The sequence below is a fragment of the Sphingomonas sp. KR3-1 genome (assembly GCF_040049295.1).
Classification (GTDB): domain Bacteria; phylum Pseudomonadota; class Alphaproteobacteria; order Sphingomonadales; family Sphingomonadaceae; genus Sphingomonas.
Map to the genome: position 1 here is coordinate 282,462 of NZ_JBDZDQ010000004.1, position 53,003 is coordinate 335,464.

The following is a 53,003-nucleotide window of genomic DNA, read 5'->3' on the forward strand; positions in this document are numbered from 1 at the left end:
ACCGCATCGAGGTGCTGCTCGAAGCCGGCAACCGCATCACCATTACCGACAATGGCCGCGGCATGCCGATCGACCCGCACCCCAAATTTCCCGACAAGTCGGCGCTCGAGGTGATCCTCTCGATGCTGCACTCGGGCGGCAAGTTCTCGGGCAAGGCCTATGCGACCTCGGGCGGCCTGCACGGCGTCGGCATCTCGGTGGTCAACGCGCTGTCGATCGACACCACCGTCGAGGTCGCGCGCGACCGGCAGCTCTATCGCCAGCGCTTCAGCCAGGGAAAGACGCTCGGGCCGCTCGAGCATCTCGGCGGCACGCCCAATCGGCGCGGCACCTCGGTCAGCTTCGTGCCCGATGTCGAGATCTTCGGCGAGATGCTGTTCAAGCCGACCCGGCTCTACAAGCTGGTCCGCTCCAAGGCCTATCTCTTCGCCGGCGTCGAGATCCGCTGGAAGTGCGATGCCGAGCTGATCAGCGACGATACTCCGCCCGAAGCGGTGTTCCAGTTCCCCGGCGGCCTCGCCGATCACCTGAAGGAGCAGCTCGGCACGCGCGAATGCGCCACCGCCGACTTCTTCGCAGGGCAGCAGGACTTCCCCGGCGAGAATAACGGCAGGGTCGAATGGGCGATCGCCTGGCCGCTGTGGAGCGACGGCTCGTACAGCTGGTATTGCAACACCATCCCGACGCCCGATGGCGGCACGCACGAAGCCGGCCTGCGCGCCGCGCTGACCAAGGGCATCCGCGCGTTCGGCGATCTGATCGGCAACAAGAAGGCCAAGGACATCACCGCCGACGACATCATGGTCGGCTCCGAGCTGATGCTGTCGGTGTTCATCCGCGATCCGCAATTCCAGTCGCAGACCAAGGACCGGCTGACCTCGCCCGAGGCGACCGCGCTGGTCGAGAAGGCGGTGCGCGACCATTTCGACCATTTCCTCACCGACAACATGGACCGCGGCAAGGCGCTGCTCGGCTATGTGCTCGAGCGGATGGACGACCGGCTGCGCCGCAAGCAGGAGCGCGAGGTCAAGCGCAAGACCGCGACCAGCGCGCGCAAGCTGCGCCTGCCCGGCAAGCTCACCGATTGCTCGGCCGATGATCCCGCGGGCACCGAGCTGTTCATCGTCGAGGGCGATTCGGCCGGCGGCTCGGCCAAGCAGGCGCGCGACCGCAAGACCCAGGCGATCCTGCCGATCCGCGGCAAGATCCTCAACGTCGCCAGCGCGACCAGCGCCAAGATCCTGGCCAACCAGGAAATCGCCGACCTGATCCTCGCCATGGGCTGCGGCACCCGCAAGGACTGCGACCCGGCGAATCTGCGCTATGAGCGGATCATCATCATGACCGACGCAGACGTGGACGGCGCGCATATCGCCACGCTGCTGATGACCTTCTTCTTCCAGGAAATGCCCGAGCTGGTCCGCCAGGGGCATCTCTACCTCGCCCAGCCGCCGCTTTACCGCCTGACCGTGGGCTCCAAGTCGCTCTATGCCCGCGACGACGCGCACCGGATCGAGATCGAGAACACGGCGTTCAAGGGCAAGAAGGTCGAGGTCAGCCGGTTCAAGGGCCTGGGTGAGATGAACCCCAACCAGCTCAAGGAAACCACGATGGACCCGGCGACGCGCGGCATGCTGCGCATCACGCTTCCCCAGGAATATGAGGAGCGCGCGGGCGTGAAGGACCTGGTCGACCGGCTGATGGGCAACAATCCGGCGCACCGCTTCGCGTTCATCCAGGAGAATGCGGCGCGGCTCGACGAGGAAGTGATCGACGCCTGAGCGGGCGCGCAATAATCTTGATATCATGATTTACCGCGCGTAGAAGCGGCGCATCTCCAGCCGATGAGGCCCATGATGCGCCTGCTCCCGTGTCTCGCCGCCCTGCTCCTCGCCGCGCCCGCCACCGCGCAGACCGCCGCGCCGCCGCCGGCCCCGAGCCAGCCCGCCAAGGCCGATCCCGCCTTTACCGAGCGGGTCAACCAGCTGCCCGGGCTGCTCGCCGGCAAGGTCAGCTATGACGAATATTTCACCCCCGCCTTCAAGGCCGCGGTGCCGCGCGAGAAGTTCGCACCGGTGATCGCCCAGTTCGCCGCCGCGGGAGTGACCGGGGTGGAGCGGATCGACCAGGCGACGCCGTGGCAGGCGACCGTCCAGGTCGGGCTGCGCGAGGCGGTGGCGACGATCAAGATCGCCGTCGATCCCGCTGCGCCGCACCAGGTGAGCGGACTGCTGATCACCGGCAGCGCGCTGCGCGACACCGGCAAGACGCCCGCCACGCCGGCCGAGGCCGTGGCCGAGATCCGGACGCTGCGCGGCTCGGCGGGCTTTGCGGTAGCCAAGCTCGGCGCGGGCGCGCCACAGCTGATCCAGGGCTACAACCAGGACAGGCCCTATGCGATCGGCTCGGCGTTCAAGCTGGTGATCCTGGCCGAGCTGGTCCGCGCGACCAATGCGGGCGAGCGCAAATGGGACGATCTCGTCACGCTCGACGGCGGCATGCTGCCCGGCGGCGGCTACACGATGAAGCCCAAGGGCACGCAGGTCTCGCTGCGCGAGCTGGCTACGCAGATGATCTCGATCAGCGACAACAGCGCGACCGATATCCTGCTCCACACGCTCGGCCGCGCCAAGGTCGAGGCGATGATGCCGGTGCTCGGCATCGCCGATCCGGCGCGCAACCGGCCGTTCCTCGCCACGCTCGACATGTTCAAGCTGAAGGGCGTGGCCGGGCTCGGCGACCGCTATCTGGCGCTGGGGGAAGCCGGGCGGCGCGCGCTGCTCGACGGCGAGGTCGCGGCGGTGCCGACGATCCTGATCGACCAGACCAGCTTCCAGACCAAGACGCCCAAGATGATCGACACGCTGGAATGGTTCGAGAGTCCGAACGACCTGGTCCGGGTGATGGACTGGCTGCGGCGCGGCACCGAAGCGAACCCCGATGCCCGCGCGATCCTGTCGAAGAACCCGGGCATGGCGCCCGATGCCGCGGCAAGGTGGCAGTGGATCGGCTTCAAGGGCGGATCGGAGCCCGGCGTGATGAACATGACCTATCTGCTCCAGGCGAAGGACGGCGCCTGGTATGTCGTGACCGGCAGCTGGAACGATCCCGCCAAGGAGGTCGAGCAGGGCCATTTCGCCGCGCTGCTCGGCAAGGCGGCGGAACTGGTGCCCTAGATCTCCCCGCGCATCCGGCGCTTGTGGTATTTGGTGCGCATGCCGATCCCCATCAGCATCAGCGCGAAGCCGAGGACGATCACCGTCAGCGTGATAACGTTGGGAATCGGCGTCCAATAGGCATTGACCAGGATCAGCACCGAGCCGAGCACGGCCAGCGCCACGCCGGCGCGGCGCGGACCCTTGGCGACCTGCATCAGCTCGCGGCGATAGGTGCGGCGCGCCTCGCGGTCGCGCAGGTCGGGGATCGGCCGGCTCAATTATTGCCTCCGATGATGTCGCCGAGCGGGCCGAGGATCGATCCCTCGCCGCGGTTCTGCCCGCCATTCGGCATCGCGGCGGCGAGCATCCGCCCGGCCAGGCGCGAGAAGGGCAGCGATTGAATCCATACCTTGCCCGGCCCCCGCAGCCGCGCGAAGAACAGCCCCTCGCCGCCGAAGAACACGCTGCGCACCCCGCCGGCGGTCACCAGGTCGAAGTCCACCGAAGGCGTGTAGGCGGCGAGGCAGCCGGTATCGACGTGGAGCTCCTCGCCCGGGGCAAGCTCGCGCTCGACGACCATGCCGCCGAACTGGACGAACACCCAGCCATCGCCGTCGAGCCGCTGCATGATGAAGCCTTCGCCGCCGAACAGCCCGGTCATGATCCGGCGCTGGAAGGCGATGCCGATCGACACGCCCTTGGCGGCACAGAGAAAGGCGTCCTTCTGGCAGATCAGCGTGCCGCCGATGCTGTCCAGCTTGAGCGGCACGATCGCGCCAGGCACGGGGGCCGCGAAGGCGACGCGCGCCTTGCCCGAGCCATTGTGGGTGAACACGGTGGTGAACAGGCTCTCGCCGGTGACGAGCCGCTTGCCGGCGCCGAGCAGCGCGCCCATGAAGCCGCCGCTCTGGCCGCTGCCGTCGCCGAACACCGTCGACATGCCGATGCTCGCGTCCTTCCACACCAAGGCGCCCGCCTCGGCCACCGCGCTCTCGCCGGGATCGAGCTCGATCTCGACGAACTGGAGCTCCTGGCCCTTGATCTCGAAGTCGATATCGTCGGCCACGCCGGCGCTGCGGCTGTGGCTCCACGGATTCTGCGGCATGGGGTCCCTCCTCTGCGAAGCCCGATCCATAGCTTTGCGCCGCCGCGACGCCAATCGTTCTGGACAGGTTCAGGGAAGCTCTGTTCAACTGGCCGCGATACAGGGGAGAATGGTGATGCGTGCGCTTGCGTTACTGATGGCCATCGCGGCGGCAACGCCCGCCTTCGCGCAGCAGGAAGCCGGCCAGGACGCCGGTTCGGCGATCGTCGTCACCGGCAAGAGCCTTTCGGACACCGAGAAGCAGCTCAAGGACTGCCTCGCCCGCCACTGCCCGCCGATGGAGGACATGGAAGCGAGCATGGGCCATGCCGAGAACCAGCTGCTCGCCGGCGACTATCTCGGCTCGCGCGACACGCTGGCCGCCGCGCATGACCGCAACGTCTCCCACGCCAAGGAATTCCCGCTCGAATTCTCCGATCTCGAGCGCGCCTTCGGCCGCGTCACCGATCTCAACGGCAAGCCCGAAAGCGGCAAGCTCCACCAGATCGTCTCGTTCGAGACGCTCAAGCAGGGCTTTGGCGACGCGGACAGCCGCGCGCTGATGCAGCAGCTCGCCACCGGCGACGCGTTCGCCCAAGGCGGCCGCATCCGCGCGGCGACCGACATCTACCGCGAAGTCGCCAAACGCGCCCGCGCCGAGGGCAAGCCGCAGCTCGCCGGCATCGCGATGTTCCGCGAGGCAGTGCTCTACACCTCGATCTCCACCGTCGACTTCACCTATCGCGACACGGCGCGCGACGCGATCCGCGCCATCCTGAAGACGCGCGAGCCCGAGCTCGAGGAAACCCGCGTCGCGGCGGGTGTGCTCCAGGCGCGGCTCGCCAAGGAACGGGGCGACGACGCGGCGATGGAGCGGGAGATCGCCAAGCTCGCCGGCAAGGGCTTCAAGACGCCGGTGCTGGTCTATGACGAGCCGCTGTACCGCGATCCGCCGCCCGTCGGCCGCTTCAAGCGCGACCTGCAGAGCAACCCCGAATGGGTCGATATCCGCTTCCGGATCGATGCGAGCGGCCATGTCCGCGATGTCGAGCAGATCCGCCAGTCGCCCGAGCTGACCATCGCCTGGGCCGACCGGATCCGCGAAGTGATCGGCCGGCGGCGCTATGTGCCGCTCGACCTGCCGCCGGGATCGGAAGGCCTCACTCGCATCGAGCGCTACACCATGGTGTTCGACATGGCCGGCGTGGTCACCGGCACCCATATGCCGACGCGCAAGGCCACCCCGCGCTTCACCTCGCTCGATATCACGCCCGAGCCGCCGGCCGGCAGCAGCGACTGAGCCGCGCTCAGCTCGCCAGCGAGTCGACCAGCGTCTTGACCTTCTTCTGGCGCCACTGCGGCAGCGGCGCGACCAGCCAATAGCCGAGCTTCGAGCTCTTGGGCTCGCCGACCACGATCACCCGGCCCGATTCGATATCGGCGCGCGCGAGCAGCTCGGGCACGGTCGCGCGCCCCAGCCCCTCGGCCGCCGCATCGAGCGCGAGCCCGGCATCGGCGACGCGGACCAGCGATCCGGCATCCTCGGCCATGCATCCGGGCCAGGAGATGCGCACGTCGATGCTGCCGCCCGGCCGCTCGACCATGACCATCCCGTCGCTCTCCAGCGCCTCGCCCTCATGCTCGCCCGGCCCTTCGCCCCAGCGGATCGCCAGGTCGAGATTGGCCTCGGTGAAGTCGAGCGCGTCGTCGGCGGGAACCAGCACGAAGCGCAGGTCGCTGTCGATGCGGGCGATCTCGGCGAGGCGCGGCATCAGCCACTTGGCGGTGAGGTCGCGCGGCGCGGCGATCGTCAGCGACTTGGACGATTGCCCCGCCTGCATCGCGCGCACGCTCTCCTCGAACTGGAGGAAGCCGGCGCGCAGCGCGACCAGCCCGGCCTCGGCCTCGGGCGTGAGCTCGAGCCCCTTGGTGGTGCGGCGGAACAGCACGACGCCGAGCGTATCCTCGAGCGCGCGGATCTGCTGGCCGACCGCCGCCGGCGTCACCGCCAGCTCGTCCGCCGCGCGGGTGAAGCTGAGGTGCCGTGCGGCAGCATCGAGCACGCGCAGGCCGTTGAGGGGGAGATGGGTCCGCTTCATTCCGCCACCGCCGGCGCGGTCAGCGCGAACTTGGGTATCGCGACGTCGAACGCCGAACCGTCTTCCCCGATCATGTGATAGCTGCCCTGCATGTTCCCGGTCGGCGTGCTCAGCGGGCAGCCCGATACATAGTCGAAGCTCGCGCCCGGCCCGATCATCGGCTGCTCGCCGACGACGCCCTCGCCCTCCACCGTATGGCGCGAACCGCGCCCGTCGGTGATGATCCAGTGGCGCGTCAGCAGCTGCACGGTCACCGACGAGCTGTTCTCGATGCGGATGTGATAGGCCCAGAACCAGCGGCCGCGATCGGGCTCGCTCTGTTCGGGCAGGTAGCTCACCGACACGCGCACGGTGATCCCGCGCGTCTCCGACGCATCGGTGAACAGCGCGTCCATCACAATCCGGCGGCCCTCAACGCCTGGTCGAGATCGGCGATCACGTCGATGGGGTCCTCCAGCCCGACATTGAGCCGCAGCATGCCCTCGGTCACGCCCATCTCCAAGCGCTTCTCCTCCGCAACGCCGGAATGAGTAGTCGAGCTGGGATGCGTCATCAGCGAACGCGAATCGCCGATATTGTTCGAGATATCGACGAGTTCGAGCGCGTCGAGCAGCGCATGCGCCTGCGTGCGACCGCCATCGACCTCGAACGAGAAGATCGGGCCGGCCGCGTCCATCTGACGGTTGAACAGATTGTGCTGCGGGTGGCTGGGCAGCGCTGGGAAGTTGATCCGCGGCACGCGCTGCTCGAGGAAGCTGCCGACCTTGAGCGCATTCTCGCTCTGGCGGCGGATGCGCAGGTCGAGCGTCTCCAGCCCCTTCAGCACCACCCAGGCGTTGAACGGCGACAGCGTCGGCCCGGTGTTGCGGTGGAAGGGCAGCAGCACGTCGTTGATGAACGCGGAGGATCCGGCGACCGCGCCGGCGAGCACGCGGCCCTGGCCGTCCATCATCTTGGTTGCGGAATAGGCCACCACGTCCGCACCGAACTCCATCGGCCGCTGCAGTGCGGGCGTCGCGAAGGCATTGTCGACCACGCTGGTGATGCCGTGCCTGCGCGCGATCGCGCACACAGCTTCCAGGTCGACCACGTCCATCGTCGGATTGGCCGGGGTCTCGAAGAAGAAGACCTTGGTGTTGGGGCGGATCGCATCCTCGAACTGCTGCGGGTCGCGCGCGTCGACCACCGTGGTCTCGACGCCGAAGCGCGGCAACAGGCTGTCGGTCAGCCAGCGGCACGATCCGAAGGCGGCGCGGCCCTGGACGATATGGTCGCCGGCGCTCACCTGGCAGAGGATCGCCGCGGTCATCGCCGCCATGCCCGATGCCATCGTCCGGCACGCCTCGGCGCCCTCGAGCAGCGCGATCCGCTCCTCGAGCATCTCCACCGTCGGGTTCTGCAGGCGCGAATAGGTCATGCCCTGCTGCTCGCCCGCGAAGCGCGCGGCGGCGTCGCCGGCACAATCATAGGCGTAACCGGAGGTGAGGAAGAGCGCCTCGCTGGTCTCGCCCCATTCCGAACGCGCGGTGCCCCCGCGCACGGCCTGGGTGGCGGGCTTCCAGTTGCGGGTGACGCTGCGATCTTGGCCGGTACGACGCTTCATAGTGCTGAGTGCTTTGCGGCTGGGGGGAGCGGGCGTCAACACCGGGCGTCCGCGTAACTTGTTTCGAACGCAAAACCTCGGCTTGCCGCCGCGCAACTTTCGGAAACCAAGTTCAGCATGACGGACGTGGAACGGTCGGCTAATCAACGCGCCATGCTCGATCGGATCAAGGCCCTAGGCAACCGCCCCTGGCTCGTCGCCCTGCTTCTCGCCATCGTCGCGCAGGCGCTGTTCCTGGTCCATCTCGACCAGCCGAGCGTGATCATGTTCGACGAGGTGCACTACCTCCCCGCCGCCCAGGCGCTGCTCGATCTGTCGGGCCCGCGCAACGTCGAGCATCCGATGCTCGGCAAGGAGCTGATCGCGGCGGGCATGGCGGTGCTCGGCGACAATCCCTTCGGCTGGCGCATCGCCTCGACGCTGGGCGGCACCGCGACCGTGCTCGGCGTCTTCGCCTTCCTGCTGCTGCTCACCGGGCGGATGCGCGCGGCTTTGGTCGGCGCGGCGCTGACGCTGCTCAACCAGACCGTCTATGTCCAGGCGCGCACCGGCATGCTCGACATCTTCCTCGGCTGCTTCCTCGTCTGGGCGCTGGTGATGGGGCTGTGGGCGATGCAGGGACGCAGTGCCCGGCAGGTCTGGTGGCGCTGGCTCGCCATGGGCGTGCTGCTCGGGCTCACCACCGCGGTGAAATGGGCGGGCGTGCCGTACATCGTGCTGGCGTCGCTCGCCTTCCTGGTGATCCGCGCCCGCGACGCGCGGCTGGCGAAGAAGCCGCTGCTCGCGGCGCTGTCAGGCAAGGACCAGCCGCACTGGCCCGGCCTGCCCGCGATCCCGGCGATCCTGGCGATGGGCGTGGTGAGCGTCGTCACCTATTTCCTCACCTTTCTCCCCGCCTTCTTCTACGCCACCGACCCGCTGACGCTGCCGGGGCTGTTCGCCCAGCAGATCCACATGTGGCAAATGCAGACGCAGATCCTGCCGCACCACACCTATCAGTCGAGCTGGTGGAGCTGGCCGCTGATGCTGCGGCCGATCTGGTATTTCTATGAATGGGACCGCGGCGCCCAGCGCGGCGTGCTGCTGATCGGCAATCCGCTGATCATGTGGGGCGGGCTGGTCGCGGTGCTCGCCTGCTACTGGGCCTGGGTTCGGGACAAGGCGATCAAGCCGCTGGCGATGGCGCTGCTATGGACGGCATCGCTGGCGATCTACGTCGTGATCCCCAAGTCGATCGGCTTCTATTATTACTACCACCCGAGCAGCATCTTCCTGTGCCTGGCGATCCCGGTCGCGTTCCTGCACTTCGACCGCGGCCGCAATCGCGGCTGGGAAGAGTGGTTCGTCGCGCTGTCGCTGCTGATGTTCGGCTATTTCTATCCGATCCTTTCCGGCGCGCCGCTCGCCGACAGCCAGGGCTTCGTCCACTGGATGTGGATCGGGAGCTGGCGCTAGGCCAGGCCGTCACCCCAGCGGGGTGACGGGTAAGCTCAGTACCGTCCCCAGACGAAGCGCGACGACAGCGCGAAGTTCCACACCGCGGCCACCGCGATCCCCGCCAGCGCCGCGAAGCGCCAGTCGCCGTGCTGGACGTTGTGGAGGAACGCCGCAACGCCGACATTCGCCGCCGCCCCGACGCCGCACACCACACAGAACGACACCCAGCCGCCGAGCATCGCCCGGGCGCCCTTCAGCCGCTGCTCGCGATAGGTCAGCGCGTTGTTGAGGAAGAAGTTGAACGTCATCGCCACCGCGGTGGCGAGGATGGTCGCGCCGACGAACGGCCAGTTCAGCCCTCGGAAGAACAGCGCCAGGATCACGAAATGCACGCAGGCGCCGAGCGCGCCGATGCCGGAGAACATCACGAAGCGCACCGGCACGACCCTGCCGAACATCCGGTCGTACAGCGCGATCAGATATTCCATCGCCACGACGTAATCGAGCTTGCTCTCGCCCAGCGCGCGCGTCCGGAACACATAGGGCAGCTCCAGGAAGTTCAGCGGCTTGTGCGACGCGGTCATGATGTCGAGCAGGATCTTGAAGCCGATCGCCGACAGCGTGGGCACCAGGTCGCGCACGATCACGGTGCGGATCATGAAGAAGCCGCTCATCGGATCGGACAGGTCGGCCTTGAGCACTTTGCGGGAAAGCTTGGTGGCGAAGGCCGACTTGGCGACGCGGTCGTCGTCCCACTCGCCGGTGCCGCCGCCATCGACGAAGCGCGAGCCGATCACCACGTCGAGCGTGGAATCGCCTTCGAGCGCGTCGAGCATCTTGGGCAGCAGCGTCTCGTCATGCTGCAGATCGCCGTCGATCACTGCGACGAACGGCGCTGCGGTGGCGCACATGCCCTCGATGCAGGCGGAGGACAGCCCGCGCCGGCCGATGCGCTGGATCACGCGCACCCGGCCGTCGCGCCGTCCCAGTTCGCGGGCGGCATCCGCCGTCCCGTCCGGGCTGTTGTCATCGACGAAGATCGCTTCCCAGTTACGCCCGGCCAGCGCCGCATCGAGCTTCTCGATCAGCAGCGGCACGTTCGCCCGCTCGTTGAACGTCGGGATGACGACCGCGAGCTCGAGCTGGTCTGGGATCATCCGAGCGCCTTCAGCACCGCATCGCCCATCTCGCTGGTCGACAGCGTGCCGCCGAGATCCGCCGTCCGCGCACCGCCGGCGAGCGCAGCGGCAACCGCGGCCTCGACCTTGAGCGCCGCTTCCTCATGGCCGGTCGAATGGCGCAGCAGCATCGCCGCGGACAGGATCGCACCGCACGGATTGGCCTTGCCCTGCCCGGCAATGTCGGGCGCCGAGCCGTGGATCGGCTCGTACATGCCATTGTCCCCGCTCCAGGCGCGCAGCGACGCCGAGGGCAGCATGCCGATCGAGCCGGCGCACATGCTCGCCTGGTCCGAGAGGATGTCGCCGAACAGGTTGCCGGTGACGATCACGTCGAACGCCGCCGGGGCGCGCACCAGCTGCATCGCGGCATTGTCGACATACATGTGAGTGACGTGCACGTCGGGATAGTCGGTCGCCATCTCGCTGACGACGTCGCGCCACAGCTGCGAGGTCTCGAGCACGTTCGCCTTGTCGACCGAGCAGAGCTTCTTGCGGCGGCGGCGCGCCATCTCGAAGCCGACCCGGGCGATGCGCTCCACTTCGACTTCGTTGTAGCTCATGATGTCGAAGCCCTGGCGCAGGCCTTCCGCGGTGTGGCGCCGGCCCTTCTCGCCGAAATAGACGTCGCCGACCAGCTCGCGGACGATGACCAGGTCGAGCCCCTGCACCACTTCCGGCTTGAGCGGCGAGGCGTCGGCCAGCGCGGGGAACAGCGTCGCCGGGCGGATATTGGCGAAGAGCTGCAGCTCGCGGCGCAGGCCGAGCAGCGCCGCCTCGGGGCGCAGCCGCCGCTCGAGCGCCTCGAAGCGCGGATCGCCGATCGCGCCGAACAGCACGGCATCGGCCTGCTTGGCGAGGGCGAGTGTCTCATCGGGCAGCGGCCGGCCGGTCAGCAGATAGGCCGCGCCGCCCACGGGCGCTTCCACGAAATCCAGGCCCAGCGCCAGCGCTTCGAGAACCCGGCGCGCCTCGCGCGTAACCTCGGGCCCGATCCCGTCACCGGGCAGAACAGCAATCAGCGGCAATGCAAGCTCCCCACGTCGTCGCGATCCGCTTTGCCGCCCTTGTGGCTCTTAGGCAACAGCGCGCTTCAACCGATCGACCAATCGCGCCCGTGCGGCGAGCAGCTCTGCGCCTTTTCCGATCAGCAGGTCGCGCTCGAGGAAGTGGCCGGTGAGCTTGAACCCGTCGAGGATATCGTCCCACCCGGCCTCGCCGCCCTCCACCAGGAAGCGCGGCAGGCGCAGCAGCCGGTTCTCATAGCCCTCCGCCCCGATCCGGCTGACCGCGATCCCGCTCTTGGGGCTGACGAACACGAGATCGTCGTTGCGACCGGTCGCCGCGCAATGCTCGAGGTCGAGCCCGAAGCCGAGCTCGGCAAGCAGCAGCAATTCGTAGCGCACCATCGCCACCGCCCAGCCGCGCGCCGCCGGCGCCGCCTCGATCGCCGCCAGCACGCCGCCCAGCGCGCCGTGCAGCCGCGGATAGGGCAGCCCCTCGGGCAGCGAGAAGGCAGTGAGCGCGGTCGCCCATTGGAAGGCCGCGGCGGGCAGCGCCTCGGAGAACATCGCCGCGCGGCTGTGGATCAGCTCCACCGTCAGCCCGGCCAGCGCATCCTCGGTCCGCGAGCGCCATTCGCCCTGCACGAGATTGGCGGGCTGGAGCACCGGCCGCAGCGCCCGGCCGTGCCCGCCACGGACATAGCCCGGCTGCACGCCGTCCGCTTCGGTGAACGCCCGCACGATCGCGCCATGCTCGCCATGCGCGCGAACGGAGAGGATGATGGCTTCGGCGCGGAGGTGCATGAGGGGACTATATAATTCCTCCCCGAGCTTGTCTCGGGGAGGGGGACCATTCGCGCAGCGAATGGTGGAGGGGCGCGCCGGCACCGGCGCGTTGCGCCGGCCCCTCCACCACGACGCTGGGCGTCGCGGTCCCCCTCCCCCAGCAAGCTGGGGGAGGAATTGAGTCAGCCCCGCCGCACCTTCTTGGCGAATTTGCCGAGGCCGGCTTTGTTCACCAGCGTCTTCGCCCCAGCCACCGCGCGGTTGAAGCCGCCCAGCGCAGCCATCGTCACGCGGTTCGCCAAGGAGGGCCGCAGCAGGAACAGGTCGACGCACTCCACCCCGCCGGTGGCGAACTGGCGCTTGTGCTGGCCCTCGCCTTCGGTGAAGTCGAAGCGGGAGAAGCTCCCCTCCTCGAACAGGTCGCGCATCGCCTCGAGCTGGAGCACCGCGCCCGGCGACAAGTCGTTGAACGCCGGATCGTGCCCGACATGCGAATAGAGCACCACGCCGCCCTCGATCACCGGGCAGTAGAGATAGGCCGCCGGCTCGCCTGCGATATATAGCAGCCAGGCGCGGACCTGGCCGGCGGCACCCTGCGCCAGCATCGTCGCGAGGAATTCGGGACTGTCCGGCAGCCCCGAGCCGAGCAGCCTTTCCTGATAGGTCCGGAGCGAGATCCGCCGGGCGACGTCGTGGAACGCCTCCAGCTCGTGCGGCGCGCGAAAGGCGCGGACATCGAGCTCGCCGCCGCTTTCGCCCGCGATCTTCTTCGCCTTGCGCTTGATCCCCTGGCGGGCATTGGACGACAGCCCGTTCCACCAGGCATCGAAGCCGATCCCGAAATCGGTGAAATAGCGGGTGTAGCGCTGGCGGACGAAGGGCAGCATGTCGCCCGATGCCTTGACCAGCGCCGGCACCAGATGCTCGGGCAGCGAGGTGACGACATAGCCATGCGCATCGCGCGGCAGCGGCGCCAGCACCGGCAGCCGGTCCGCGCGCGCCTGGTCCAGGCTCAGCGGAATGCGCACCAGGAAGCGCTGCACTGCCATCAGCGTCCGCGCACCGATCTCGAACTTGAGGCTGGTCGGCCGGGCCTGGGGTGCCGCCTCGGCGGCGACGTCGCTCATCGCGTTCACGCGGCGCGCTCCTCGACCAGGTTCGACCAGAGCTGCTCGGCCTGGCGCCAGCGCGTGCGGATCAGGCTCGGCCCGAGCGGCGCATCGTCCTGGCCGAGCGCCATCTTCGGCCGGTCGCCAAAATGTTCAGTCACCAACACTCCCCGGCGGCTGGCCAGCATCCGGCACAGCGCCTCGAAGCGCCGTACGTGCACGGCGTTAGGCCGCGTCCCGGCGCGATTTGCAAGCTCGAACCCGTGGCTGACGATCGTGACTGCCGAATGGCTGCGCACCACCGCATGGTCGAGCGCCGCGCGCATCTCGCCCGCCGAGAGCGCGCAGATCTGGAAATGGCGCAGATGTCCGGCGCGGTCCTCGATCAAGGTCACCGGCACTTCGATGATTCCGCGATGCTCGATCGGCGCGATCTGGCGCTCGCCCAGCCCGATCGCGCTCGGCCAGGGATGCTCGGAGCCGTTGTGGCTGCTGTCATAGACGAAGCCGAGCTGCGCCAGCGCCCCCAGCGTGTCGTCGCTCGCCGAATAGCTGCCCGAGCGGAACGCCACCGGCTCCGCCGCGCCGGCCGCGACCAGCATGTCCGATGCGCCGGCGATCAGCTCGACCTGCTCCGCGAAGCTGTAGTCGATCAGCTCGAACGCGCCGTAGCTGGTGCCCTTGTCGCCGGCATGCGCGCCGGTCCAGTTCGGGTGGAGGTGCAGCTGCACTTCCTGCCCGCCCTCGAGGATCGCGCCGACGACGCGCTTGATCGGCTCGAGGCCATAGACCAGCGCCGGCATCGGATCGACGAAGAAGCACGCCTTGAGATCGTGGCGGGCAAGCTGCTCGAGCTGCCAGCCGACGCCGACCTGCGCGGGCTCGAGCGAGCGCTGGACGATCGTATCGACATCAAGCCCGGCAACATGGTGCCGCCACATGATCTCGGTGTCGATCGTGATGAAGACCCGGGTAGCCATGCTGCCCGCTTAACGCAGGGGCGTGAAGAAAAGGCGAATGCGGGCCCTTCAATTCCTCCCCCAGCTCGCTGGGGGAGGGGGACCGCTGCCGCAGGCGGTGGTGGAGGGGCCGCCGCGAAGACGGCGGTGTTGCCATCGGCAAGCGGGCTCCGCGCCTGCGACGCGCGCCCTCCAACACTCGCTTCGCGAGCGGCCCCCCGCCCCGAGACAAGCGCGAGGAGGATTTATCAGGCCCTGATCCCCCACCGCGCATAATCCGCATCGACCTGCGGCGAGAGCAGCCGGGCGTCGGCGATGTCGGTCGCGCCTTCCTTCGTCTTGCCCATCCGGTTCCGCACCACGCCGCGCAGGAACAGCGTCGACGAGGCGGAGGGCCGCTGCTCGAGCGCCGCATCGAGATCGGCCAGCGCCTCGGCCAGCTTGCCCATGCGGAAATAGACCATCGCCCGGCTGTCGAGCGCGGCGGCGGTGTCGCTGCTCAGCTGGATCGCGCGGGTGCAGTCGGCGAGCGCGCTGTCGAGCTGGACGTTCAGCGTGCCCTTGATCCAGCAGCGATTGTTGAGCAGCTGGCCGTTGCCCGGCTTCTTCTCGATCGCCGCATCGCTCGCCGCCAGCGCACCCTCGGCATCGCCGGCGCGCGACAGCGCGGTCGCCTTGGCGGCGAGCAGCGCGGGCAGGTCCTCGCCTTCCTCGGCGATCTTTTCCTCGAGCATCGCCAGCGCCGCATCCTTGGCGCCCGTTTCGACCATCAGCGCGGTAAGCGGGGCGATCGTGGCGCTGTTGCCCGGATCCTGGTCGAGCGCGGCGCGATAGTCGGCGATCGCCGCCTTCTTGTTGCCGATCCGCTCATAGAGCGCGGCGCGGCGGCGATAGGTGGTGGCGTCCGCCTGGATCGCGATCGCCTTGTCGAGGTCGGCGATCGCCTTGTCGCGCTCGAGGATCCAGTTGAGGAAGTTCGCGCGCGCCACGTAGCGGGCGGCATCGTCGGGCTTGTCGGCGATATAGCTCGCATAGCGCTGGAGCACCGTGTCGTAGCGGTGCGCGGCCTTGGCGGCGGGCACGCCGTGCCAGGGCGAGGGATAGCCGGCCACGGTGCGCGCGCCGAGCCGGCGGTTCTTCACTTCGGCGAGCTGCGCGCGCGCCGTGGCGAAGTCGGCCGGGGCGATCTCGGCCCCGGTCTGCGCGGTCTCGAACTCGGCGGTCAGCACCGAGCCGGCGAGCGTCGCCTTGCGCACCACGTGCATGCCGCCGGGCAGGTCCGCCTCGAGCACGGGGTTGCCCTCGAACGCGAAGCCCGCACCGCCGTCGGGCAGCTGGATCCGCAGCGTCCGCTTCGAGCGCATCCCGATGCCGGTCTCCACCGGCACGTCCTTCCAGTTCGCGCGCGAGCGATCGGGCATGACGAAGCCGCTCGCCGGTCCGATGTCGTAGCGGTAGCGGCTGTCGGCATAGCCCCAGCGGACATTGGTGATGCCGCTCAGCTTGATCGTCGCGGTGCCCGCCGCCTCGTCGAACGAGAAGTCGCTCCCGGTAACGATCACTTCGCCGCCGCCGCCGGGCACCAGCTTCGAGAATTTCTCGCGCAGCTCCTTCTTGTCGCTGTTCGCGGCGATGCTGCGGACCGTGTCGACCACGCCGCCGCGCAGCAGGATCTCGGCCTCGAACGGCGCATCGAGGTTGATCCCGCCACGCAGGTCGATGTCGAGCGTGCCGACCTGCGCCGGCCGCGCCGGCACGCGGTTCGGCGTCTCCTCCAGCGCCGCGCCGGCCGCGCGCAGCGGCAGCACCCAGCCCGAGACCGGCACGTTGGCGATGTCCTCGAGATGCGTGCCGGCGCCGGTGCCGTCGAGCCACAGCGCCTGGCCGTTCACCCGGGCCGTGACTAAGACATGGTTGAACGCCGCCGGCGACGCCAGCCGCGCCGCGACCAGGTCGCCATTGCCCAGATTGGCGAGCACTGGCTCGGCCTCGATGCCCAGTTCGTGCAGGATCGCGAGCAGCAGCAGCGTCTTGGCCTTGCAGTCCCCATATTTGGTCGACCAGGTCTGGGCGGGCGTCTGCGGCACGTAATTGCCGTCGTCCATGCCCTTGAACAGATAGCGCACCTTGCCCTGGACCAGCGCGAGCGCCAGTGCCGTGCGGCGCAGCGGATCCTTCTCCGCGGCTGCGATCTTCGCCACCTCGGCGGCGAGCGGGCTGCCCGGCGCGATCAGCCCTTCGGTGCGGTAGAGCGGCTCCATCGTCCGCGACACCGATTGCCAGTCGGCAAAGGTCGTCGCCTCGACCAGCGGCGGCTTGAGGAAGCGCCCGGGGCTTTGCGGCGCCCCCGGCTGCTGGCGCACCACCGGCAGCTTGAACACCATCTCGTGCCAGCCGCCCGCATCATGCTGCTCGGGCGTAGCGCCTTCGAAATAGGTCTTCCACTTCACGTCGGTGCCCGTCGGCCAGAGCAGCCGGGTGCGGGCAAAGCCGATCTTGAGCGGCTCGGCGAAGATCGGCCCGAGCGCCACGACATTGCCCTTCAGCGTGGGGTCCTTCGAGGTGATCGAATAGCGCAGGTCGAGCACGTCACCGACCTGCAGCCCCTCGACCGCCAGCGTCGCGGTCAGCCGCCCGTCGAGCATCAGCCGCTCGAGCCCTTCCTCGCGCTGGATCACGCTGAACTTCGCGCCCTTCAGCGCATCGATCCGCTTGCCGCCACGCAGGATGTCGACGCCGTGGACGATCAGGTCGCCATGCGAGGGCTGCCAGTCGATCTTCACCGTGCCCGCTGCCGAGACGGTCTGGATCGTCGCCAGCCGCGCGGCGCGCTCGTAATAGGTCCAGTTCTGCCCATCGGCGATCCGCGCCTGGACGTCGCCGATCAGCATCATCGGCGCATCGTTGCCCAGGTTCGCGGCGGCCGGCTCGGGCGCCAGCTGCACCCAGGCGGGCACCGGCTGGTAGAGCGGCTTGTCCCCGGCATGCGCCACGCCCGACATGCCCAATAAAACGACCGGCACCAACAGCTTGCGAACCATGCGAATCCCCCAAAGCACCGCGCGCGAGGCTAGCGGCTGGCGCTGCGGCGGCAAGCGTTGGCTAGGGCGCTTTTGTGCCCGACTGATGTCTATCGCGCGTGGAAATAGTCATAGACCTGCTGCGCCACGCCGGCGCTGACGCCCGGCGCCTTTTGCAGGTCCTCCAGGCTCGCCGCGCGCACGGCCCGCGCGGTGCCGAAATGCATCAGCAGCGCCTTCTTGCGCGCCGGGCCGATCCCCGGAACCTCGTCGAGCGGGCTCGCCCCGATCGCCTTGGAACGCTTCTCGCGGTGCGCGCCGATCGCGAAGCGGTGCACCTCGTCGCGCAGCCGCTGGAGGTAGAAGAGCAGCGGCGAGTTGACCGGCAGCATCAGCTCGCGCCCGTCCATCAGGTGGAATATTTCGCGGCCGTCGCGCCCGTGATGCGGCCCCTTGGCGACGCCGACCATGCAGACGTCCTCGATGCCGAGATCCTCGAGCACCGCCTTGGCCGCGTTCAATTGCCCGCGCCCGCCGTCGAGCAGCACCAGATCGGGCCAGGTGCCGCCCTGGCGATCGGGATCCTCCTCCACCGCGCGGGCGAAGCGGCGGGTGAGCACTTCGCGCATCATCCCATAGTCGTCGCCGGCGATCGTCTCGGGCCGCTTGATGTTGAACTTGCGATACTGGTTCTTCTGGAAGCCCTCGGGGCCAGCCACGACCATCGCGCCCAGCGCATTGGTGCCCTGGATATGCGAGTTGTCGTACACCTCGATCCGCTCGGGCGGCTCGGGCAGCTCGAAGATATCCGCCACCTCGGCGAGCAGCTTGGCCTGGGTCGTGCCCTCGGCCAGCCGCCGGTCGAGCGCTTCCACCGCATTGCGCTTGGCCTGGTCGAGCAGCCGCCGCCGCGGGCCCCGCTGCGGCACGCCCAGCGCGACCTTGTGCCCGGCGCGTTCCCGCAGCGCTTCGGCAAGCAGGCTCGCTTCCTCCAGCGCGCGATCGACGAAGATGATCTTCGGCGGCGGCACTTCCTCGTAGAATTGCATCAGGAACGCGGCGAGCACCTCGTCCTCGCTCACTTCACTGGTGTGCGCGGGGAAGAAGCTGCGATGCCCCCAATTCTGCCCGCCGCGGATGAAGAAGGCCTGGATGCCCATCACGCCGTTCTTGTTGGCCAGCGCGAAGATGTCGGCATCGCCGACGCCCTCGGCGTTGATCGCCTGGCTGCCCTGGATGAAGGTCAGCGCCTTCAGCCGGTCGCGCAGGATCGCCGCCAGCTCGAAATCGAGATTCTCCGCCGCCGCCTGCATCTGTGCGCCGAGCTTGGCCTGGACCTGGGTCTTCTTGCCCATCAGGAAGTCGCGCGCGTCGTCGACCAGCTCCTCATAGGCCTCCGGGGCGATCCGGTCGACGCACGGCGCCGAGCAGCGGCGGATCTGGTAGAGCAGGCACGGCCGGTCGCGCGTGTTGAAGAAGCCGTCGGTGCAGCTGCGCAGCAGGAACAGCTTCTGCAGCGCGTTCAGCGTCTTGCGCACCTGCCCGGCGCCGGCGAACGGCCCGAAATAATCGCCCTTCACCTTGCGCGCGCCGCGGTGGAGCTGGATGCGCGGATAGTCGTGGTCGCGGCGCAGCAGGATGAACGGGAAGCTTTTGTCGTCGCGCAGCAGGACGTTGTAGGGCGGGCGGAAGCGCTTGATCAGCTGCGCCTCGAGCAACAGCGCCTCGGCCTCGTTGTTGGTGGTGACGATCGTCATCGAGCGCGTCTGCGCCACCATCCGCTGCAGCCGCTTCGAGAGGCGCATCACCTGGGTGTAGTTGGTCACCCGGTTCTTGAGCGCGCGCGCCTTGCCGACATACAGCACGTCGCCGCGCGCATCCTGCATCCGATAGACGCCGGGCCGCGCGGGCAGCGTCTTCAGCACGTTGCGGATCGCCGCCACCCCCGCCTCCAGGTCGGGCGCGTCGGCGCCGCGCACCGCATAGGTGGCGGTCTCTTCGTTGAAGCGGTTGGGCGAATTGGGATCGGACATCGTCGGATGGGATTTAGGCGCGGCTCCCGTCCGGGGCAACTTGAACGGTCACACGGATGTGTCATGCTCGGCCCACACACTTAGGAGAGTCGTCCGATGAAGCTCGTCCTGTCCGCCGCCCTGCTCGCGCTGGCCGCACCGCTCGCCGCGCACGCCCAGACCGTCCCCGCCCCGATCGCCACCGCGCTCGCCGATGCCGGCCGCCCCCAGGCCGACAAGGACCGCGACGCCGCGCGCCATCCGGGCGAGATCCTCGCCTTTGCCGGCATCGCGCCCGGCCAGAAGGTCGCCGACTTCATCATGGGCGGCGGCTATTGGACGCGCATCCTGTCGCCGGTTATCGGTCCCAAGGGCAAGCTCTACGCCTATCAGCCTGCCGAGTTCATCGCCTATCGCGCCGCCTATGCCGACGACCAGAAGGCCGCGGTGGCGGGCCGCGCCAACACCGTGGCGATGAGCGACAGCCTGAAGAGCTTCGCCTTCCCCGAGCCGCTCGACGCGATCATCACGGTGCAGAACTGGCACGATCTCCACCTCAAATCCTCGCCGCCGGGCGCCGCGGCGTTCATCGCCAAGAAGCTCTATGATTCGCTCAAGCCGGGTGGCGTGCTGCTGGTGGTCGACCATGTCGCCAATGCCGATCCCGCCTTCGCGCTGCCGCAGACGCTCCACCGCATCGATCCCGCCGCCGCCCGCGCCGAGCTCGAGAGCGCGGGCTTCAAGTTCGACGGCGAGCTGCCGCTGCTGCGCAACCCGAACGACCCCCACACCGCCAACGTCTTCACCCCGGAGATCCGCGGCAAGACCGACCAGTTCATCTACAAGTTCCGCAAGCCGTGACCTGGTAAATCCTCCCCGAGCTCTGCTCGGGGAGGGGGACCGCCGCCGAAGGCGGTGGTGGAGGGGCGCGCCGGGCACCGGCGCGTTGCGCCGGCCCCTCCACCATTCGCTGCGCGAATGGTCCCCCTCCCCCAGACAAGCTGGGGGAGGATTTGAAATTTACCGCCCCGCTTCATTCTCCAGCGCATCCGCCCGCGCCTCGATGCGCTGCATCGTGTCGTGGGTGCGCGCGCCGATGTCGTTGGCGCGGCGATGCTCCGCCTCCGCGCTCTTCCACACCACGACGAGCAGGAAGACGAGCAGCAGCGCGGTGAGCGCCGTGGCGAGCTGGAGCCAGCGTTGGACAGTCATGCCGCGATCCTAGCCGCCCCGACCCGCTACGGCCAGCACGACCCTTTCCCCCGAAACGAACCCGTGGCAGCATGATTGCGCAATTTTGGGGGAATTGATCATGCGCCTGCTTCTCGCCACCGCCGCCTTGCTGCCCGTCGCGGCCGCGCCCGCCGCCGCCCAGCAATGGTACCGCGTCGGCGGCAACGAGAATACGATGAGCTATGTCGATCTCGCCAGCCTGAAGCCGGCAAGCGACGGCAAGATCACCGGCGATGTCGAGAGCGTCTATGCCACGCCGCTGGACGAAGGCATCGTCGCCGCCCGGATCCGCACCGAGTTCAACTGCACCAACACCAGCTTCCGCACGCTGAGCTACAGCTACTACATGGCGGGCGGGAAATTCCTGCGCACCGAGCCTTCGGAGACGATCAACGAGTACAAGCTGCCCAAGCCCGGCAGCATCAACATCGCGATCATGGAATTCGCCTGCAAGCGCACCGGCGGCACCGCGGTGGGCGATCCGATCGCCGACGCGAAGGCGCAGTTCTAGGGCACCGGCACAACCCTGCTGTTCCCCGAGGCCCAGGGTTTCTCTGCCGTTCCGCTTGTGGCCCTGGACCCCGGCTTTCGCCGGGGGACGGCATAGACACATACTTCGAAGGCAAAGATCCGAAATACGAAAAGGGCGCGCTCCCTGGGGAAGCGCGCCCTTTTCATGCCCGCCGAAGCGAGAGGGTCAGTTCAGCCGGCCGAGCCCGGCAATGGCCTGGTCGACCAGCGCCTTGTCGGCGTCGGCGCCGTGCTTCTCGGCGATGATCGCCCCGGCGGCGGCGGCGGCGGCCTGGGCCGCCTTGGCACGCACCTCGGCGATCGCGGTGCGCTCGGCAGCGGCGATCTTGTCCTCGGCCATCTTGGCGCGGCGCTTGGTCAGCTCCTTGGCGTCGGCCTCTGCCTTTTTGAGCAGGTCCTTCGCCTCGGCCTCGGCATGCGCGACGATCGCGGCGGCATCCGCCTCGCTCGCGGCATTGCGCGCCTTGGCGGCGGCCAGCTCGGCCTCCGCCTCGACGCGCAGCGCCGTCGCCTGGTCGAGCTGGGTGCGGATCGAATCGATCCTGGCGTCGAGCATCTTGCCGATCATCGCCGGCACGCGCTTGTAGAGCACGATACCGAGCACGATGAGCATCGCGATGGCGACGAAGCCCGGCGCGGTGATGCCGAACGCCGACGGCTCATGGTGCAGCTCGACCGTGCCGGTCTGCGTCTTCATGCCCTGGGGATGTTCAGCCATTGGCCAGCGCCGCCTTCACTTGCTGGGTGACCGACGCGCGGTCGGTCTTCACGCCCGAAAGCTTGGCGACGATGTCCTGGACGGCGTCCACCGTCTCGGCCTCGATTTCGCCAAGCGCCTGGGCCTTGGTCGCTTCGATGCGCTGCGCGGCCTCGGCGATCTTCGCCTCGGACGCGGCATCGCCCTTCTTCACATCGGCTTCGGACTTGGCGGTCGCCTTGTCCTTGGCCTTGCTCAGCGTCGCGAGCGCCGTGGTCCGGGCTGCTTCCAGCCCGGACTCGTACGCGGCATCCGACGCATGGGCAGCGTCTCGGGCAGCCTCAGCCGCGGCGAGGTCGCCGGCGATGCGGGCGTTGCGGTCTTCGACCGTACGCTCGATCTTCGGGACCATCGCCTTGCCGATCCCGAAATAGATGAGCGCAAACACGATCGCGAGCCAGAAGAGCTGCGACGCGTAGATCTCAGGGATTTGGGATAGCTGTGGCATTGGCTGTCCTCGAACCTTAGCCCTTGACGACGAACAGGATCAGGATCGCGACGACGAACGCGATCAGACCCAGAAGCTCGGCACCGGCGAAGCCGATGAACAGGCGGCCCTGCTGGCCGTCAGCCGCACCCGGGTTGCGCAGCGCGCCCTCGAGGAACGAACCGAACACGTTGCCCACGCCGAGCGCGGCCAGGCCGATGCCGATCGCCGCAAGGCCGGCACCGATGTACATTGCACCAACGTCAGTCATTTCAAGCTCCCTACGTAATCCAATAAACCAAACGAACAGCGCGACTTAGTGCAGGTGCACCGCGTCGTGGAGATACAGCGAAGTCAGCAGCGCGAACACATAGGCCTGGATCGCGCAGACCAGCAGCTCAAGCGCGCTCACGCCGATGATCATGAGCAGGCTGAGCACGCTCACGGCGCCGCCGAGCGGGCCGCCGGCGTTGAGGCCCTGCACCACGAAGCTGCCGAACACCTCGAGCAGGATGTGCCCCGCGGTCATCGCGACGAACAGTCGCAGGCCCAGCGAGAACGGACGCACCATGAACGAGATGAACTCGACCGGGATGATCACCGGCATCAGCCACAGCGGCGCGCCGTGCGGCACGAACAGCGTGAAGAACTTCAGGCCATGCTTGAACAGGCCGACGAACAGCACGATGCCGAACGAGAAGAACGCCAGCACCGCGGTCACCGTGATGTGGCTGGTCACCGCGAAGGTGTGCAGCCCCGGCACGATCGCCAGCGGCAGGATGCCGACCAGGTTCGCGAACAGGATGAAGAAGAACAGCGAGAAGATGTACGGGGCGAACTTCTTGCCGCCCTTGCCGATGCTGGTGTTCACCATCGAATCGATGAAGCCCACCGCGCCTTCGGCCATCAGCTGCCACTTGCCGGGGATCAGCGCGCGCTTCATCCCGCCGAGCATGAAGGCGAACAGCAGCCCGGCCACGACGACCATGAACAGCGCGGAATTGGTGAACGAGAGGTCATAGCCGAGCACGTCAAGCTTGATCAGCTTGCCGACCTCGAACTGCTCCATCGGATTGATTGCGCCGGCGCTCACTCTGCCCGCTCCTTCGAAATCTTGTAGATGCTGCGGAAAGCCGCGACGAACGATAGCAGGACGAAGCCCAGCAGGAACCACGGGCTGGTGCCCAGCCAGCGATCGAGCGCGAAGCCGAGAACGCCGCCGCCGAGCGGCATGCCGATCAGGTCCATCAGCACGCGCGAGCCCTGCTTGTAGCCCTTGGCGTCGGCCGGCGCCTTGATGCCCGCGTCCGCGCCGGTGCGCGCAGCCTCGGCCGCCTTCGCATCGGCGATGCGGCGGTCAAGGTCGCTGGGAGCACGGTCTTGGGTCAAGGCGGTCAAGGCGATCCAGATATGAAAAAAGCCGCCGAACGCGCCGGCGACATTTAAGCATCGCCGGCTGTTCAGCCGCGTTGCTCGGGCGCTTTAGGAACGCGCGCCGGGCGAGTCAACTCTAACGCATTTCTGCGCCGTTTCGGAGAAGTCCTCGCCTTGAATAACCCAGGGTTTGCAGGAACAACGCGGCCATGTCCGAGGCCCCCGACAATAGCGGCCACCGCGCGCGCCTGCGCCGCCGCCTGTTCGAGGGCGGGCCGGACGCGTTGCTCGATCACGAATTGGTCGAATATCTCCTCGCGCTGGCGATTCCGCGCCAGGATACCAAGCCGCTGGCCAAGGCGCTGCTCCACGAGTTCGGCGGCATCGCCGGGCTGCTCACTGCCGATGCCGAGGCGCTGGGCCGGGTGAAGGGCATGGGCGAGACCAGCGTCGCCGCGCTCAAGGCCACCCACGCCGCTGCGCTCCGCCTGCTGCGCACCGGAATCGCCGAGCGCCCGGTGCTCGCCAACTGGCAGGCGCTGCTCGACTATCTCCGCGCCGACATGGCGCACCACAGCATCGAGCGCTTCCGTGTCCTCCACCTCAATTCGAAGAACCTGCTGATCCGCGACGCGCTGATGAGCGAAGGCACGATCGACGAGGCCGCGGTCTATGTCCGCGAAATCATGCGCCACGGCCTCCAGCTCGGCTCGGCGGCGCTGATCCTCGTCCACAATCACCCCTCGGGCGATCCCTCCCCCAGCCGCGCCGATATCGAGATCACCCGCCAGGTGATCGCCGCCGGCAAGGTCCACGGCATCGCGGTGCACGACCACATCATCATGGCCCGCGACGGGCATGTTTCGCTCCGCGGCCAGGGGCTGATCTGAGGCCGTCATCCCGGCGGAAGGTGTGTCATTGCAGTGTCACACCCTGCACGATAGCATCCCGCATGCTTCGCACGCTTCTGCTCCCGCTCGCCCTGCTCCTCGGCGCCGCGCCCGCCCCCGAGCTGCCGCACTTCGCGATCGAGCGCCCCGCCGCGCTCGGCGGACGCCCGGTCGGCGGCCAGCTGCCGATCGTCCACGCCACCGTCGCGGGCCGGCCCGGCGTCTTCCTGTTCGATACCGGCGCCAACCGCACCGTGCTTTCGCCCGGCTTCGCCGATGCGGCGGGTCTCATCCGGCGCACGCCGGTCAAGGGACGCGACAGCAGCGGCGCCCCGGTCAGCGCCTATCCGGTCGAGATGGTTGAGCAGGTCGACCTCGCGATCGGCGACGCCCGTTATCACCTCGCCCAGCTGGCGGTGGTCCGGATGACGATCCTCGATGCGCTCGGGATCGACGGCGTGGTCAGCGCCCAGTCGCTCGTCGGCCCCGATTGCCTGCGCATCGATTTCGCGCGCGGCATCGCGACCTCGGCGCCGCCGGCGAGCCCCGCATGCACGCTGGACGGCGTCCCCGCGCCGATCGGCAGCGACGGCCAGGCGCGCGTGACGGTCACCGCCGGCGGCGCGAGCGGCCCGTTCCTGCTCGACAGCGGCGCCTGGCGGACCAGCCTGCCCGCCGACTTCCTTCCCGATGCGCCGCGCCTCGGCGGGGAGGCCCACGGCGGCGTCTCGGGCGTGGTGAAGACGTCGGACCTGATCGGCCCGGTGACGCTCGGCCTGGGCGGACGCGACCTGCACCTCGCCCAGGCGCGCCGCGCCTTGCCCGGCAAGGGCGGCATCCTCGGTTTCGACCTGCTCTCGCGCGCCGTGCTGCTGATGCGCCCCGGCAAGGACGCGCTGCTCGCGCTTCCCTGACACGCCAAACGGCCGCCGGAAGCAAGTCCGACGGCCGCTCGGGAGTAGCGCCATGCGTATTCGGCGCGACGAAACTCTTAGCCGGGCTGTTTCGGCGTCAGGAACACGGTCAGTTCCTGCTTGTTGACCGACGCGCTCTTGTCGGTGTCGGCACTGGTGAAGGCCTGCGCGGTCCAGGTCGTCGCCTCGGGCGTGCCCGGCTGGAAGGTCGGCTCGGCCGCCTTGCGCAGATTGCCCATCCAGGCGGCGAACTCGGTCGCGTTCAGCTTGCCGTCGCCGTCCTTGTCATAGGTGCCGAAGTCGCGGCCCACTGCCTGGGCGACCTGCTCCTGCGTAGCGGCGGGAGTCGCGGACGCGCTGCCGGTCGGCTGGGCGGCCGGTGCCGCGGGCGTGGTCTCCTGCGCGACGCCTTGGGCGGGCTGAGTCACAGGCTGGGCCGGCGCCGGAGCAGCCTGGGCTGTGGTCGCCTGGTCCTGCGCGGCCGGGGCCTTGTCGTCGGTCACCACCGGAGTCGCGGTCTGATCCGGCGCCGGCGCATTCTGGGTCGGCTGCGTATTATCCTGCGCCGGCGTCTCCTGTGCAATGGCGGGGACGGCAAATAGAATAGAAGTTGCAAGAAGCACTGGCTTCAACATCAGTAACTCTCCTGTTGTTCTTCAGGCCGTTACTTCTCCGGCCCTTGATGATCTGTCGATGCATTCACGATACCAACCCATCATCTCGCGGCAATTTCCTCAACTCACCCCCTCACGACTTCATTTCATCGCATTTCATTTGCGCTGTGGCGTGCCTGCAACGGCCACGCCGCGATCGCCCGCGTGGCCTGCTTCGGTTGCCCCCCTTCCCCCCGCTTGCTAGGGGCGCCGCACACCCCAGCGAAAGGCTTGCAATGGTCCCCCGTTATTCGCGCCCCGACATGACCGCGATCTGGTCGCCCGAGGCGCGCTTCCGCATCTGGTTCGAGATCGAGGCGCACGCGACCGAGGCGCTGGCCGAGCTCGGCGTGGTGCCGAAGAGCGCCGCCAAGGCGCTGTGGGACTGGTGGGCGACCAACCCGGCGATCGACGTCGCCGCGATCGACGCGATCGAGGCGGTGACCAAGCACGACGTCATCGCCTTCCTCACCTGGGTGGCCGAGCAGGTCGGCGACGAAGCCCGCTTCATGCACCAGGGCATGACCAGCTCGGACGTGCTCGACACCTGCCTCGCGGTCCAGCTCGCCCGCGCCAGCGACATCCTGCTCGCCGACATCGACGCGCTGCTCGAGGTGCTCAAGCGCCGCGCCTATGAGCACAAGCTCACCCCGACGATCGGCCGCAGCCACGGCATCCATGCCGAGCCGGTCACCTTCGGCCTCAAGCTCGCCGAGGCCTATGCCGAGTTCAAGCGCAACAAGGAGCGCCTGCTCGCCGCGCGCGCCGACATCGCTACCTGCGCGATCTCGGGCGCGGTCGGCACCTTCGCCAATATCGATCCGCGCGTCGAAGCGCATGTCGCGGAGAAGCTCGGCCTCGCCGTCGAGCCGGTCTCGACCCAGGTCATCCCGCGCGACCGCCATGCGATGTTCTTCGCGACCCTCGGCGTGATCGCCAGCTCGATCGAGCGCCTCGCCGTCGAGGTCCGCCACCTCCAGCGCACCGAAGTGCTCGAAGCCGAGGAATATTTCTCGCCCGGCCAGAAGGGCTCGTCGGCGATGCCGCACAAGCGCAACCCCGTGCTCACCGAGAACCTCACCGGCCTCGCCCGCATGGTCCGCAGCGCGACGATCCCGGCGATGGAGAATGTCGCGCTGTGGCACGAGCGCGACATCTCGCACTCCTCGGTCGAGCGCTATATCGGCCCCGACGCGACGATCACGCTCGATTTCGCGCTCGCCCGCCTGACGGGCGTGATGGACAAGCTGCTCGTCTATCCGGCGCGGATGCAGAAGAACCTCGATCGCATGGGCGGCCTCGTGCATTCGCAGCGCGTGCTTCTTGCCCTCACCCAGGCCGGCGTCAGCCGCGAGGACAGCTACCGCCTCGTCCAGCGCAACGCGATGAAGGTGTGGGAGAGCGACGGCGAGCTGTCGCTGCTCGAGCTGCTCAAGGCCGACCCCGAAGTCACCGCCGCGCTTTCGCCGGCGGAGATCGAGGACAAGTTCGACCTCGGCTATCACTTCAAGCAGGTCGACACGATCTTCGCGCGCGTGTTCGCCTGAGCCGCCCGCTTCCAATGTAGGATTTCGCCGGATACGACTCGCGTAAATCCTCCCCGAGCTCGCCTCGGGGAGGAATTTAAGGGGGAAGCGAATGGCGATCGGCGCATCGGTGGGCAAAGGCGGGGTCAACGATCTCGCGGACGTGCTCGTCGTTCAGCATCTGCTCAACGACTGGCTGCGCTTCACCGGGCAGAAGCTGCTCGCCACCAGCGGCGATTGCGACAAGGCGACGATCGCCGCGATCATCGGCTATCAGGGCAAGGTCCTCGCCATGCCCGTGCCAGACGGGCTGATCAGCCCCGGCGGCAAGACCTGGCTCGCGCTCGCCGCGGGCCAGGGCGCCCGCCCGCCGCTCTCGGGCGCCGACTGGTGGAACGCCAACCAGGCCCAATACCCCAACAGCGCCGCGGTCGCCGACCTGATCCAGCCCTTCCGCGACAATGTCACGGCGTTCCTCAAGGCGCTGAAGGACGCCGGCGCCACCGTCACCATCTCCGCCACCCGCCGCAACGCGACGCGCGCGCACCTGATGCATTACAGCTGGTGCGTGGCGAAGGGCTCGGTCGCGCCGAACAAGGTCCCCTCTGTGCCCGGCCTCGCAATCCAATGGGATCATGGCGACCTCGCCAAGTCGAAAGCCGGCGCCCAGGCGATGTCGGACCTGTTCCAGATCGCCTTCGAGCCTTCGCTCACCTCGCGCCATATCGAGGGCCGCGCGATCGACATGACGATCGGCTGGAACGGCACGCTCAAGATCAAGGACAGGCAGGGCAAGGCCCGCGAGATCGCCACCAGCCCGCGCACCGGCGACAATCCCGACCTGCAGAAGCTCGGCGCGAGCTACGGCGCGATCAAGCTGCTCAGCGACCCGCCGCACTGGAGCGACGACGGGCGTTGAGGTCACCACGCTTCCAAAGCGTCGCTCCGGACTTGTTCCGGGGTCCTCCGGGAGGCGCGTGCAACGCGAGATACGCGAGCGCCGCAGGTGCGGCCCGGTTGATCCCCGGGACAAGGCCGGGGTAACGAGAGGTAGGGCCTCATCCCAAGAGAAAGGGCCCGGCGTTTCCACCGGGCCCCTCATGCTGAACCAGGTTCAGGATTTAGCGGCAGCGGCGGCCGCCATTGTCCTTGTCGATCGCCTGGCCGACCAGCGCGCCGCCGAGCGCACCGAGCAGCGTGCCGGGGGTGCGGTCGCCATAGCGGTCGATGCTGCGGCCGACGAGCGCACCGGCGACGCCGCCCAGCAACAGGCCGGTGGTGCCATCCGAACGGCGGCAATAGTTGCGGCCGTCGCGCCCGCGCCAGGTCGGGCCGTTGTAATAGCCGCGGTCATAGCCACGATTGTCGTAGCTGCGCTCGTAGCGGCCATGGTCGCGGTAGCCGCCACCATAATTCTGCGCCATCGCCGACGACGGCAGGGCGGGAAGGGCAACGGCCACGGCCGCAAGGCCCAGAAGCGTCTTGTTCATGATCTTTCTCCTCTTCTGGCCGGTACCCGGGGCACCGGTGTTGAGGACCCTTCTAGGCGAGTCGGGCTGAGGCGATGCTGAACTGGGTTTGCAGCTTACGTTAACGTAACGAAGTCGCCGGCAGGTGGATCGGCCCGTCAGGGGGCAGGGTGCCATGGAAGCCCATGTCGCTATCGCTCTCACCGCATAGCAGGAGCGCGGGAATGCTGAGCTCGTCCCAAACGGGCACCTCCGGCGTGGGCGCGGCCTTGATGATCGTGCCGCCTTCCCGGATCAGGATGTGGCAGATCTTGCGCGCCTTCAGGTCGCGGACCGAGCGCAGGAACTGGCCATAGCTCGGCGCCGTCACCAGCGGCATATGCCCTTCCGCGGCCACGCCCTTCGCATATTCCCCGACATCGGCAAGCGGCCGATCGCCCAGGCGCCAGTGCCCCGCCTGCAGGCTGAGCGCCGCAGCATCGGCATCCACGATCATCTCACTCGAATCGAGCCCGACATAGGTGACATCGGCATTGGGCAGGCTGTCCTGGCGCCAGCGCCAGCCGAGGAACAGCACGTCCGCCACCGCCAGCGTGCAGGCGAGCGGGATCAGGCGCGAGCGGCGGGGCATGCGCAGGCGAATAGCATGAAAAAGCCCCCTCCGCGCGCGGCGAAGGGGGCGTTTCATTCCCGTCAGGGCCGGCGGTTCACCCCAGCGCGGCCTTCAACTTGGCGAAGAAGCCCGTCGCCTGCGGGCATTCGTCGCCCGTCTCGGTCGCGCGGAATTCCTCGAGCAGCTCGCGCTGCTTCGCGGTCAGCTTGGTCGGCATCTCGACGACGAGCTCGACGACCAGGTCGCCGCGCCCGCGCCCCTGCAGCACCGGCATGCCGGCGCCGCGCTGGCGCACTTCGCGGCCGCTCTGCGTGCCCGCGGCGATCTTGACGACATGCTTCTCGCCGTCGAGCCCGGGGATGACGATCTCGCCGCCCAGCGCCGCGGTGGTGAAGCTGATCGGCGCGTGCGCGAACAAATTGGTGCCCTCGCGCTCGAAGATGCCGTGCTTCTTGACGTGCAGGAAGATGTAGAGGTCGCCCGCCGGCGCGCCGCGCGCCCCTGCCTCGCCCTCGCCCTGCAGGCGGATGCGCGTGCCTTCGTCGACGCCGGGCGGCACGTTGATCTTGAGCGTCTTGGTCTTGTCGGTGCGGCCCTCGCCGCGGCAGTCGCGGCACGGCTCGTCGATCACTTCGCCGGCGCCGTGGCAATGCTGGCAGGCGCGCTCGACCATGAAGAAACCCTGCTGCGCGCGCACCTTGCCGTGCCCGCCGCAATATTTGCACTGGGTCGCCTTGGTGCCCGGCTTGGCGCCGGTGCCCTCGCAGCTGTCGCAATGGCCGGAGACGTCGACGGTGATCTCGCTCGTCGTCCCGTGGAACGCGTCCTCGAGGCTGATCTCCATGTCGTAGCGCAGGTCCGCGCCGCGGCGCTGCGGCCGGCCGCCGCCCCGGGCACCGCCCATGAACTCGCCGAACACGCTTTCGAAGATGTCGCTGAACGCGCCGAAATCCTGCGCGCCGTGGCCGCCGCCACCGCCGCCCATGCCGTTCCTGAAGGCGGCATGGCCGAACCGGTCATAGGCCGCGCGCTTCTGCGGGTCCTTAAGGCAGTCATAGGCTTCGTTGATCGCCTTGAACTTGGCCTCATGGTCCTTGCAGCCGGCATTCTTGTCCGGATGGTATTTGATCGCGAGCTTGCGATAGGCGGACTTGAGCGTGGCCTCGTCCGCGGTGCGCTCGACTTCGAGCAGCTCGTAGAAATCGACTTCGGTGGTCATCAATTAGAGCCCTCTCCCCGCTCGCGGAGAGAGGGTCGGGAGAAGGGCACGCCGCTAGAAACTCGCATTGCCGCCCCACTCCCCCTCTCCCCGGCCCTCCCCCCGCGCACGGGGAGAGGGAGGGAAGTTAAGTTACGCCTTGTTGTCGTCCACCTCGGAGAATTCCGCATCGACGACTTCCTCGCCGCCCGCTTCGTTCCCCGCAGCCGCGTCGGCGCCGCCCTGGGGCGAAGCCTCGGCCTGCTGCTGCTTGTCGTAGATCGCCTGGCCGAGCTTCATCGCCACCTGGGCGAGGTTCTGGCTCTTGGCCTGCATGTCGTCGGCGTCGCCGCTCTCGATCGCAGCCTTGGTCTCGGCAACCGCCGCCTCGATCTCCGCCTTCAGCGAAGCGTCGACCTTGTCGCCATTCTCCTGGAGCTGGCGCTCGGTGGTGTGGACCAGGCTCTCGGCGTTGTTCTTCGCCTCGGCCGCGGCACGGCGCTTCTTGTCGTCCTCGGCAAAGCTCTCGGCGTCGCGGACCATCTGCTCGATGTCGCTGTCCGAAAGACCGCCCGAGGCCTGGATGCGGATCTGCTGCTCCTTGCCGGTGCCCTTGTCCTTGGCCGACACATTGACCAGGCCATTGGCATCGATGTCGAAGGTCACTTCGATCTGCGGCACGCCGCGCGGCGCCGGCGGAATGCCGACCAGGTCGAACTGGCCGAGCATCTTGTTGTCCGCCGCCATCTCGCGCTCGCCCTGGAAGACGCGGATCGTCACCGCCTGCTGATTGTCGTCGGCAGTCGAATAGACCTGGCTCTTCTTGGTCGGGATCGTCGTGTTGCGGTCGATCATGCGGGTGAATACACCACCCAGCGTCTCGATGCCGAGCGACAGCGGCGTGACGTCGAGCAGCAGCACGTCCTTGACGTCGCCCTGCAGCACGCCGGCCTGGATGGCGGCACCGATCGCGACCACCTCATCGGGGTTCACGCCGGTGTGCGGCTCCTTGCCGAAGAACTCCTTCACGATCTGGCGGACCTTGGGCATGCGGGTCATGCCGCCGACCAGCACCACTTCGTCGATCGCCGAGCCCTTGACGCCAGCGTCGGCCAGCGCCTTGCGGCACGGCTCGAGCGTGCGCTGGATCAGGTCCTCGACGAGGCGCTCCAGCTCGGCGCGGTTGATGTTCTTCACCAGGTGCTTCGGCCCATTGGCGTCGGCGGTGATGAAGGGCAGGTTCACTTCGGTGGTCTGCGCGCTCGAAAGCTCGATCTTGGCCTTCTCGGCGGCTTCCTTCAGCCGCTGCAGCGCGAGCTTGTCCTTGGTGAGGTCGATGCCCTCGGCCTTCTTGAAGTCCTCGGCCAGGAACTGCACCAGCTTGGCGTCGAAGTCCTCGCCGCCCAGGAACGTATCACCGTTCGTGGCCTTCACCTCGAACACGCCGTCGCCGATCTCGAGCACCGAGATGTCGAACGTGCCGCCGCCAAGGTCATAGACCGCGATGGTCTTGCCGTCGTTCTTCTCGAGGCCGTAGGCGAGCGCCGCCGCCGTCGGCTCGTTGATGATGCGCAGCACTTCCAGGCCCGCGATCTTGCCGGCGTCCTTGGTCGCCTGGCGCTGCGCGTCGTTGAAATATGCCGGCACGGTGATCACCGCCTGGGTGACGTTCTCGCCCAGATAGCTCTCGGCGGTTTCCTTCATCTTCTGCAGGATGAAGGCGCTGATCTGCGACGGCGAATAATCCTCGCCGCCGGCCTGCACCCAGGCGTCTCCATTGGAGCCGCGCACGATGGTGTAGGGCACCAGCTCGGTGTCCTTCTTGGTCACGGGGTCGTCGAAGCGGCGGCCGATCAGGCGCTTCACCGCGAACACCGTGTTGTCCGGATTGGTCACTGCCTGGCGCTTGGCCGGCTGCCCGATCAGGCGCTCGCCGTCCTTGGCGAAGGCGACGATCGACGGCGTGGTGCGCGCGCCTTCCACATTCTCGATCACCTTGGGCTTGCCGCCCTCCATCACTGCGACGCAGCTGTTGGTAGTGCCCAGATCGATACCGATTACTTTAGCCATGTTCCCTCGTTGGCCCCCAGTCCTAAATCAAACAATTGGCCCCCACGCCCCTGCTTCGAGGCAGCGCGGAGAACCTTCCCGAACGGCGATATAGGTGGCCGCGCGCTTGCCGCAAGAAGGCGCGCTTTCTAAGGACCTTCCCGAAATGGGAGGAATTGAATGCGCCTGATTTCGGCGATGACGATCGCGGCGGCACTTTGCGCCTGCGCGCCCAAGGGCGAATTGACCGCGGAGGGCGCCTGGGTGCGGCTTCCCGCCGTCGCCGGCCAGCCCGGCGCGGCCTATTTCGCGCTCCACGGCGGGGCGAAGCCCGACACGCTGCTCGCGGTTTCCACCCCTGCCGCGCTGCGCGCCGAAATGCACGAGAGCATGAAGGGCGACCATGGCATGATGGCGATGACGCCGCTGAAGGACGTCGCGCTCCCCGCCGGCGAAAAGCTCGCCTTCGCTCCCGGCGGCAAGCACGTCATGCTGTTCTCGATCGGCCCGGCGGTGAAGCCCGGCCAGAAGGTCCCGCTCACCCTCTCCTTCGCCAGCGGCACGACGCTGCACCTCGAGGCGAAGGTGGTCGGCGCCGGCGATCCGGCTCCGCTTCCGTAACACTACTTGGGGTAGAATTCCCGAGGGCCCCGGCAACTACCTCTTTCGATTTTAAGCAGAAAACCGCTCTGATTGGCGGACCGTATCCGGTCCCGGTGCGGAGCGTTCGGTGGAGCAGGTTCGGCTAAAGCCCTCGGGGTTCATGGCGCGTCTCGCGCGCGACAAGCGCGGCAACACCCTGGTGTTGATGGCGGCGATGCTGATCCCGCTCGCGGCCTTTTGCGGCAGCGCGGTCGACAGTGCGCGGCTCTACGTCGTCAAGGCTCGGCTCCAGCAGGCGTGCGACGCCGGCGTGCTCGCCGGCCGCAAGTCGATGACCGACACCTCGCTCACCAACACCACGCTCGATTCGACCGCCACCGCCCAGGCGCAGACCTTCTTCAACAACAATTTCCGCACCGGCTGGTTCAAGACCACCGCCGCCAGCTTCACGCCGGCCAAGACCTCGGACGCGCAGGTCTCGGGCACCGCCACCGCGACCGTGCCGATGACCGTGATGTCGATGTTCGGCTTCTCGAACCAGACGATCACCGTCACCTGCCAGGCGAGCTACGACGTCGCCGATACCGACGTGATCTTCGTGCTCGACACCACCGGCTCGATGGCCTGCCTGCCGAGCGACGACGACACCACTTGCAACAACTATGTCGGCTCGGCCGGCACGACGAGCTACACGCGCCCGGCGGACGGCACCGCCAGCGGCAATGACAGCGTCGCCGGCTATCCGGGCGGCACCGCCTATTACGTCCCCGAGAAGAGCGGCTCGCGCATCGCGGCGCTGCGCTCGGCGGTGCTCAGCTTCTATGATACGATGGCCTCGGCCGCCGATCCGTCCACCCATATCCGCTACGGCTTCGTCACCTACACCTCGACGGTGAACGCCGGGAAGGCGATCATGGAGATCTCGCCGAGCTACATGGTCGGCGGCTCGGGCAGCGCGAACAGCCAGTGGAACTATGAATCGCGCACCCAGACCGGCAGCCTGCTCGGCCAGCCGACCTGGAAGTACCAGCAGCTCAATTTCGACGTGCGCAACTTCGTCGCGGGCAATGCGGTGACCGATCCGAGCAAGACCACCGGCGCCACCAGCCGCTGGACCGGCTGCATCGAGGAGCGCGCGACCACCGCCGGCACCACCAGCTTCAGCCAGTCGGCGCTGCCCGCCGATCTCGATCCCGATCTGGTGCCGGGCACCAATATCGACACGCAGTGGAAGCCGATGTGGCCCGAGCTGTTCTACGCCCGCAACAATTACGCCAGCACCGCCACCGCGACCTCGACCGGCGACAGCTCCAGCCATCCGAACATCGGCACCACGCCCTATTACCAGTCGGGCTATGTCTCGTGCGGCAAGCCGGTCTCGCGGCTCGACGTGATGACGCGCACCCAGGTGTCCAACTTCGTCAACGCGGCGGACTTCCGCCCGATCGGCGGCACCTATCACGATGTCGGCATGATCTGGGGCACGCGGATGATCTCGCCCTCGGGCATCTTCGCGAGCGACACCGCCGCCTGGCCCGCGCGCCAGGCGCCCAACCGCGTCATCGTGTTCCTCACCGATGGCGACATGGCGCCCAACACCGGCGTCTACGGCATGTACGGCAATGAATATTACGACCGGCGGGTGAGCGGCGGCGACTTCACCAACCTCAAATCCTATCACAATGCCCGCTTCCTGGCGGAATGCACCGCGGCCAAGTCGCGCAACATCCAGGTGTGGACGGTGACGATCGATTCCTCGGCCACCACCGAGATGAAGTCCTGCGCCACCACCACCAACCAGGCGCTCTTCACCACCACCGGCTCAGGCCTGTCGACTGCCTTTGCCAACATCGCCAAGCAGGTCGCGATGCTGCGGGTGTCGCAGTGAGGCTTGCCCGCCTCCTCCGCGACTCCCGCGGTGCGACGCTGGTCGAGTTCGCGATGGTGCTGCCGGTGATGCTCGTGCTGATGATGGGCATGATGGAGCTCGGCTATCAGGCCTATGTCCAGTCGGTGCTCACCGGCGCGGTGCAGAAGGCCGGGCGCGACAGCGCGATCCAGGGCGCCACCCCGGCGACGATCGATGCCAAGGTGCTCGCCCAGGTCAACGCCGTCGCCCCGCGCGCCACCTTCGCCAGCGGCTATCCGACCCGGCTCAGCTATTCGAGCTTCAGCACGATCGCGCCCGAGCCCTTTGTCGACACCAATGGCAATGGCGTGCGCAACGCCGGCGAATGCTACACCGACGTCAACGGCAACGGCCAATGGGATGCCGATGCCGGCCGCACCGGCCAGGGCGGCGCCAACGATGCGACGGTCTACACCGCCGCGGTCACCTATAGCCGGCTGTTCCCGGTCACCCGGCTGTTCGGCTGGCCCGGCACCGCGACGCTGACCGCCAGCACCACGCTGATGAACCAGCCCTACGCCACCCAGAGCACCCCCTCGCCCCCGACGATCTGCACATGACGCGCCTCGCCTTCTTCCGCCGCCTCGCGCGCGACCGCGCCGGCCTCGCCATGCTCGAATTCGCGCTGGCGCTGCCGGTGGTGCTCGCGCTCGGCTGCTACGGCGTCGAGAGCGCCAACCTCGCCATCGCCAATCTGCGCGTCAGCCAGATCGCCGGCAACCTGGCCGACAACGGCTCGCGCATGGGCCTGATGACCTCGCTCTCCACCGTCCAGCTGCGCGAGCTCGACATCAACAACGCGCTCCAGGCCGCCCGCCTCCAGGGCCAGGCGCTCGGCCTCGGCACCAATGGCCGCGTCATCCTCTCCAGCCTCGAGAATATCCAGCAGAGCTACGACACCGCCCCCGTCCAGCGCATCCACTGGCAGCGCTGCTTCGGCATGAAGAGCGGCACCGGCTATGATTCGAGTTACGGCACCACCAGCGTCGCAGCCGGCACCGATGCGACCAAGGCCAATGCCGGCACCACCTCCACCGGCATGGGCGATCCCGGCGCGGTGGTCAGCGCCTCGAGCGGCGCGGCGCTGATCTTCGTCGAAGTGAACTACGACTATCAGCGGCTGTTCGGCAGCACCTTCATGGGGCCGATCAAGCTCCACTATGTCGCCTCGTTCCTGGTCCGCGACCGGCGCGACCTCTCGCAGCTGTTCAACCCGTCGCCCGCCGCGACCCGCTCGACCTGCGACAAATATACGAGTTGAGTTGCCGCGCCGGTGATCGGCGCTATCCTCCCGCGATCAACCCGAGGGAGGGCCCCGATGCCGCAAGTCCTGGACCGTTTCCGCTCTTCCACGCTCGGCTGGCTGCTCGGCACGCTCGCCGGCTGGGGCACCTGCTTCCTGTTCGTCGCCGGGCTGGTCGGCAGCTTCTATTTCCTCGCCCAGGGCACCTTGGTCGGCGCCGCCTGGGTAGCGCCGCTGCTGCTCGCCGTCGCGCTGGTCGTCCTCGTCCTCAAATGGTTCGAGAATCTCGGCATCGCCTACGAGATCACCGACGACCGGCTGATCCTCCACAAGGGCATCGTCCAGAAGTCGATCGACGAGATCGAGCTCTACCGGGTCAAGGACGTCCGCATCGACTTCTCGATCATCAACCAGCTCGCCGATATCGGCACGATCAGCATCACCTCGTCCGACGAGACCACCCGCGACGCGCCGCTGGTCATCCGCAACGTCGCCCGCGCCCGCATCCGCCGCGAGCGCCTGCGCGAACTGGTCAACACCGCCCGCCTCAGCCGCGGCGTCCGCGAGATCGACATGGTCCAGGAGGGGCTGGGCGAGCCGCCTTCGGGCTAGGGCTCCCGGCTCTCGATCCCGTGGCGCATCACGGCCTCGAGCACCCCGATATCGATATCCTTCAGCGCCTTGAACCGGATGCAATAGCCGGTCACCCTTGCCTTGCCGAGGCGCGCGCCGAACGTCTCCGCCAGATACGTCCTGTCCGCGATGCCGAGGATATAGACCGATATTCCCGCCGTGTTCGCGCTCAGCCCGATCTGGTAGAATTCCCGGCTGCTGCCATCGGCATAGTCGATGACACGCGACCCATAGCCGATATTGGGATTGGAGACGATCTTGCCCGCCTCGTTCCGCCCGTCCAGGAACCACAATCGGCCGGAGGGCAGCATCCGCAGGACGAGCGCGTGCAGCGCCCGCAGGTCGCCCTGCTTGGGCTCGGGCTGGCCGGCGACATAGCGCTCGATTTCTTCCCGCACGTCCAAGTCGCAGCCTCCGATCCTGCCCGGGGCTTGTATCACAGCGCGCCGGCGCCTGGATGACAAGCCCGGCCCGGCGCGCCATCTAGGGCCGATGTCGCAAACCCGCTCCCTCACGCCCGGCGAGGCCGAACTCGCCCACAGCGTGTTCGGCACGGCGCTCGATCCCGCCCGCGCCGGCGTCGCCAACCGCAAATGGGCGTTCTTCCAGCCGCGGAACACCACGATGGCGCCGCTCGGCACGATCCATTTCAACCCCGCCTCGGGCCTCTACCGCGACGATTTCAGCCAGGCCCCGCTCGCGCTGCAGGGGCTGTTCGTCCACGAGCTCGTCCATGTCTGGCAGCACCAGTCGGGCATGTTCCTGCCGCTCCAGCGCCACCCCTTTTGCCGCTATGCCTACGCCCTCGAGCCCGGCCGGCCGTTCGCGCGCTACGGCATCGAGCAGCAGGCCGAGATCGTCCGCCACGCCTTCCTGCTGCGGCGCGGCGCCGAGGTTCCCGGCGCCGCGCCGCTTGGCGACTATGCGGCGCTGCTGCCCTTCTAGGGCACGGACCTAGTCCTCGGGCGCCTTTTGCGTGTGTGGCGGCGGCGGGGCCGGGCGCGACGGCGGCGGGGCACTGCGCGCTGGCGGGGCGCTCCGCGGCGGCGGCGTATAGCTCGGGCGCGATGGCGGTGCCGACACCGTTGGAGGCGGGCTAGCGCGCGGCGCAGGCGCGGGCTGCGCGCTCGGCGCCGGGGTATAGCTGGGCCGCGGGCGGAATTGCGGTCGCGGCGTCTCGCCACCCGAAGGCGCGGACGGGCGCTGCCACCCCCCTTCGGGCCGCGGGCGCGGCGCCGGCGGGCGCTCGACCGCGACCGGCGGTGCGGCGCTCACCACCGGCGGTGCAGGTGCTGCGACCGGCGGGGTCGGCATCGGCCGCTGCCAGCCGCTGCCATCGGGCCGAGTGCGCGGCGGACGCGCATCGGGCCGCGGCGCCGTTGGCTCCGAAGCGCCAGCATCGGGGATCGTCGCCGGCGCCGGCATCGTCCGCGGGCGGCCGCGGCGCCAGTCGGGCGAGCCGTCGGGGCGCGTCACCACCGGGGGCGTTGGCATCGGCATGCCGGGCGCGGCGCCAGGCCAACCCGGACGCGGCCCGCTTCCCGGCCCACCGGGTCGCGGCGGGTTGGTCCCCGGTCCGCCCGGCCGCCCGGGCTGGCCCGGCCGCCCGCCCGGCTGGTGCGACCAGCCCGAGCCCGGCTGCGGCGGGCGCCCGGCCCCGGGCCTGCCCGGCTGGCCGGGCCGCGTCGGCGCATGGAAATGCCCCAGCGGCGGCCCCTGGAAGCCGCCCGCGCGCCAGTGCTGGAACTGCTCGGAGAGCCCGCGGCGGCGGCGCTGCTCCGCCTCGAAGCGGCGGCGCCAGGCGGCCGCGTCGCTGCGCCGGTGGTAGCTCGCCCAGCCCGGATAGCGGCTGCGCCCCTCGTCCCAGATCTGGAGGAAGCCGAAGAGATAGGGGCTCGCATCGATCCAGGCATCGGCATCGACCGGGCGATAGTCGCGCGGGTTCATCGCCGCGCGCAGCGCCTCGCCGCGCGCGAACAGGTCGCCTGCCGAATCGTCATAATCGCCGAACTCGGCGCGCGGCGCGGCCTCGCCGTCCGCATCATAGACCATCACCAGCCGGCCGCGCTGATAGGCGAAGCTGTTGCCCGGCTCGACCGCGAGGAACGGCCCGTCCTCGCCCGGCGCGAAATAATAGCTGCGGATCCCGCCCTCGCCGGCATCCTCGACGATAATGGTATAGCCATCGGCGGTCTGCCAGGCCCAGGGCTCCTGCCCCTCGAAGGCAAAGGCGAGGTCGGGCGGCGCATCGCCGATCGCGTCCCACAGCGCATCGGCCTGGTCGATCCACTGATAGTCGCCGTCCGCCTGCTGCTGCATCGCCTGGCCGATCGCCGCCACCGGCGCCGCGCCCGCCGCACCCGGCACCACCACCAAAGCCGCGCCCGCCAGCGCCGCCAGCCTGATCATCCTCTCGAACCGCATGGCCTCTCTCCCACTGTGCCGCCAGCTTCCGCCTCCGCCGCTGAACGGCAAGTGAAATGACGGTGCAGCATTGCGAAAGGAAAGTCGCGCCGGCCAAGATGGTCCGCCGCGCACCCTAGGGAGGCGCGCGGCGGACGACCGGCGCGGCCCGCCGGATCGAGGAGCGGGCCGTGCCGGCCCTTCGCCGATGGGAGCGAAGGGGGATAGACGAGGCTATTTCGAAGCGGCGGGCACCGGCTTGTAGCTGTCGGCAAGCGTGCACTTGTCCGGCACCAGCGTGCCTGCCGCCCATAGGGCGAAGATGCCGACCGCCATCATCGCGAGCCATACCGGCGCGGTAGCAAGCGCGACGACGAGCTCACGCAGGGCATCGGCCAAGTCCTTGATCGGCAACCCCGTGATCGCCCCATCGACCAACCTGCTGCCGTCGGTCCGGGTGACGGGTGTTTTCCACCGCTTATAGGCCTCGATCAGGGCATAGACCGCCGCGGCGACAAATGCAGCTATGAGGAAGATCCGACCCCAATGTGCGAACCCAGCCGCGGTCGCGAGATAATCACCGCAAAATTCCCCGAAGGGCGTAATTTTCTCTGCCATATTCGTCCTCCCAATCTTGCTTACGCGCCAGCCGAAGCCGCTCTTCCGTCCGGAAGCGTCGATTCACCCGTGGCCCAGGCTCAGCCCGTCGCCCTTCATCCGAGAGTTCGTTGCCAAAGATCAGTTGAAGAACAGCGAGAAGGGCACGCCCACGAAGGCGCCGAACTTCACGTCTTCTTCGCGGCCGCCCGAAGCCCGCCTCGTGTTCTCGTAAGTGATGCGGATGCCGCCCCGGAGCTTCCCGACGCCGTCTCCAACCAGATAGATCGGCAAGTCGGCGGCGAAATCCTTGTTCTCGAAGTCCAGGCTCAATAGCGGCGCCAGCCCGAACCTCGTCGACTTGCCGCTGGGGCCAAATGCTTGCCGCAACTCCACCGAAAGGACGCTACGCGTCTTGCGTTTCGGCGGCCCGCCGGCGGCGGTGATGCAACGCGTCTGCGTCGCATTGACCGCCTGGCATAGCATGATCTCGTCATCGGCCTTGTCACTCCGCCCATAGGTGAATGACGTCGCCAGCGAAGTCCTGCCTGAAGCAAACAATTCGCCATACAGGGCAGTCAGGGTAAAGCCGAAACGCGAGACGTCTTTTGTCGCGAAGGCCGCCTGATCGAGATACGTGAAATCGGTCTGGGTCGCCCTGCCCTTGATGCCGAAGAATTCGATTCCACCAGGCAACCCGGAGTTGAGAAACCGGCGCAATCCGGCGCGATTATATTCGTGCACGAACATTGATGCGCCGGTCTTGTACTTCGACGGATCGCACAGGGTCGCCAGATCGGCAGCGCCTGTATGCTCGGCGCGGCAATTATCGACCGCTTTCTGTACGGGCGCATAGTCGAGGTCCTGCGGTGCGAACCGCCCCGAATAATGCGTGAAGCCCAGTTCGATGCTGGTTCCTCCGGTCAGACCGCTCGCAAAGTCACCAAAGCTCGTCGCGCCATTCTTGGCGAGGTCGGTCGTACCCGTCAGGGTCAGCGCAGTATGCGAAAGGCCATTCCCGCCGAACGGGTTGCTCAGGTCGAACGACAAGGAGACACTTGCCTGCTTCTTGTCGTCGGTCGCCACCAGCGCGAATTCAGGCTGCACTGCGGGCGCGTGGTTGCCATAGCCCGGGCCGTCGGCAGTCCGATCCGCGACGATCATGTCGAAGGTCGCCTGGCGGGCGTTATCCCCGGCCAGTTCACCGGTGGGGGTAAGAAGCGAGCTGTCATTTTCCTCGGGCGGCGGCGCTTGCTGCGCCAGCGCGGTGGCCGGCGTGAGGGCTGCCAGGACAAGGGCGAAGCGCTTGGACACGTTCTCCTCCCGTTTCAAAGCGTGATGTCGAAAAAGTCGATCGCCCGCGTCTCGCCGGGCGGGATCGTCGACTTTTCGCGGCTCTGGATCACCGTGCCGTCGCGCAGCAGCTCTACCTTCATGCTGCCGCCCTCGTCGCCACGCATGCCCCAGATGAGGCGACCGGGCTCGCCCGGCCGCACTTGGAAGGCGCCGGAACCGTTGTTCATGATTATCGGCAGCACCGGGTTCTCGGACGACACTCGGTCAGCGTCATAAGCGAAGGAATAGGCCTTGATACGGTCCTTGTCCGATACCTTGACCTTCAGCTCGATAGTGTCCGGCATGGCGGTTCTCCTTAGTGATACCGCAGAACTAACCCTTTCGACGCCGAGCACGCGTGACGGCCATCACGCCCCCGCAACAACCGCTCCCCTTGCCCCGCGCCCGCGCCGCACCCACATCGCGTCTCGCGCGTTGACCTGCCTCACGCGCTTCCTATACTAAGAACAAATCTGGAACGGTTGGTCCCCGCATGCTTACTCACATCTCCGTCCGTGGCGCCCGCGAGCACAATCTGAAGGGAGTCGATGTCGACATCCCGCGCGACACGCTGACGGTGATCACCGGCCTGTCGGGCAGCGGCAAATCCTCGCTCGCCTTCGACACCATCTATGCCGAGGGCCAGCGCCGCTATGTCGAGTCGCTCTCGGCCTATGCCCGCCAGTTCCTCGAGCTGATGCAGAAGCCCGATGTCGATCATATCGAGGGCCTGTCGCCCGCCATCTCGATCGAGCAGAAGACGACCTCGCGCAATCCGCGCTCGACGGTCGCCACCGTCACCGAGATCTATGATTACATGCGCCTGCTCTGGGCGCGCGTCGGCGTGCCTTACTCGCCCGTCACCGGCCTGCCGATCAGCGCGCAGACCGTCAGCCAGATGGTCGACCGCGTCCTCGCGCTGCCCGAGGGCACCCGCCTGCTCCTCCTCGCCCCCGTCGTCCGCGGCCGCAAGGGCGAGTACAGGAAGGAGCTCGCCGAGTGGCAGCGCGCCGGCTTCCAGCGCGTCCGCATCGACGGCGAGACCTATCTGATCGAGGAAGCCCCGGCGCTCGACAAGAAGTACAAGCACGACATCGAAGTGGTGGTCGATCGCCTCGTCGTGTCGGACAGCATCGGCACCCGCCTGGCGGAAAGCTTCGAGACCGCGCTCAAGCTCGCCGAGGGGCTGGCCTATGTCGACCTGGTCGACACCACGGTCGCCGAGCTCGCCGGCAACCGCGTCGCCGAGGCGCGCAGCGAGTTCAACGTCACCGGCGGCGCGATGAAGGGCACCGGCATTCCGGACAACCGCATCGTCTTCTCCGAGAAGTTCGCCTGCCCGGTCTCCGGCTTCACCATCCCCGAGATCGAGCCCCGCCTGTTCTCGTTCAACGCGCCCCAGGGCGCCTGCCCGGCCTGTGACGGCCTGGGCGAGAAGCTGGTGTTCGACGAGGACCTGGTCGTCCCCAACCACGACCTGACGATCAAGAAGGGCGCGATCGTGCCCTGGGCCAAGTCCAACCCGCCCTCGCCCTATTACATGCAGGTGCTCGGCTCGCTCGCCCGCGAGTTCGGCTTCAGCCTCGACACGCCGTGGCGCGACCTGCCCGGTGAGGTCCAGCTGGTCATCCTCCACGGCACCGGCGGCAAGCCGGTCACCCTCACCTTTGTCGACGGCCGCAAGTCGTACGACGTGAAGAAGCCGTTCGAGGGCGTGATCGGCAACCTCAACCGCCGCATGCTGCAGACCGAGTCCGCCTGGATGCGCGAGGAGCTGAGCAAGTATCAGGCCGCACATCCCTGCGAGGTCTGCCACGGCGCCCGCCTCAAGCCCGAGGCGCTAGCCGTCAAGATCGCCGGCGAGGACATCAGCCACGCCACCCGCCTCTCGGTGGTCGATGCGCTCGCCTGGTTCGAGAAGCTCCCCGCCACGCTCACCGACCAGCAGCGGGAGATCGCCCGCGCGATCCTCAAGGAGATCGACGAGCGGCTCGGCTTCCTCAACAATGTCGGCCTCGACTATCTCAACCTCAACCGCACCTCGGGCACGCTCTCGGGCGGCGAGAGCCAGCGCATCCGCCTCGCCAGCCAGATAGGATCAGGACTCTCAGGTGTCCTCTACGTGCTCGACGAGCCGAGCATCGGCCTCCACCAGCGCGACAACGACATGCTGCTCGCCACGCTCCGCCGCCTGCGCGATCTCGGCAACACCGTCATCGTCGTCGAGCATGACGAGGATGCGATCCGCAGCGCCGACTATATCCTCGACATGGGCCCCGGCGCCGGCGTCCATGGCGGCGACGTCGTCGCGCGCGGCACGCTCGACGAGATCCTCAACACCACCGGCAGCGTCACCGCCGATTATCTCAACGGCACCCGTGAGGTCCCGCTGCCGGCCAAGCGCCGCAAGGGCACCGGCAAGAAGCTGACGGTCGAGAACGCCACCGCCAACAACCTGCGCGGCGTCACCGCGTCGATCCCGCTCGGCACCTTCACCTGCATCACCGGCGTCTCGGGCTCGGGCAAGTCGAGCTTCACGATCGACACGCTCTACGCCGCCGCCGCGCGCCAGCTCAACGGCGCCCGCGTCCTCGCCGGCAAGCACGACAAGATCACCGGCCTGCAATATCTCGACAAGGTGATCGACATCGACCAGTCGCCGATCGGCCGCACCCCGCGCTCGAACCCGGCCACGTATACCGGCGCCTTCACCTCCATCCGCGACTGGTTCGCCGGCCTGCCCGAGGCGCAGGCGCGCGGCTACAAGCCCGGCCGCTTCAGCTTCAACGTCAAGGGCGGCCGCTGCGAGGCCTGCCAGGGCGACGGCGTGCTCAAGATCGAGATGCACTTCCTCCCCGACGTCTATGTCACCTGCGACGTCTGCCACGGCGCGCGCTACAATCGCGAAACCCTCGAAGTGAAGTTCAAGGGCAAGAGCATCGCCGACGTGCTCGACATGACCGTCGAGGACGCGGTCGAGTTCTTCAAGGCCGTCCCGCCGATCCGCGACAAGATGGCGATGCTGGCCGAAGTCGGCCTGGGCTACGTCAAGGTCGGCCAGCAGGCGACCACCCTCAGCGGCGGCGAGGCCCAGCGCGTCAAGCTCGCCAAGGAACTCGCCCGCCGCGCCACCGGCAACACGCTCTACATCCTCGACGAGCCCACCACCGGCCTGCATTTCGAGGACGTCCGCAAGCTGCTCGAAGTGCTCCACGCGCTGGTCGAGCAGGGCAACACCGTGGTGGTGATCGAGCACAATCTCGACGTCATCAAGACCGCGGACTGGATCCTGGACCTGGGCCCCGAAGGCGGCGTCAAGGGCGGCGAGATCGTCGCCCAGGGCACGCCGGAGCAGGTGGTGAAGGAGCCGCGGAGCTTCACGGGGAAGTATCTGGCGCCGTTGCTGGGGAAGGGGAAGGTTCGGGAGACGGTGGCGGCGGAGTGAGTCCATTCTCCCTCTCCCCGCTCGCTCGCGGGGAGAGGGGCGTGACGGAACGGGCCGCGGAAGCCCCGCCCCGGATTCGCTCAAATCTCCCATGACGCCCCGCCCCTTCTGCTGCCAAGCCCCGCCTCCACTGCGCCGGGCGAGCGCAGCGTGACCAACTCACAAGACCCATCGCGTTTCGGCGGCCCACTCGATACCCGCAACCACCTCGCCGAACTGCGTCAATGACCCGTTGCCGGGAACGAGTCGCTACCGATCGAGCTGAGCGAGAAGGAAGCGCTCGAAGCCGAAATGGCGGCGAACGACTGAAGCTCCGCTTTCGCGTGGCGGGCGGAACCGGCTTGCCGCGCTGATCTGAAGTATACCGCTGGTGTATATCTTCGCGGCTTTGCGAGGGATCAAGCTGACCAGTCCTATGTCCTTTTCCGCGCGCTTGTAAATCTGCCGCCACTCACCTTTGCCCGGACCAGCTGGCGCCGCCAGAAAATCACACTTGACGTCAAACATCCGACCCGCGGGAGGACCAAGCGGATCATGGCGGGGCCGGTGGGGCCGGTGGGGCCGGTGGGGCCGGTGGGGCCGGTGGGGTCGGTGGGGCCGAGCCCGATCTCGACGTTCGTACAGGTAATGGTGGTCAGGCCGCTCTTGTAAGCCAGACTATTCCACAATATTATACAATTATGCTATGTACCGAAGCCATATTTTCTAAGCAGGGCTGCATGATCTTCGTCATCCCCTACGTCCATTTCACCAAGCTTCTTCAACCACTTATTCAAATTATTTACATCTCCTACCCTTTCATAACTTAGACACAAATTATATATATAAGCAGGCTCTTCTTTATTATACTTTATGGCCAATAGCGTGTACTCTATCGATTTAGACTCGTCTTTTCCCGCATAGATAATACCCAACTGATTATATATAAAAGAAATTACGCCGCCACTGCCATCCATATCCATGATCTTTACAACAAGATCGTTCAAATACGTAACAGCCTTGTCCTCCGTACCCAATTCTTCGAAATACTTTTTCACGCCGCCAATGGACATCATCAAGGTTTTTGTCGACACCTCGTCGAATGCCCCCTTGGCAATTTCCTCCGAAACGAGGTCGCTCAACAACAGGTAGGCTCTTTCCTGACCCGCAGAAGCGAGAACCAGCAACAAGCTTGCATATTCGGGCGTGTCTTTGCCCTTCAGCCGCTGTGCGGCGGAAAAGGCCCGATCAAGGTTTCCTTCGCGGATCGCCTTCATGAACACAGCAGAAGGCGGAAGCATATAGTCCTCTAGACTTCTTCCTCCGCCCGCGGCATTGGCCTGCCGCCCGCCACCACCTTCAACGAGAAGGTTAACCTTTCTCTCAATTCTCTCGATACTCTGGGACATCGCGGCCAGCGACTCACCTGGATTGCCTATCGTAAAGCCCGCATCGATAATAAGTTGAATAAAGCCCTGAAGTTCCTTTACCGATCGAAGCGCTTCCCGCGGCGAATCAAGGTCATAAATTATTGTCCTTATTCCTGCGACATCGAAGGGAAGCGCGCCTTCATGCCCCTTCGCAACAAGTTGAATGAACGGCTTGCCAGTCTCATGTCGTCGCCCACATTCGTAGAAGACATTGGGATTGCTATCCGTCAGGTCGATAAGACAGAGATCCGATTCCTGGACCAGCCTGATGATATCGCCGGTGATTGCGGTAGCTTGCTGTATTTTGTCAGCTCGAATTACGTCGAACGAGAACATCTGCAAGGCGGGCTCGGCCAGCAACTCAAGAAAATCATTCGCTCTTGCGCGTATCTCGCTGCCGTCAGCGCCAATCGGAGATATCACAAAGCAGGTTCGCTTTACAGCCATAAGTACCTCCCGGACGATAACACAAGAATAGGCTCCCTGAGAGGTGTCGCTGACACAAGGCAAAGCTGCGCCGAACCGGAGGGATTGGAACAAACCATAAACAAATCGCTGTCCTACAACCCCCATTCCAGCATATCTGAACGGTCCTCCCCCGACTCCAGACGAGAGGACCAGACCGATGGCACTGCAATTCCCCCCGATCCCCGCCGGCATCCCGCTCAATGACGGCCACCTCCCCGACACGCCCTTCCACGAATATGCCACCACCCCGTCGCAGCGCATCGCCGGCTGGTCGGGGGAGAAGCAGGCCACCTTCCTCCAGGCGCTTGCCGAGGGGCTGACCGTCGACCAGGCCTGCCGGCTGGTCGGGCTGTCCAAGCAGTCGGCCTATGCCTTCCGCCTCTCGGCCAAGGGCGTGCAGTTCAAGATCGGCTGGCAGGCGGCGGTGCTCCAGTCGCGCGACACGCTGGCGGACATGCTGATGGAGCGTGCCTATCACGGCACGGTCGAGACGATCACCCGCGCCGACGGCAGCGAAGTCGAGCGGCACCGGCACGACAATCGCCTCGGCATGGCGATGCTCGCCCGGCTCGATCGCATGGCCGATCGTGCGGCGCGCGAGACCACCCATGCCGCCGCGCGCCTCGCCGCGCAGGATTTCGCCGGCTATGTCGAGCTGATCGCGCAGGAGGCAGGCCCTGCGCGCGCCGGGCTGCTGCTCGCCCAGTCAATCGCGCCTGCCAGCGAGGACGACCTCGCCCCGCTGCGCGCCCTCGCCCGCGCCGATACCTGGCTGCGCACCCACACCGATCTCGCCGAGCCGCTCGCCGATCTCGATCCCGCCGCCCGCGCGACCTGGTCGGGCGCCGACTGGAACCGGGCCGAGGCCGCCGGGCTGGTCGCGCTCGCCCCGCCCGCGCCCGCGCCCGCGCAGACGAGTCAAGAGATTCAAGATTTTGCCGGCGCCCCCGGGCTCGACGACCAGGTCTGGTGGGATCACCAGGCCGATTGCTGGCGCACCAGCTTCCCGCCGCCCGAGGATTTCATCGGCTATGAGGCCGGTGACTATGGCGACGACGATTATGAGCGCGCGCTGGCGCCCGAGGAGGAGGAAGTGGTCGAGCTGCCCTATCGCGCCGAGATCGCCATCCGCCGCATCGAGGAGGGCGCGGCGCGCGATCGCTGGTTCGCCGCGCAGGCCGCGTTCGCATCGCCCGCATCGCCCGACGCGCCGTCCGCCGGCGAAGCACTCGCGGAGGAATCCGCAGAAAAGGCGGCGCCCGATGAACGGCACCCCTTGTAATGGCGAGACCGGGGCCCCATCTCTCATCTGCTACAGTCGCACATCGACGGTTTTCGGCGCTTTGCGGCCCCTTACTTCCTTCTTTCTGCCCCTTGCAGCGCGAGGTCCGTCCATTCTGGGCGCACCGACAACAGAAGGAATATTCCCATGAACTACACCGGCACCGTCAAGTTCTTCGACGCCACCAAGGGCTTCGGCTTCATCACGCCCGACGGCGGCAACCAGGACCATTTCGTCCATATCTCTGCCGTCGAGCGCTCGGGCCTCGGCTCGCTCGATCAGAACCAGCGCGTGAACTACGAGCTGGAGAACGACAAGCGCGGCCGTCCCTCGGCGTCGAACCTCTCGCCCGCCGAATAAGCGGCGCCGCTGCGGCGGCACCCCGGGCGGCCTTCGGGCCGCCCACCTTTCCCGCACATCAGGAAGAACAGACTTGGCCAATCAACCCGACTATCGGGCCCAGGCGGCAAAGTGCCGCGCCGATGCCGATGCCTCCACGCTGGACAATGTCCGCGACCGCAATCTGCGGGCCGAGGCGGCTTGGCTCGACATGGCGATCCGCCAGGAACGGGCGGCCACGTCCCGCGTTGCCCGCGAGGCGGTCTCCGCTTCCCATTTGCAACCCCAACAGGAAACTACATGAACTTTTTCGACAATATCCACGAAACGCAGATTACCCGCGGCAACCAGCAGCCTTTCAAGGCTTTCGTGCCGCCACATCGTCGCCTCTTCCCGCTCGTAGCCAGCGATCAGCGCGCAATTGCCCGCGCCGCGGCACTCGAAGTGCTCGGCTAGGCGGCCAGAACCCCGGGGCAGGTATCTTGCCCCACCCCCATTTCTATCGCGGCACGCGGATCCAGCAGGAATCCCGGTCGCAGCGCATCGGGTCCTCGGCCGGCGATGCCCGGCCCGTTCCCGGTGGCGATGCCGGCGCGGTGAGTGCCGAGAGGCTCAGCACGCTGAGATTCACGGCGATCGCCCACAGTGCAACGGTCAGCGCCCGGGTCTGCTTGTCGCTCATTTCCTGCTCCTCGGATGATGTGGCGACCCCGAGGTTCCCCGCCGCCAGCCTATCCCAGGCCGTGGCGGCGCGCCGAGCCCCAAATGGCAGCGGCGCCGCAAATGGCGGCGGTCCGGTGCGGCTCCGGAACAGTCGGCGGTGGCTGTGGGTTCAGCGGGAAAGCCCTCGAACCGCACAGGAATTTGCCATGGCAACCCGCAAGACCCCCGCCACGCCGTCCAAGTCCGCCACCCCCGCCAAGCGGACCCGCGCCGCTGCGTCGGGCACCCGCAAGACCGCGGCCAAGACTGGGGCCAAGCCCTCTGCAAAGTCGGTCGCCACCAAGCCCGCTACCAAAGCTCCCGCCCGCCGCGCCGCTGCCAAGCCCGCCGTCGCCCAGCCGGCAGCGCGGGGCATCGGTCCGGTCTCGGTCGGCGCGCTGCTCGCCGCCGCCGGTGCCGCGGCCTATGGGCTCTACCGGTTCGTCACCCGCCGCCCGGCGGAAGGCACCGTGCCCACCGACCTGCTCGGCGACAGCCATCCGGACGGTTCGGAGCGCGCCCCCGACGCCTTCCGCCCCGATCCCACCGCCGCGGTGCCGGCAGCGGAGCGCGAGCAGTTCCGCCCGGCGCTGGCCCAGCTCGGCAACAGCGTTTCGTGATGCTGGCGAAACCTTTCCCCGGCCCTGTGCATTCCCCCGGTCAGAGTGGGTTCACGGAGAGAAAACCATGCGTATCCTGATTCTTGGCCTGGCCGCGGCCACGTCGCTCGCCGGCTGCACCGACTATAACAGCGGCCCGCGCAGCTATGGCTATTCGAGCTACGACTATAACCGCCCCGATCCGTCCTACGGCGGCTATTATGCCGATCGCTATTATCGTGAGGGCGGCAACTACCGCGAGCATCAGCTGAGCCGGAACGACCGGGTCTATCGTGGCCAGGACGGCCGTTACTATTGCCGCCGCTCGGATGGCACCACCGGCCTGGTGGTCGGCGCTGCGGCGGGCGGCGTGCTCGGCGCGGTGATCGCGCCGGGCGGCTCGGAACTGCTCGGCGCGCTGATCGGCGCGGCGGCGGGCGGCGCCGTCGGCAACTCGGTCGACAAGGGCGAGATGCGCTGCCGCTAACCCGAAAGGGCACCTTCCGGCCGGGCCCCGGGTCCCCTAGATCAGGGGCCCGGCCATGAAGGGAGACAGGACATGACGACCCGTAACGCCACCGCCCGCTACGAAGGCTTCGGCAAGGAAGGCAAGGGGCACATCACCACCCAGTCGGGCGTGCTCACAGACCAGTTCTACGGCTTCAACACCCGTTTCGCCGATGAGCCGGGCACCAACCCCGAGGAACTGATCGCCGCCGCCCATGCCGGCTGCTTCACCATGGCGATGAGCTTCGCTTTGGCCCGTGCCGGGTTCAGCGACGGCACGCTGGAGACCAGCGCGGCGGTCAAGCTCGAGCAGGACGGCGACGGCTTCAGCATCACCCGCTCGGACCTGACGTTGAAGGCCAGCGTCCCCGGCCTGGCCCAGGAGCAGTTTGAGGCGCTCGCCGAGGGCGCCCACGCCAATTGCCCGGTCTCCAAGCTGCTCAAGGCCGAGAGCAAGCTCGACGCGACCTTGGTCTGACGCGGATCGCCGACCGGCGCTTGCAATGTTGGATTTAACCTGATTGGTTAAATCTGTGGCACATGTCGAGCCAATATCCCAACTGCTCCCCGGCGAAAGACGGGGCCTAGTTGCGACGTCTTTCGAGAGGTGGAACGCCTTTGCCAATGCGCCGATACTGTTCCCCGGCTCTCGCCAGGGAACAGATGGGCCGCGCAGCAATCGCACGGCCGCCGCGCCGGGCGCTCCGTTCCGCCCAAACGCAAAAGGGGCCCGGCATTGCTGCCAGGCCCCGTGTCGCCGGACTGCTGCCGTGGATCCGGACGGACCTTCGGCATGGTTTCGGCGGCTCCTCGGCCCGCGCCGGCAAGGGCATGCGAGCTTCGGGTCGGTCGTCGAGGCTGGCCGTTGTCCGCTCATCCCGAAGGAGAGCTGCGGTTACCAGCCTCGGCGGCCCGCTTCGTCACGCCGGCCGGGGGCCGGAATTCGGAAGCCTTGCTGGATGCTTTTCACCGGGCGATCCCCTCCACGCTTTTCGCAACCGCTTGCGCGGCACTTCCGGCTGGCCGATCCTCCTGGCGGGTCGTTCCTCCGTTCCCGAAGCCGGCGCTTGCGCACCCTTTCCGCGAACCAGGTCCGTCCATCGTCCCAGCCGTCTCGACAGGGGGCTGCACTTGCGTGCTACCGTCGGTTTCAGCTGCGGACTGCGCTTGCGCACCATCCCCGGCTTCCACGTCGGGCTGCGCTTGCGCGCCGCCTCTTGCCTTCCACTTCGCGCAACACTTGCGTGCTGCCCTCCGCTTCGCTTCACAACGTCGCTTGCGCGCCGTGCGCCGCTTCCGGCCGATCCGAACCCTGGCGTCCTCGTTGCTGCCGCTGTGCTTGCGCACCGCCTTGGCCTCGCGACTTTCCGGGGCTTCGCATCCCCGAACCGTTCCCGAATGCGGTTTCCCGAAGGCACCAACACCGTTTCCGGCCCGTGTAAGTTTCTGATTTCGCTTTGGTTTCCCGCCGCTGCACCGTCCTGCTTACAGATATGATGGTGTCATCGAACCCGAGTCGCGCAAAGTGCGAAATAGGCCTGCAGACCTGTGAAGACTGTGGATAACGTGGAGAACTAGGTAATATTCTTGCTTGGAGACCAGTTTTGAGGCGCCAATTCGAACCCGGCAAACTCGAAGCCCGGAACGACGATGCAGCTCACCAGCGCCCATCCGTGCGGCGCGTCGGTCGCCTGCCAGCGATTCGCCGGGACCAGGCACTGGGGCGCATAGCCTTGGGTCACGTCGCCGCCAAGCCGGATAGTTGCGGGATCCGCATCTTCGGCATCGGCGATGTGGAGCTCGAGCGGGCTGCCGGCGTGCCACAGCCAGAGTTCGTCGGCATCGACCCGGTGCCAGCGCGAGCGCTGGCCCTGCTCGAGCAGGAAATGGATCGCCGTGCCCCGGGCGCGCCCGTCCACGCCCGGCGCGGCCCGCCAGGTCTCGCGGTACCAGCCGCCTTCGGGATGCGGGGTGAGGCCCAGCTGCGCGATGATCGCCTTCGCTTCGTCCATGCTGGTCCCTTGCCTTGTTGTTTCAGGTTCATGCAACTTGCCCGTCACACGGAACGTTACGTGTCCGGTTTGCCCAAAAGTGCATCAGGAGTGAGACATGCGTAAATTGATTCTGGCGCTCGGCGCGCTCGCCGTCGCCGTGCCGGCCGCGAGCGTGGTTCCGGTTGCCGCCAATGCCGCCGCGGTCGCCAAGGCTGGCATCGGCAGCGAGTTCGCCCCGGCGCAGCGCTACCGCAAGCGCTATGCCTATCGCGAGTGGCGCGGCCGCGACGGCCGCAACTATTGCCGCAAGCCCGACGGCACCACCGGCCTGGTGGTCGGCGGCGTCGCCGGCGCGCTGGTCGGCCGCTCGATCGACACGCGCGGTGACCGTACCGTCGGCACGCTGCTCGGCGCCGCCGCAGGCGCCGTCGCCGGCCGCGAGATCGAGCGCA

The 53,003-nt window shown here is 67.5% G+C and carries 57 protein-coding genes (2 of these 57 cut by a window edge); 25 read left to right on the plus strand and 32 right to left on the minus strand.

Annotated elements, in window-relative coordinates:
- Together parE and ABLE38_RS20525 are read left to right on the plus strand one after the other, a co-directional pair.
- Positions 1-1,781 carry the 3' portion of a DNA topoisomerase IV subunit B gene (parE, locus tag ABLE38_RS20520; protein WP_348976115.1) on the plus strand. The gene continues 202 nt to the left of window position 1, outside the view, so 1,781 of the gene's 1,983 nt are visible here — the last part of the coding sequence; its start codon lies off the left edge, out of view; it ends in the stop codon at positions 1,779-1,781.
- Positions 1,782-1,853: 72 nt separating this feature from the next.
- A complete protein-coding gene (locus ABLE38_RS20525; RefSeq protein WP_348976116.1) occupies positions 1,854-3,176 on the plus strand; it encodes a serine hydrolase in 1,323 nt (440 codons plus the stop codon).
- Here ABLE38_RS20525 and ABLE38_RS20530 read toward each other — a convergent pair.
- Positions 3,173-3,436: a hypothetical protein gene (locus ABLE38_RS20530; protein WP_348976117.1), complete on the minus strand. Its 264-nt coding sequence runs from the start codon at positions 3,434-3,436 to the stop codon at positions 3,173-3,175. The two genes, ABLE38_RS20525 and ABLE38_RS20530, sit on opposite strands and share 4 nt — an antisense overlap.
- Positions 3,433-4,263 carry a TIGR00266 family protein gene (locus ABLE38_RS20535; protein ID WP_348976118.1) on the minus strand — a complete coding sequence of 277 codons (831 nt, stop codon included), beginning with the start codon at positions 4,261-4,263 and terminating at the stop codon, positions 3,433-3,435. Before ABLE38_RS20535 ends, ABLE38_RS20530 begins: the two co-directional genes overlap by 4 nt.
- A 115-nt stretch (positions 4,264-4,378) precedes the next feature.
- Here ABLE38_RS20535 and ABLE38_RS20540 point away from each other — a divergent pair, with 115 nt between their 5' ends.
- On the plus strand, positions 4,379-5,542 hold the full coding sequence (locus ABLE38_RS20540; protein ID WP_348976119.1) for a hypothetical protein: 1,164 nt from the start codon (positions 4,379-4,381) through the stop codon (positions 5,540-5,542).
- A gap of 7 nt (positions 5,543-5,549) precedes the next feature.
- Here ABLE38_RS20540 and ABLE38_RS20545 read toward each other — a convergent pair whose 3' ends face one another.
- The 3 genes from ABLE38_RS20545 to ABLE38_RS20555 are packed head-to-tail and all read right to left on the minus strand — an operon-like array spanning position 5,550 to position 7,944.
- A complete protein-coding gene (locus ABLE38_RS20545) occupies positions 5,550-6,341 on the minus strand; it encodes a LysR family transcriptional regulator (protein ID WP_348976120.1) in 792 nt (263 codons plus the stop codon).
- Positions 6,338-6,736, minus strand: coding sequence for a Co2+/Mg2+ efflux protein ApaG (gene apaG, locus ABLE38_RS20550; protein WP_348976121.1), 399 nt, complete (start codon positions 6,734-6,736; stop codon positions 6,338-6,340). The genes ABLE38_RS20545 and apaG overlap by 4 nt, the downstream gene beginning before the upstream one ends.
- Positions 6,736-7,944 carry an aminotransferase class I/II-fold pyridoxal phosphate-dependent enzyme gene (locus ABLE38_RS20555; RefSeq protein ID WP_348976122.1) on the minus strand — a complete coding sequence of 403 codons (1,209 nt, stop codon included), beginning with the start codon at positions 7,942-7,944 and terminating at the stop codon, positions 6,736-6,738. The genes apaG and ABLE38_RS20555 overlap by 1 nt, the downstream gene beginning before the upstream one ends.
- 153 nt (positions 7,945-8,097) lie before the next feature.
- Between ABLE38_RS20555 and ABLE38_RS20560 the strand changes: the two genes are divergently transcribed.
- Complete coding sequence (locus ABLE38_RS20560) at positions 8,098-9,399, plus strand: glycosyltransferase family 39 protein (protein ID WP_348976123.1); 1,302 nt, start codon at positions 8,098-8,100, stop codon at positions 9,397-9,399.
- A 35-nt stretch (positions 9,400-9,434) separates the two neighbouring features.
- Here the strand turns inward: ABLE38_RS20560 and ABLE38_RS20565 are convergent, their stop codons facing one another.
- From ABLE38_RS20565 to uvrC, 7 genes are all read right to left on the minus strand, one after another.
- Positions 9,435-10,538 (minus strand): glycosyltransferase family 2 protein, encoded by a 1,104-nt coding sequence (locus tag ABLE38_RS20565; RefSeq protein ID WP_348976124.1) that lies wholly within the window; start codon positions 10,536-10,538, stop codon positions 9,435-9,437.
- Positions 10,535-11,587: a 3-isopropylmalate dehydrogenase gene (gene leuB / locus ABLE38_RS20570; RefSeq protein WP_348976125.1), complete on the minus strand. Its 1,053-nt coding sequence runs from the start codon at positions 11,585-11,587 to the stop codon at positions 10,535-10,537. The genes ABLE38_RS20565 and leuB overlap by 4 nt, the downstream gene beginning before the upstream one ends.
- A gap of 48 nt (positions 11,588-11,635) precedes the next feature.
- Positions 11,636-12,367 (minus strand): DNA repair protein RecO, encoded by a 732-nt coding sequence (recO, locus tag ABLE38_RS20575; protein ID WP_348976126.1) that lies wholly within the window; start codon positions 12,365-12,367, stop codon positions 11,636-11,638.
- Positions 12,368-12,531: 164 nt separating this feature from the next.
- Positions 12,532-13,476 carry a GNAT family N-acetyltransferase gene (locus tag ABLE38_RS20580; protein WP_348976247.1) on the minus strand — a complete coding sequence of 315 codons (945 nt, stop codon included), beginning with the start codon at positions 13,474-13,476 and terminating at the stop codon, positions 12,532-12,534.
- 5 nt (positions 13,477-13,481) lie between these two features.
- Positions 13,482-14,438 carry a polysaccharide deacetylase gene (locus ABLE38_RS20585; RefSeq protein ID WP_348976127.1) on the minus strand — a complete coding sequence of 319 codons (957 nt, stop codon included), beginning with the start codon at positions 14,436-14,438 and terminating at the stop codon, positions 13,482-13,484.
- Between the two features lie 227 nt (positions 14,439-14,665).
- Positions 14,666-17,458: a DUF3857 domain-containing protein gene (locus tag ABLE38_RS20590; RefSeq protein ID WP_348976128.1), complete on the minus strand. Its 2,793-nt coding sequence runs from the start codon at positions 17,456-17,458 to the stop codon at positions 14,666-14,668.
- A gap of 89 nt (positions 17,459-17,547) precedes the next feature.
- Positions 17,548-19,470, minus strand: a complete 1,923-nt coding sequence (gene uvrC / locus ABLE38_RS20595) for an excinuclease ABC subunit UvrC (RefSeq protein WP_348976129.1) — start codon at positions 19,468-19,470, stop codon at positions 17,548-17,550.
- 96 nt (positions 19,471-19,566) lie between these two features.
- Between uvrC and ABLE38_RS20600 the strand changes: the two genes are divergently transcribed.
- The gene (locus tag ABLE38_RS20600) at positions 19,567-20,310 is read left to right on the plus strand and encodes a methyltransferase (RefSeq protein ID WP_348976130.1); all 744 of its coding nucleotides are present in this window, start codon (positions 19,567-19,569) and stop codon (positions 20,308-20,310) included.
- A gap of 159 nt (positions 20,311-20,469) precedes the next feature.
- Here ABLE38_RS20600 and ABLE38_RS20605 read toward each other — a convergent pair whose 3' ends face one another.
- Positions 20,470-20,661, minus strand: a complete 192-nt coding sequence (locus ABLE38_RS20605) for a hypothetical protein (RefSeq protein WP_348976131.1) — start codon at positions 20,659-20,661, stop codon at positions 20,470-20,472.
- 100 nt (positions 20,662-20,761) lie between these two features.
- On the opposite strand from ABLE38_RS20605, the gene ABLE38_RS20610 reads away from it, so the two are divergent.
- A complete protein-coding gene (locus tag ABLE38_RS20610) occupies positions 20,762-21,193 on the plus strand; it encodes a surface-adhesin E family protein (RefSeq protein ID WP_348976132.1) in 432 nt (143 codons plus the stop codon).
- Between the two features lie 186 nt (positions 21,194-21,379).
- Here the strand turns inward: ABLE38_RS20610 and ABLE38_RS20615 are convergent, their stop codons facing one another.
- The 5 genes from ABLE38_RS20615 to ABLE38_RS20635 all read right to left on the minus strand — a co-directional run bounded on the left by ABLE38_RS20615 (position 21,380) and on the right by ABLE38_RS20635 (position 23,795).
- Positions 21,380-21,931, minus strand: coding sequence for a hypothetical protein (locus ABLE38_RS20615; RefSeq protein ID WP_348976133.1), 552 nt, complete (start codon positions 21,929-21,931; stop codon positions 21,380-21,382).
- Positions 21,924-22,418, minus strand: coding sequence for an ATPase (locus ABLE38_RS20620; RefSeq protein ID WP_348976134.1), 495 nt, complete (start codon positions 22,416-22,418; stop codon positions 21,924-21,926). The genes ABLE38_RS20615 and ABLE38_RS20620 overlap by 8 nt, the downstream gene beginning before the upstream one ends.
- Positions 22,419-22,434: 16 nt before the next feature.
- On the minus strand, positions 22,435-22,650 hold the full coding sequence (locus ABLE38_RS20625) for a F0F1 ATP synthase subunit C (RefSeq protein ID WP_086130767.1): 216 nt from the start codon (positions 22,648-22,650) through the stop codon (positions 22,435-22,437).
- 63 nt (positions 22,651-22,713) lie between these two features.
- Positions 22,714-23,490, minus strand: a complete 777-nt coding sequence (locus ABLE38_RS20630) for a F0F1 ATP synthase subunit A (protein ID WP_348976135.1) — start codon at positions 23,488-23,490, stop codon at positions 22,714-22,716.
- Complete coding sequence (locus ABLE38_RS20635; protein WP_348976136.1) at positions 23,487-23,795, minus strand: AtpZ/AtpI family protein; 309 nt, start codon at positions 23,793-23,795, stop codon at positions 23,487-23,489. Before ABLE38_RS20635 ends, ABLE38_RS20630 begins: the two co-directional genes overlap by 4 nt.
- A gap of 185 nt (positions 23,796-23,980) precedes the next feature.
- Here ABLE38_RS20635 and radC point away from each other — a divergent pair, with 185 nt between their 5' ends.
- Together radC and ABLE38_RS20645 are read left to right on the plus strand one after the other, a co-directional pair.
- The gene (radC, locus tag ABLE38_RS20640) at positions 23,981-24,661 is read left to right on the plus strand and encodes a DNA repair protein RadC (RefSeq protein WP_348976137.1); all 681 of its coding nucleotides are present in this window, start codon (positions 23,981-23,983) and stop codon (positions 24,659-24,661) included.
- A 62-nt stretch (positions 24,662-24,723) separates the two neighbouring features.
- Positions 24,724-25,575 (plus strand): retropepsin-like aspartic protease, encoded by an 852-nt coding sequence (locus ABLE38_RS20645; protein WP_348976138.1) that lies wholly within the window; start codon positions 24,724-24,726, stop codon positions 25,573-25,575.
- Between the two features lie 77 nt (positions 25,576-25,652).
- Here the strand turns inward: ABLE38_RS20645 and ABLE38_RS20650 are convergent, their stop codons facing one another.
- On the minus strand, positions 25,653-26,210 hold the full coding sequence (locus ABLE38_RS20650) for a calcium-binding protein (protein WP_348976139.1): 558 nt from the start codon (positions 26,208-26,210) through the stop codon (positions 25,653-25,655).
- A gap of 254 nt (positions 26,211-26,464) precedes the next feature.
- Between ABLE38_RS20650 and purB the strand changes: the two genes are divergently transcribed.
- Both purB and ABLE38_RS20660 read left to right on the plus strand, forming a co-directional pair.
- The gene (gene purB / locus ABLE38_RS20655; protein ID WP_348976140.1) at positions 26,465-27,775 is read left to right on the plus strand and encodes an adenylosuccinate lyase; all 1,311 of its coding nucleotides are present in this window, start codon (positions 26,465-26,467) and stop codon (positions 27,773-27,775) included.
- A 91-nt stretch (positions 27,776-27,866) separates the two neighbouring features.
- Positions 27,867-28,673: a hypothetical protein gene (locus ABLE38_RS20660; RefSeq protein ID WP_348976141.1), complete on the plus strand. Its 807-nt coding sequence runs from the start codon at positions 27,867-27,869 to the stop codon at positions 28,671-28,673.
- Positions 28,674-28,875: 202 nt separating this feature from the next.
- Here ABLE38_RS20660 and ABLE38_RS20665 read toward each other — a convergent pair whose 3' ends face one another.
- The 4 genes from ABLE38_RS20665 to dnaK form a co-directional block, all read right to left on the minus strand.
- Entirely contained in the window at positions 28,876-29,244 is a 369-nt protein-coding gene (locus ABLE38_RS20665) for a glycine zipper 2TM domain-containing protein (protein WP_348976142.1), read from the minus strand.
- Positions 29,245-29,344: 100 nt separating this feature from the next.
- Positions 29,345-29,854 (minus strand): hypothetical protein, encoded by a 510-nt coding sequence (locus ABLE38_RS20670; RefSeq protein WP_348976143.1) that lies wholly within the window; start codon positions 29,852-29,854, stop codon positions 29,345-29,347.
- 76 nt (positions 29,855-29,930) lie between these two features.
- On the minus strand, positions 29,931-31,055 hold the full coding sequence (gene dnaJ / locus ABLE38_RS20675; RefSeq protein WP_348976144.1) for a molecular chaperone DnaJ: 1,125 nt from the start codon (positions 31,053-31,055) through the stop codon (positions 29,931-29,933).
- Positions 31,056-31,187: 132 nt separating this feature from the next.
- Complete coding sequence (dnaK, locus tag ABLE38_RS20680; protein ID WP_348976145.1) at positions 31,188-33,104, minus strand: molecular chaperone DnaK; 1,917 nt, start codon at positions 33,102-33,104, stop codon at positions 31,188-31,190.
- 159 nt (positions 33,105-33,263) lie between these two features.
- Here dnaK and ABLE38_RS20685 point away from each other — a divergent pair, with 159 nt between their 5' ends.
- The 5 genes from ABLE38_RS20685 (at position 33,264) to ABLE38_RS20705 (ending at position 37,450) form a co-directional block, all read left to right on the plus strand.
- Positions 33,264-33,704, plus strand: coding sequence for a copper chaperone PCu(A)C (locus ABLE38_RS20685; protein WP_348976146.1), 441 nt, complete (start codon positions 33,264-33,266; stop codon positions 33,702-33,704).
- A gap of 142 nt (positions 33,705-33,846) precedes the next feature.
- Positions 33,847-35,574 (plus strand): TadE/TadG family type IV pilus assembly protein, encoded by a 1,728-nt coding sequence (locus ABLE38_RS20690; RefSeq protein WP_348976147.1) that lies wholly within the window; start codon positions 33,847-33,849, stop codon positions 35,572-35,574.
- Complete coding sequence (locus ABLE38_RS20695) at positions 35,571-36,155, plus strand: TadE/TadG family type IV pilus assembly protein (RefSeq protein WP_348976148.1); 585 nt, start codon at positions 35,571-35,573, stop codon at positions 36,153-36,155. Before ABLE38_RS20690 ends, ABLE38_RS20695 begins: the two co-directional genes overlap by 4 nt.
- Complete coding sequence (locus tag ABLE38_RS20700) at positions 36,152-36,856, plus strand: hypothetical protein (protein ID WP_348976149.1); 705 nt, start codon at positions 36,152-36,154, stop codon at positions 36,854-36,856. The genes ABLE38_RS20695 and ABLE38_RS20700 overlap by 4 nt, the downstream gene beginning before the upstream one ends.
- Positions 36,857-36,913: 57 nt before the next feature.
- Complete coding sequence (locus ABLE38_RS20705; protein ID WP_348976150.1) at positions 36,914-37,450, plus strand: PH domain-containing protein; 537 nt, start codon at positions 36,914-36,916, stop codon at positions 37,448-37,450.
- Here ABLE38_RS20705 and ABLE38_RS20710 read toward each other — a convergent pair.
- Entirely contained in the window at positions 37,447-37,875 is a 429-nt protein-coding gene (locus tag ABLE38_RS20710; protein ID WP_348976151.1) for a DUF1801 domain-containing protein, read from the minus strand. The genes ABLE38_RS20705 and ABLE38_RS20710 overlap by 4 nt on opposite strands.
- Before the next feature lie 88 nt (positions 37,876-37,963).
- Between ABLE38_RS20710 and ABLE38_RS20715 the strand changes: the two genes are divergently transcribed.
- On the plus strand, positions 37,964-38,416 hold the full coding sequence (locus ABLE38_RS20715; RefSeq protein ID WP_348976152.1) for a vgr related protein: 453 nt from the start codon (positions 37,964-37,966) through the stop codon (positions 38,414-38,416).
- A 9-nt stretch (positions 38,417-38,425) separates the two neighbouring features.
- On the opposite strand, the gene ABLE38_RS20720 is transcribed toward ABLE38_RS20715, so the two are convergent.
- The 4 genes from ABLE38_RS20720 to ABLE38_RS20735 form a co-directional block, all read right to left on the minus strand.
- A complete protein-coding gene (locus ABLE38_RS20720; protein ID WP_348976153.1) occupies positions 38,426-39,895 on the minus strand; it encodes a hypothetical protein in 1,470 nt (489 codons plus the stop codon).
- Positions 39,896-40,108: 213 nt separating this feature from the next.
- Positions 40,109-40,492 carry a hypothetical protein gene (locus tag ABLE38_RS20725; protein ID WP_348976154.1) on the minus strand — a complete coding sequence of 128 codons (384 nt, stop codon included), beginning with the start codon at positions 40,490-40,492 and terminating at the stop codon, positions 40,109-40,111.
- Positions 40,493-40,612: 120 nt separating this feature from the next.
- The gene (locus ABLE38_RS20730) at positions 40,613-41,785 is read right to left on the minus strand and encodes a hypothetical protein (protein ID WP_348976155.1); all 1,173 of its coding nucleotides are present in this window, start codon (positions 41,783-41,785) and stop codon (positions 40,613-40,615) included.
- A 14-nt stretch (positions 41,786-41,799) separates the two neighbouring features.
- Positions 41,800-42,111, minus strand: coding sequence for a hypothetical protein (locus tag ABLE38_RS20735; RefSeq protein ID WP_348976156.1), 312 nt, complete (start codon positions 42,109-42,111; stop codon positions 41,800-41,802).
- Between the two features lie 188 nt (positions 42,112-42,299).
- On the opposite strand from ABLE38_RS20735, the gene uvrA reads away from it, so the two are divergent.
- Positions 42,300-45,251 (plus strand): excinuclease ABC subunit UvrA, encoded by a 2,952-nt coding sequence (uvrA, locus tag ABLE38_RS20740; protein ID WP_348976157.1) that lies wholly within the window; start codon positions 42,300-42,302, stop codon positions 45,249-45,251.
- Between the two features lie 249 nt (positions 45,252-45,500).
- Here the strand turns inward: uvrA and ABLE38_RS20745 are convergent, their stop codons facing one another.
- Together ABLE38_RS20745 and ABLE38_RS20750 are read right to left on the minus strand one after the other, a co-directional pair.
- Positions 45,501-45,758, minus strand: a complete 258-nt coding sequence (locus ABLE38_RS20745) for a hypothetical protein (protein WP_348976158.1) — start codon at positions 45,756-45,758, stop codon at positions 45,501-45,503.
- 176 nt (positions 45,759-45,934) lie between these two features.
- Positions 45,935-47,107 carry a hypothetical protein gene (locus ABLE38_RS20750; protein WP_348976159.1) on the minus strand — a complete coding sequence of 391 codons (1,173 nt, stop codon included), beginning with the start codon at positions 47,105-47,107 and terminating at the stop codon, positions 45,935-45,937.
- Between the two features lie 178 nt (positions 47,108-47,285).
- On the opposite strand from ABLE38_RS20750, the gene ABLE38_RS20755 reads away from it, so the two are divergent.
- The 4 genes from ABLE38_RS20755 (at position 47,286) to ABLE38_RS20770 (ending at position 49,205) form a co-directional block, all read left to right on the plus strand.
- The gene (locus tag ABLE38_RS20755; RefSeq protein ID WP_348976160.1) at positions 47,286-48,410 is read left to right on the plus strand and encodes a hypothetical protein; all 1,125 of its coding nucleotides are present in this window, start codon (positions 47,286-47,288) and stop codon (positions 48,408-48,410) included.
- A 147-nt stretch (positions 48,411-48,557) separates the two neighbouring features.
- On the plus strand, positions 48,558-48,770 hold the full coding sequence (locus ABLE38_RS20760) for a cold-shock protein (RefSeq protein ID WP_348976161.1): 213 nt from the start codon (positions 48,558-48,560) through the stop codon (positions 48,768-48,770).
- 73 nt (positions 48,771-48,843) lie between these two features.
- Complete coding sequence (locus ABLE38_RS20765) at positions 48,844-49,053, plus strand: hypothetical protein (protein ID WP_348976162.1); 210 nt, start codon at positions 48,844-48,846, stop codon at positions 49,051-49,053.
- Positions 49,050-49,205, plus strand: coding sequence for a hypothetical protein (locus tag ABLE38_RS20770; RefSeq protein ID WP_348976163.1), 156 nt, complete (start codon positions 49,050-49,052; stop codon positions 49,203-49,205). The genes ABLE38_RS20765 and ABLE38_RS20770 overlap by 4 nt, the downstream gene beginning before the upstream one ends.
- Before the next feature lie 43 nt (positions 49,206-49,248).
- On the opposite strand, the gene ABLE38_RS20775 is transcribed toward ABLE38_RS20770, so the two are convergent.
- Entirely contained in the window at positions 49,249-49,431 is a 183-nt protein-coding gene (locus tag ABLE38_RS20775; protein WP_348976164.1) for a hypothetical protein, read from the minus strand.
- Positions 49,432-49,618: 187 nt separating this feature from the next.
- Here ABLE38_RS20775 and ABLE38_RS20780 point away from each other — a divergent pair, with 187 nt between their 5' ends.
- The 3 genes from ABLE38_RS20780 (at position 49,619) to ABLE38_RS20790 (ending at position 51,035) form a co-directional block, all read left to right on the plus strand.
- A complete protein-coding gene (locus ABLE38_RS20780) occupies positions 49,619-50,071 on the plus strand; it encodes a hypothetical protein (protein WP_348976165.1) in 453 nt (150 codons plus the stop codon).
- 67 nt (positions 50,072-50,138) lie between these two features.
- A complete protein-coding gene (locus ABLE38_RS20785; protein WP_348976166.1) occupies positions 50,139-50,537 on the plus strand; it encodes a glycine zipper 2TM domain-containing protein in 399 nt (132 codons plus the stop codon).
- A gap of 72 nt (positions 50,538-50,609) precedes the next feature.
- On the plus strand, positions 50,610-51,035 hold the full coding sequence (locus ABLE38_RS20790; protein ID WP_348976167.1) for an OsmC family protein: 426 nt from the start codon (positions 50,610-50,612) through the stop codon (positions 51,033-51,035).
- A 1,096-nt stretch (positions 51,036-52,131) separates the two neighbouring features.
- Here ABLE38_RS20790 and ABLE38_RS20795 read toward each other — a convergent pair.
- Positions 52,132-52,569 carry a cupin domain-containing protein gene (locus ABLE38_RS20795; protein WP_348976168.1) on the minus strand — a complete coding sequence of 146 codons (438 nt, stop codon included), beginning with the start codon at positions 52,567-52,569 and terminating at the stop codon, positions 52,132-52,134.
- Positions 52,570-52,666: 97 nt separating this feature from the next.
- Here ABLE38_RS20795 and ABLE38_RS20800 point away from each other — a divergent pair, with 97 nt between their 5' ends.
- Positions 52,667-53,003 carry the 5' portion of a glycine zipper 2TM domain-containing protein gene (locus ABLE38_RS20800; RefSeq protein ID WP_348976169.1) on the plus strand. Its footprint extends 23 nt past the window's final position, so the window shows 337 of its 360 coding nt (coding positions 1-337); its start codon is at positions 52,667-52,669; its stop codon lies beyond the right edge, outside the window.

What these genes read in the sequence shown, in the direction of transcription:
- ABLE38_RS20525 (WP_348976116.1), top strand. Translation starts at nt 1,854, where the DNA reads ATGATGCGCCTGCTCCCGTGTCTCGCCGCCCTGCTCCTCGCCGCGCCC.
- ABLE38_RS20535 (WP_348976118.1), bottom strand. Translation starts at nt 4,263, where the DNA reads ATGCCGCAGAATCCGTGGAGCCACAGCCGCAGCGCCGGCGTGGCCGAC.
- ABLE38_RS20540 (WP_348976119.1), top strand. Translation starts at nt 4,379, where the DNA reads ATGCGTGCGCTTGCGTTACTGATGGCCATCGCGGCGGCAACGCCCGCC.
- ABLE38_RS20545 (WP_348976120.1), bottom strand. Translation starts at nt 6,341, where the DNA reads ATGAAGCGGACCCATCTCCCCCTCAACGGCCTGCGCGTGCTCGATGCT.
- apaG (WP_348976121.1), bottom strand. Translation starts at nt 6,736, where the DNA reads ATGGACGCGCTGTTCACCGATGCGTCGGAGACGCGCGGGATCACCGTG.
- ABLE38_RS20555 (WP_348976122.1), bottom strand. Translation starts at nt 7,944, where the DNA reads ATGAAGCGTCGTACCGGCCAAGATCGCAGCGTCACCCGCAACTGGAAG.
- ABLE38_RS20560 (WP_348976123.1), top strand. Translation starts at nt 8,098, where the DNA reads ATGCTCGATCGGATCAAGGCCCTAGGCAACCGCCCCTGGCTCGTCGCC.
- ABLE38_RS20565 (WP_348976124.1), bottom strand. Translation starts at nt 10,538, where the DNA reads ATGATCCCAGACCAGCTCGAGCTCGCGGTCGTCATCCCGACGTTCAAC.
- recO (WP_348976126.1), bottom strand. Translation starts at nt 12,367, where the DNA reads ATGCACCTCCGCGCCGAAGCCATCATCCTCTCCGTTCGCGCGCATGGC.
- ABLE38_RS20580 (WP_348976247.1), bottom strand. Translation starts at nt 13,476, where the DNA reads ATGAGCGACGTCGCCGCCGAGGCGGCACCCCAGGCCCGGCCGACCAGC.
- ABLE38_RS20585 (WP_348976127.1), bottom strand. Translation starts at nt 14,438, where the DNA reads ATGGCTACCCGGGTCTTCATCACGATCGACACCGAGATCATGTGGCGG.
- ABLE38_RS20590 (WP_348976128.1), bottom strand. Translation starts at nt 17,458, where the DNA reads ATGGTTCGCAAGCTGTTGGTGCCGGTCGTTTTATTGGGCATGTCGGGC.
- uvrC (WP_348976129.1), bottom strand. Translation starts at nt 19,470, where the DNA reads ATGTCCGATCCCAATTCGCCCAACCGCTTCAACGAAGAGACCGCCACC.
- ABLE38_RS20600 (WP_348976130.1), top strand. Translation starts at nt 19,567, where the DNA reads ATGAAGCTCGTCCTGTCCGCCGCCCTGCTCGCGCTGGCCGCACCGCTC.
- ABLE38_RS20605 (WP_348976131.1), bottom strand. Translation starts at nt 20,661, where the DNA reads ATGACTGTCCAACGCTGGCTCCAGCTCGCCACGGCGCTCACCGCGCTG.
- ABLE38_RS20610 (WP_348976132.1), top strand. Translation starts at nt 20,762, where the DNA reads ATGCGCCTGCTTCTCGCCACCGCCGCCTTGCTGCCCGTCGCGGCCGCG.
- ABLE38_RS20615 (WP_348976133.1), bottom strand. Translation starts at nt 21,931, where the DNA reads ATGGCTGAACATCCCCAGGGCATGAAGACGCAGACCGGCACGGTCGAG.
- ABLE38_RS20620 (WP_348976134.1), bottom strand. Translation starts at nt 22,418, where the DNA reads ATGCCACAGCTATCCCAAATCCCTGAGATCTACGCGTCGCAGCTCTTC.
- ABLE38_RS20625 (WP_086130767.1), bottom strand. Translation starts at nt 22,650, where the DNA reads ATGTACATCGGTGCCGGCCTTGCGGCGATCGGCATCGGCCTGGCCGCG.
- radC (WP_348976137.1), top strand. Translation starts at nt 23,981, where the DNA reads ATGTCCGAGGCCCCCGACAATAGCGGCCACCGCGCGCGCCTGCGCCGC.
- ABLE38_RS20645 (WP_348976138.1), top strand. Translation starts at nt 24,724, where the DNA reads ATGCTTCGCACGCTTCTGCTCCCGCTCGCCCTGCTCCTCGGCGCCGCG.
- ABLE38_RS20650 (WP_348976139.1), bottom strand. Translation starts at nt 26,210, where the DNA reads ATGTTGAAGCCAGTGCTTCTTGCAACTTCTATTCTATTTGCCGTCCCC.
- purB (WP_348976140.1), top strand. Translation starts at nt 26,465, where the DNA reads ATGGTCCCCCGTTATTCGCGCCCCGACATGACCGCGATCTGGTCGCCC.
- ABLE38_RS20660 (WP_348976141.1), top strand. Translation starts at nt 27,867, where the DNA reads ATGGCGATCGGCGCATCGGTGGGCAAAGGCGGGGTCAACGATCTCGCG.
- ABLE38_RS20665 (WP_348976142.1), bottom strand. Translation starts at nt 29,244, where the DNA reads ATGAACAAGACGCTTCTGGGCCTTGCGGCCGTGGCCGTTGCCCTTCCC.
- ABLE38_RS20670 (WP_348976143.1), bottom strand. Translation starts at nt 29,854, where the DNA reads ATGCCCCGCCGCTCGCGCCTGATCCCGCTCGCCTGCACGCTGGCGGTG.
- dnaJ (WP_348976144.1), bottom strand. Translation starts at nt 31,055, where the DNA reads ATGACCACCGAAGTCGATTTCTACGAGCTGCTCGAAGTCGAGCGCACC.
- dnaK (WP_348976145.1), bottom strand. Translation starts at nt 33,104, where the DNA reads ATGGCTAAAGTAATCGGTATCGATCTGGGCACTACCAACAGCTGCGTC.
- ABLE38_RS20685 (WP_348976146.1), top strand. Translation starts at nt 33,264, where the DNA reads ATGCGCCTGATTTCGGCGATGACGATCGCGGCGGCACTTTGCGCCTGC.
- ABLE38_RS20690 (WP_348976147.1), top strand. Translation starts at nt 33,847, where the DNA reads ATGGCGCGTCTCGCGCGCGACAAGCGCGGCAACACCCTGGTGTTGATG.
- ABLE38_RS20700 (WP_348976149.1), top strand. Translation starts at nt 36,152, where the DNA reads ATGACGCGCCTCGCCTTCTTCCGCCGCCTCGCGCGCGACCGCGCCGGC.
- ABLE38_RS20705 (WP_348976150.1), top strand. Translation starts at nt 36,914, where the DNA reads ATGCCGCAAGTCCTGGACCGTTTCCGCTCTTCCACGCTCGGCTGGCTG.
- ABLE38_RS20715 (WP_348976152.1), top strand. Translation starts at nt 37,964, where the DNA reads ATGTCGCAAACCCGCTCCCTCACGCCCGGCGAGGCCGAACTCGCCCAC.
- ABLE38_RS20720 (WP_348976153.1), bottom strand. Translation starts at nt 39,895, where the DNA reads ATGCGGTTCGAGAGGATGATCAGGCTGGCGGCGCTGGCGGGCGCGGCT.
- ABLE38_RS20725 (WP_348976154.1), bottom strand. Translation starts at nt 40,492, where the DNA reads ATGGCAGAGAAAATTACGCCCTTCGGGGAATTTTGCGGTGATTATCTC.
- ABLE38_RS20735 (WP_348976156.1), bottom strand. Translation starts at nt 42,111, where the DNA reads ATGCCGGACACTATCGAGCTGAAGGTCAAGGTATCGGACAAGGACCGT.
- uvrA (WP_348976157.1), top strand. Translation starts at nt 42,300, where the DNA reads ATGCTTACTCACATCTCCGTCCGTGGCGCCCGCGAGCACAATCTGAAG.
- ABLE38_RS20745 (WP_348976158.1), bottom strand. Translation starts at nt 45,758, where the DNA reads ATGTTTGACGTCAAGTGTGATTTTCTGGCGGCGCCAGCTGGTCCGGGC.
- ABLE38_RS20750 (WP_348976159.1), bottom strand. Translation starts at nt 47,107, where the DNA reads ATGGCTGTAAAGCGAACCTGCTTTGTGATATCTCCGATTGGCGCTGAC.
- ABLE38_RS20755 (WP_348976160.1), top strand. Translation starts at nt 47,286, where the DNA reads ATGGCACTGCAATTCCCCCCGATCCCCGCCGGCATCCCGCTCAATGAC.
- ABLE38_RS20760 (WP_348976161.1), top strand. Translation starts at nt 48,558, where the DNA reads ATGAACTACACCGGCACCGTCAAGTTCTTCGACGCCACCAAGGGCTTC.
- ABLE38_RS20770 (WP_348976163.1), top strand. Translation starts at nt 49,050, where the DNA reads ATGAACTTTTTCGACAATATCCACGAAACGCAGATTACCCGCGGCAAC.
- ABLE38_RS20775 (WP_348976164.1), bottom strand. Translation starts at nt 49,431, where the DNA reads ATGAGCGACAAGCAGACCCGGGCGCTGACCGTTGCACTGTGGGCGATC.
- ABLE38_RS20780 (WP_348976165.1), top strand. Translation starts at nt 49,619, where the DNA reads ATGGCAACCCGCAAGACCCCCGCCACGCCGTCCAAGTCCGCCACCCCC.
- ABLE38_RS20785 (WP_348976166.1), top strand. Translation starts at nt 50,139, where the DNA reads ATGCGTATCCTGATTCTTGGCCTGGCCGCGGCCACGTCGCTCGCCGGC.
- ABLE38_RS20790 (WP_348976167.1), top strand. Translation starts at nt 50,610, where the DNA reads ATGACGACCCGTAACGCCACCGCCCGCTACGAAGGCTTCGGCAAGGAA.
- ABLE38_RS20795 (WP_348976168.1), bottom strand. Translation starts at nt 52,569, where the DNA reads ATGGACGAAGCGAAGGCGATCATCGCGCAGCTGGGCCTCACCCCGCAT.